This window comes from Cobetia sp. 1AS1 (assembly GCF_029846435.1).
GTDB classification, from domain to species: domain Bacteria; phylum Pseudomonadota; class Gammaproteobacteria; order Pseudomonadales; family Halomonadaceae; genus Cobetia; species Cobetia amphilecti.
Window position 1 is genome coordinate 1 of record NZ_JARWKU010000010.1, and the last position, 57,671, is coordinate 57,671.

Consider the following 57,671-nt stretch of genomic DNA (forward strand, 5'->3'; position numbering starts at 1 on the left):
GGTGCCCGCCGTAGATGGCTTCGAAGCTTTCCGGATTGGTATCCAGCGTGGCATTGACCAGGGTTTCCCAGGCGCGCTCATCGCACTGGCCGTGGCGGGCCAGCTCATCGACCAGCGCGGCTGCCTGGAAGACGCCCGCCAGCGACAGTGCCTGGCGGGTAGTGTTATCAGTGACGGGACGGATCGGCACGCTGGTCATTGCGCGGCGGACTCCTCGGGGCCAGAGAGCGGGGCGGTGGAAGCGCTGGCGTCCGCCGCCGGAAGTTTCCAGGCGGCATCGATCACGCCGCCGCCCAGACAGATGTCGCCGAGATAGAAGACGGCGGACTGGCCGGGCGTGACGGCGCGTTGCGGTTCATCGAAACGCACCTCGACACGCTGGCCGTCATTGACGATCAAGGTCGCGGCCTGGTCTTCCTGGCGATAGCGGTTCTTGCAGCGAATGCGCAGCTCGCCATTGGCGTCGGTCTGCGGCGGCTCGCCGGCGACCCAGTCGACGGATTCGGTGCTCAACGCCTGAGTGTAGAGCAGGTCGTGGTGCTTGCCCTGCACGGCGATCAGCACGTTGCGCTCCAGGTCCTTGGCACACACGAACCAGGGCGCGTCCGGATAGCGCTTGAGGCCACCGATTCCCAGCCCCTGGCGCTGGCCGAGGGTGTAGTACATCAGGCCCATGTGCTCGCCGATGACATCGCCATCGGGGGTCTCGATCTTACCGGGCTGAGCAGGCAGGTACTGCTTGAGGAAGTCGGCGAAACGCCGCTCGCCGATGAAGCAGATGCCGGTGGAATCCTTCTTGCGCGCGGTGATCAGCTCATGCTTCTCGGCGATGGCGCGCACTTCGTGCTTCTCGAGCTCGCCGACCGGGAACAGGGTGCGTGCGATGGCCGCCTGCGGCACGGCATGCAGGAAGTAGCTCTGGTCCTTGTTGGTGTCCAGGCCCTTGAGCAGGCGCGGAAGACCATCACGCACGCCGCCACGCACGTAGTGACCGGTGGCGATCAGCTCGGCGCCCAGCATCTCGGCATACTCGAGGAAGACCTTGAACTTGATCTCGCGGTTGCACAGGATGTCGGGGTTCGGCGTGCGACCGGCCTTGTACTCGGCCAGGAAGTGCTCGAAGACGTTGTCCCAGTACTCCGCGGCGAAGTTGGCGGTGTGCAGCTTGATGCCGAGCTTGTCGCACACGGCCTGGGCATCGGCCAGGTCTTCGAGGGCGGTGCAGTATTCGCTACCGTCGTCTTCGTCCCAGTTCTTCATGAACAGGCCTTCGACGTGGTAGCCCTGCTCCATCAACAGCAGGGCAGAGACGGAGGAGTCGACACCGCCGGACATGCCGACGATGACCTTGGTTCCGGTACCGGTTTCAGCGGTCATCAGTTCTCTCGTCACCCGCATGGCCGCGGGTTGTCACAAACAGGGGAGGCGGCAGCCCCGTCATTCTGGCGCCGCTTGAATGGGCGGGATTATACCTGAATGCGGGGGTGGGATTCACCCCGCCTGCGCCGTCTGCCGCACTGGGCCAGATGCGCCGCTCGACAGCACGCCCGGCGGCGGACTTCCGGCGCGGGCAATCGCTCAATCGTGCAGCACATCCAGCGGGAAACGCTTGCCACGTTGGCTGTCGCGGATGCGACGGGTCACCAGCGGGCTGCGCAGGCGGCCCATGTCCTCGAGCTGCTCGATCTCCTCAAGCGACAGCCAGTGCGTTCTGACGATGTCAGGGTCCAGCGGCGTGCACAGGTGCTCAAGGGCGGCGGCCTCGAAACTGTGGGAGTGGAAGTGGGTGCCGTCCTCGGCCACGTGCACATAGAGGCCGAGATAGCCGGTCAGCAGGATGCGCCAGGCGGTTTCCTCGCGGACTTCGCGTTGCACGCCGTCGATGATGCGCTCATGGGGTTCGAGATGGCCGGCCGGCTGGTTGAACACCGTGCAGGGCCCGCCCTTGTCTTCCTCGACGATCAGGTAGCGCCCGGCACGTTCGACGACACAGGCGACGGTGACATTCGGGGTCCAGCGAGCAGCCATCAGGATTTCCTTCCTTTCTTGGGGGATGAGGGACGACGGGAGGGGGCGCGGGCGCCGGGGGTCTTGCCTGAACCCTTGCCTTCAGTCTGGACAGAACTCCGACTGGAACCCCGACCTGAGCCCTTGCCGCTCTTGCCCGCGCTGTTGCCTCTATCGCCACTGCCCCGGGGGCCAGCGTTGCCAGTGCGGCGTTCGCCCGGCTTGCCAGTCGCGCCCTTGTGGCGTGGCGAGCGGGACTCGCGGCGAGGTGCTGCTGGCATCTCGACTTCCTCGCTGCGCCATTCACCGGGGGCAAGGCCATCGAGCTTCCACGGGCCGATGGCCGCGCGAATCAAGCGCAGGGTGGGCAGGCCGACGTGGGCGGTCATGCGGCGCACCTGACGATTGCGACCTTCGCTGATGATGATCTCCAGCCAGTGGGTCGGAATGCTCGCACGGAAGCGCACAGGGGGTTGCCTGTCTGGCAACGTGGGCGGCTCAATCTGCCTGACCCTGGCCGGTCGGGTCATGCCATCCTTGAGTTCGACACCGGCACGCAGCGCGGCGATGGCCTGCTCGTCAGGGGCACCTTCCACCTGCACCCAGTAGGTCTTGGGCTGCTTCTTCTTCGGGTGCGCGATCTGGTGGGAGAGCGCGCCATCACTGGTGAGCAGCAGCAGTCCCTCGGAGTCATAGTCGAGGCGCCCGGCGGCATAGACATCCGGCACGTCGATGAAGTCAGCGAGTGTCTGGCGGCCCTGATCGCGGTCAGTGAACTGGGTCAGGACGCGGTAAGGCTTGTGAAGCAGATATATGAGAGACATGGTTTAGACTTTTGTCGCGGCTGCCGTATAAGCCTACTGTGAGAAGCGGCACGGGTGCTATACTCGCGCCTCCACTGAATCCATGACAGGGGAGTTATCAATGGGGTTCCAGAAGATTGTCGTCCCGGAAGGCGGTGCCAAGATCACCGCAAATTCCGACAATACCCTCAACGTTCCGAATAATCCGATCATCCCGTTCATCGAAGGCGATGGTATCGGTGTGGACGTGACTCCGGCCATGAAGATTGCCATCGACGCTGCTGTCGACAAGGCCTATGGCGGCGAGCGCAAGATTCACTGGATGGAAGTCTACGCCGGTGAAAAAGCCACTCACGTTTATGATGCTGACACCTGGCTGCCGGAAGAGACTCTCGAGGCTGTCAAGGATTACATCGTTTCCATCAAGGGTCCGCTGACCACTCCGGTGGGCGGTGGTATTCGCTCCCTGAACGTCGCTCTGCGTCAGAAGCTGGATCTGTACACCTGCCTGCGCCCGGTGCGCTGGTTCACTGGTGTGCCGAGCCCGGTCAAGAAGCCGGCTGACGTCGACATGGTCATTTTCCGCGAAAACTCCGAAGACATCTACGCCGGTGTCGAATGGAAAGCGGGAACGCCGGAAGCCGACAAGGTCATCAAGTTCCTGCGTGAAGAGATGGGTGTCACCAACATCCGCTTCCCGGAGAACTGCGGTATCGGCGTCAAGCCGGTCTCCGAAGAAGGTACCAAGCGTCTGGTCCGTCAGGCTGTCCAGTACACCATCGACAACGACCGTGAGTCGCTGACCCTGGTGCACAAGGGCAACATCATGAAGTTCACCGAAGGTGCCTTCAAGGACTGGGGCTACGAAATCGTCAAGGACGAGTTCGGCGGCGAGCTGCTGGATGGCGGCCCGTGGATGACCTTCAAGAACCCGAACAACGGCAAGGACATCGTGGTCAAGGACGTCATCGCTGACGCCATGCTCCAGCAGATCCTGCTGCGTCCGGCGGAATATGACGTCATCGCCACCCTGAACCTGAACGGTGACTACCTGTCCGACGCTCTGGCGGCGGAAGTGGGTGGTATCGGTATCGCGCCGGGTGCCAACCTGTCCGACACCGTCGCCATGTTCGAAGCGACTCACGGTACTGCACCGAAGTACGCTGGCCAGGACAAGGTCAACCCGGGCTCCGTCATCCTCTCTGCCGAGATGATGCTGCGTCACATGGGTTGGGTCGAAGCGGCTGATCTCGTGCTGAAAGGCGTCGAGAAGGCCATCGCCAAGGGCGAAGTCACCTATGACTTCCATCGCCTGATGGACGATGCCAAGCTGCTGAAGTGCTCCGAGTTCGGTCAGGCTGTTGCTGACAACATGGATGCCTGAGACCCTGCGCTGATCTGATGCCCAGGCATCAGGTTGCGTGACAGGTTTCAGCAGAAGGCCCCCGGACATGTCCGGGGGCCTTCTTGCGTTTGAGATGGAGAGCTCCTCGGTTACGCGCCCAGACGGCTGCCAACGATTGCCACTCCTGTGCGTTCTGCCTGGAGCGTTCTGCGCGGGGGGGGGCTGTGCGGTAGCATTCCGGGTTTCATCGAGCGGCGAGACGCTTGAATGGGTCGCAAACTGGCGACGCCTGTCGAGAGGTGTCTGTCGCGTATGTGAGCGAAAATGCATGCAAATGTCCGCATTCATGTCAGAGCGTCGCGATGCAGGCATGAACGTGTACGCTCAGACGTTCGCGACTAAAGCTTGCAACCAGATCGACAAGCCCCCATCTTTTCCCTATCACACCCACATTGAGACGACGTGGCAGCGCTTGACCTTCTCCGCGGCGCGTTGAGGCAATCTGCTTCGTCACGGCTTGTGTTCACCGGATCAGCCCCTTATGTTCAAGACAGAGACATCGCGCGGCAGTCCTCCCTTTCTGGAGACACTGTCGATCAGCAATCAGGCCCCGTCGGCTCAGGAACCCGGATACCAGGAAGACCACGAAGGTGATCTGGCATTCGAGACCGCTGAGCCTGAACTGGCTCCACCGCCCATGTACAAGGTCGTTCTGCACAATGATGACTTCACGCCGATGGACTTCGTCGTGGAGGTGCTGACCACCTTTTTCAACAAGGATCAGGAGCAGGCAGTACAGATCATGCTCGCTGTCCATCATCAGGGAAAAGGAACCTGTGGCATCTTCAGTCGCGACATCGCGGAAACGAAATGCCACCAAGTCAATCAATATGCTCGAGAGTGCCAGCATCCGCTGCTGTGCGACATCGACCGGGCGGAGTGATCCGTCCAAGACGCGGCCTAGAGGGGACTTGCCATGTTGAGCAAAGAACTTGAACTGACCCTGAACACGGCCTTCACCGTGGCACGTTCCAAACGCCACGAATTCATGACCGTGGAACACCTCCTGCTGGCACTGCTGGACAATGCCTCCGCTGCCGATGTCCTGCGCGCCTGTGGTGCCAATCTGGACAAGCTGCGAGTCGACCTTCAGGACTTCATCAATTCCACCACCCCGCTGATTCCGGAAGAGCAGGAAGACCGCGAGACGCAGCCGACGCTGGGCTTCCAGCGCGTCCTGCAGCGTGCCGTCTTCCACGTGCAATCCTCCGGCAAGAGTGAAGTGACCGGCGCCAATGTGCTGGTGGCCATCTTCTCCGAGCAGGAAAGTCAGGCCGTCTACTTCCTCAAGCAGCAGAATGTCGCGCGTGTGGATGCGGTCAATTACATCGCGCATGGCATCTCCAAGGTCGCGGGTCACACCCAGACGCCCCAGGCGTCGGTCGAGAATGAAGAGAGCGAAGAGGCGAGCAGCGAGGGCGGCAACAACCCGCTGACCAACTACGCCACCAACCTCAACGAGCAGGCGCGTCTGGGCAAGATCGACCCGCTGATCGGCCGCGATGGCGAGCTCGAGCGTGTGGTGCAGATTCTGGTGCGTCGCCGCAAGAACAACCCGCTGCTGGTCGGTGAGGCCGGCGTCGGCAAGACTGCCATCGCGGAAGGTCTCGCCAAGCGCATCGTCGAGGAGGACGTGCCGGACGTCATCAAGGAAGCCGTGGTCTACTCGCTGGATCTCGGTGCGCTGCTGGCCGGCACCAAGTACCGCGGTGACTTCGAGAAGCGTCTCAAGTCGCTGCTGGCGGAGCTGCGCAAGGAACCGAACTCGATTCTGTTCATCGACGAGATCCATACCGTCATCGGTGCGGGTGCCGCGTCCGGTGGCGTGATGGATGCCTCCAACCTGCTCAAGCCGCTGCTGTCTTCCGGCGAGCTGCGTTGCATCGGTTCCACCACCTTCCAGGAATTCCGTGGCATCTTCGAGAAGGACCGCGCCCTGGCGCGTCGTTTCCAGAAGGTCGATGTCATGGAGCCGTCGGTGGATGACACCATCCGCATCCTCAAGGGGCTGCGTGGTCGCTTCGAGGAGCACCATGCCATCAAGTACACCGATGCCTCGCTGGAAACGGCAGTGCGTCTGGCCGACCGCTACATCAACGACCGTCAGCTGCCAGACAAGGCCATCGACGTGATCGACGAGGCCGGTGCCCACCAGCGCCTGCTGCCGGAGAGCATCCGCGTCGACACCATCGATACCGAGCAGGTCGAGGCGATCGTCGCCTCCATCGCCCGCATTCCGCCGAAGACGGTCTCCAGTTCCGACAAGAAGCTGCTGTCCAACCTCGAGCGCGATCTCAAGATGCTGGTGTTCGGGCAGGACGACGCCATCACCGGGCTGTCCGCGGCGATCAAGCTGTCGCGTGCTGGCCTCAAGGCGCCGGACAAGCCGGTGGGCAGCTTCCTGTTCGCTGGCCCGACAGGCGTCGGCAAGACCGAGGTCGCCCGTCAGCTGGCGGCGCTGATGGGCATCGAGCTGGTGCGCTTCGACATGTCCGAGTACATGGAGCGTCACACCGTCTCGCGCCTCATCGGGGCACCGCCGGGCTACGTCGGTTATGACCAGGGTGGTCTGTTGACCGAAGCCATCACCAAGCAGCCGCACTGCGTGCTGTTGCTGGATGAGATCGAGAAGGCACACCCGGAAGTCTTCAACCTGCTGCTGCAGGTGATGGACCACGGCCGCCTGACCGACAACAACGGTCGCGAAGCGGACTTCCGCAACGTCATTCTGGTGATGACCTCCAATGCGGGTGCCGAGCAGGTGGCGCGTCGCTCCATCGGCTTCAAGCACCAGGATCACTCCACCGACGCCATGGAAGTCATCCGCAAGACGTTCTCGCCGGAATTCCGCAACCGTCTGGATGGCATCATCCAGTTCGGTGCGCTGGATCTCGCCGTGGTGCGCAATGTGGTCGACAAGTTCCTGGTCGAACTGCAGGCGCAGCTGGATGAGAAGCGTGTGCAGCTGGATGTCGCTGATGAGGCGCGCGACTTGCTGGCGACTCTCGGGTATGACCCGGCAATGGGTGCTCGCCCGATGGCACGCGTGATTCAGGAGAAGCTCAAGAAGCCGCTGGCAGAGATGATCCTGTTCGGCGACCTGTCCGAGTCGGGCGGCATCGTGCATGTCACGGTCGACAACGGCGAGCTGCACCTGGAAACGGAAGCGGAACTGGCGTGATCTGACGCTCAGCTTGCTGCCCTGAAGGGGCGATATGAACGGTCAGTGCTCAAGCACTGGCCGTTTTTTTATGCCCATCAGTCAGCAAACTGTCCGCACGTAGCGAGCATGACGTCGATTGCTCAAGCTGGACACGCGCGCACGCCAAGGGGCTCGCCATCCTCGAGGGAAGGGCGGGGGAGTTGGATGAGTACTGGAGGAGGCGAATGCTATCGGGGGAAGCGAATGCGTACTGGGGGAGAAGATGCCCAGCGGGGATGAGCCGCCTGTCATCATTGAATGGGAGCGAAGACCAGATTGGCGTTCGGGCTCAAGACGCATTCATGGGACAAGGCGGCATCATCGGAATACTCAGGCATACGCCATCGAGGTGGCGGGTGTCTCGCCGCGAAGGGCAAGTCTTGCAACCTCGATGCGTTCCGGGTCCGGGCGGAGGGTTCAGGCGGAGGTGACGCTGGTGCCTGAGGTGCCGGGAACGACCGGTTCAGCCAGCCGGTGTCATGATGATCGCGTGCAGGTCCAGGACGTGCAGAGTGATCGATGGCATGGCAACCGGCAGGGCAGTCTGACCGTGCTTAGCGCGAACGGTAGACGATACGGCCCTTGGACAGGTCGTACGGAGTCAGCTCAACCTTGACCTTGTCGCCAGTCAGGATGCGGATGTAGTTCTTGCGCATCTTGCCGGAGATGTGAGCGGTCACGATGTGGCCGTTTTCCAGTTCAACACGGAAAGTGGTGTTCGGAAGGGTGTCGACGATGACGCCTTCCATTTCAATATGATCTTCACGCGCCATATAGGCTGATCCTCACTTATTACAGGGAATACTGCTGGTAGTTCCGAGCCGCCTCAGCACAAAAAGTGCCCGATTCGGGACTTCGATACGCGATATTGTGCCGTAAGGGCGGCGGCAAGGCAAAGTCGAAGCGCGATTGTACGCTCCTTGAGCGCCTGTGGGCAGCTCAGGAGGAAGATAAAAATCGGCATCTTGCGCCGGGACAACTCCCGGCAGGCGGTTGGCCGGCACTCGGCGCTGTCTGATGAGCCCAGCCAGCTGAGCGTTGCGTCACCTTAGCGTTGTCGGAGCGCTTGCGTCGAGAGGACGCCCGCGGAGCGCGTCACTCGCCGGATGTCACTGACGCGCCTTGCTTGACCAGGCTCAGTGGCAGATGGCTGTCGGTCTGGTTGGCCGGTATGCGTCGCCGCCAGTGGCTGCCATCCAGATACTCGAGCGGCTGGAAATGCTGCTTGTAGTTCATCTTGCGGCAATCGCGGATCCAGTAGCCCAGATAGAGGTGGGTCAGGCCTTCGCGGCGTGCCTGCTCAATCTGCCACAGCACCGCGTAGGTCCCCAGCGAGCGCTGATTCAGTGACTCATCCGGATCGTAGAAGGTATAGATGGCGGAAAGGCCATGACTCATGCGGTCCATGGCGGCGACGGCCACCAGACGGCCATCGAGGCGAAAGCTCACCAGGCGGGCATAGTCATCGCGGGAGGTGAGGAAGGTGCGATACTGCTCATGACTGGGCGGGAACATGTCGCCATCCGCATGACGGCTGCGGATGTAGTGGGCGTACAGGCGATAATGCTCGGGGTCGAAGAGTGCCGGCCCCTCTTCGATGGCCAGGTCGGCATTGCGCCGCACCAGACGCTTCTGGGTGCGGTTGGGCGTGAAGTCGGCGATCGGCACGCGTACGGAAATGCAGGCACGGCAATCACCGCAATGCGGACGATAGAGATGAGAGCCGCTGCGGCGAAAGCCGAGCAGGGCAAGGGCGTCATAGACACCGGAATTGGGCGCTTCCTGCGGATCGAGAAACAGCGTGGTCGCCTGGCGGCCTTCCAGATAGCTGCAGGCGTGCGGTACCGTCAGAAAGAAGCGCAGATCGCGTTGCGGTTGCTTGGGGGTATTGCTGCTCACCGTTGCATCATCTCCCTCTTGGAATTGCCGTGGCCATCATTCCCGGGCGTGCTGCGTGGGCCAGGATGTCAGTGACCACTTGCCCTCATGCCCTTGGCCAGTGGCATACTGGTCAAGATAGCTGATGAAATCGCTGCGGGCGATGCTGCGGGCGCCAAGACTTGCCAGGTGCGGAGTATGCATCTGACAGTCGATCAACGGAAAATCCCGTGCCTTCAATTCCTGGCACAGGATCACCAGCGCCAGTTTCGAGGCATCGGGCACGCGCGAGAACATCGACTCGCCGAAGAAGATGCGTCCACAGGCGACGCCATACAGGCCGCCCACCAGAGAATCGCCCTGCCAGACTTCAACGCTGTGGGCATGTCCCATGGCATGCAGGGCGATGTAGGCCTGCTGCATTTCTGGCAATATCCACGTGCCTGCCTGGCCATCGCGAGGAATGCTGGCACAGGCATTGATCACACCGGTAAAGTCGCGGTCGATACTGTAGCTCAGGCCTGCATTGCGCAGGCGCTTGGCCAGACTGCGGCGTACACGGACTTCCTCTGGCTTGAGCACCATGCGTGGGTCCGGTGACCACCACAGGATGGGGTCGCCCGGACTGAACCAGGGAAATATGCCGCGGGGGTAGGCCGCCAGCAGCCACTCGGGACTGAGTTCGCCCCCTGCACACAGCAGGCCGTCGGGCTCGCTCAGGGCGGTGGAAGCATGCGGAAAGCGGACAGGGGCAGGGGGAAGCCAGGGAAGCATGGGCAGCCTCTTGTCGGTTCGGGAACATGCACGGAGCAATGGGCTCCTGGCGCCTTGGCGTCATGAGCAGACGTGAATCGGCAATTATGACGTCACTGCCATCGAATGGTTATGATAACCGGCTGAAGGTACATGGAAAATCGCCCACAAGGTGCAAGGGGGATGGCGACTTGACTGCCAAGAGTGCCAGAAAGACAAGTCGGGAACAGGCCAAGCCTGAAACCCGTAGCCGCCGTGCGGCAGCAACACCCAGGAAGCGTGCCCGTCAGAAAGCGGACTCGCCGGGCTTCTTCGCGCGTCTGCGCGGTGCTTCGGCCACTGAGTCCAGCCCGGCACGCAAGACGCCGCGCGTCTCGGGCAAGCCCGCGAGGAAGGACGCCAGCGGCCAGCCTGCTGCCAAGGCCAGAAACAAGCCGCGCGTGCAGGAAGAGAGCCCAGCAGCCCAGCGCCGCGCCGAGCGTCAGGCCGAACGCGCCGAACGCCAGGCCATCCGCGCCGAGCAGCGTGCGGAGAAGGCAGCGCGACCACCGTCACGCCTGACCACCACCCTGCAGGGCGTCAGCCGTGAAGGCGTGGTCATTCTCATGCTCAGCCTATGCGTCTTCATGCTGCTGGCGCTGTTCAGCTATGCGCCGACGGACCCCGGCTGGTCCTACAGCGGCCCTGAGCTGACGCCCAGCAACTGGATGGGCAGCATCGGCGCCTGGCTGTCAGACGTGCTGTATTCGCTGTTCGGCGGCAGTGCCCTGTGGTGGCCGGCGATGCTGGGCTTCGGTGCCTGGCGTCTGATGCGTCAGCCCAGCACTGAGCTGGTGTGGGACCCGACGACCATCGCGGTGCGCGCTGGCGGCCTGTTCCTGCTGATCATGGCGACCTGCGTCATCGGTGATATCCAGTTCTACAGCCCCGACAGCCAGCTGACCAACGGCGCAGGCGGCATCCTCGGCAAGGGCATCGCCGGGGCACTGACGCCATTGATCGGCATGGGCGGCACGGTACTGGTCGCGATGGCCAGCTTCCTGTGCGGCTTCACGTTGTTTACCGGCATGTCGTGGCTGACGGTCATGGATGAGCTGGGCAATGGCTGCATGCGGGTGTCCGGCTGGTTCGCCGAGCGCTTCAACAGCCGCCGCGACGACCAGGACGCATACGATGACGAGGCAGCCTACGCCGAAGAGTCGCTGACGCACGAGGACGGTGAAGAGGATGACTCTGATCGCGACCCGGCCCCCAGACTGAGCTGGTGGCAGCGCCTGCTGCCGGGCCGCCGTGCCCGAGAGGAGGAGTGGGACGAGGACAGCGACGAGATTCTGCTTGGTCGCCGTCAGGAGGCAGAAGGCATCGCCGCCGAGCCGCGCGGCCAGCGCCGTGTCGAGCCGTCTCTGGATGGCGGCACCGACGAGGCCATCAGCGCTCGCGATGACTTCGCGGATGACCGCAGCACCGATATCCCGTGGCAGACCGCTGAAACCACGCCTTCCGCCAAGGTGCCGGGCGCTGCCTACACCGAGCGCATGACGGTGCAGAGCGCCAATGTCAGCATCGAAGGGGTTGATCTAGCTGCGGCCCTGAAGACCGCCGTGGCGGCAGAGGCCGCCTCCGCGCCGCGTGTCGCGCATGCCGATGTCACGCGCTCCCGTCTGCCGCAAGCCGCTGCCATTGAGGCCGAGCGCCAGCGTCATGCTGACGCCTCAGCCACGACACAGGCTCCCAAGGCGGCGACGCCAGGCCCTGGCGTCGAAGACACGGCACCAGTCTTCGACAGCACGGCTGCGCCTGCTGCCTGGGACGCCGCCTCTGCCTTTGCGCCGACCGCTCGTCACGACACGGCTCGTCATGAGACGGCGCAAGACGCTCAGGCGCAGAGCGAGGCCGAAGCTCACAAGGCTCCGTCTCAGGCACAAGCTCAGGGTCAAGAGCTGGCTCGCGAGCAGGAAGCGCAGCGCTTGGCTGATCAGGAAGCGCAACGTCTGGCAGAGCAGGAGGTGCAGCGCGAAGCTGAACAGAAAGCGCAGCGTGCAGCCGAGCAGCAAGCGGCAGAGCGACAAGCGCAGCTCGAGAAAGAGGCACAGCGTGAGCGCGACGCGCAACTTGCGCGCGAGCGCAGCGATGCCGCGCCGGATAGCCGCAATCAGCCGCCGGAGCCCAGGGACGACGATGATGCGCCCCTGCCCGGCAATGGTGGTCAATTCGCCACGGCCGCAGGGCTGGCTGCCGGTGCGGGTGTGATGGCGGCCGGTGTTGCGGCGGCCTCTTCCGAGACTCCCGCTCGCAAGGCGGTCGTCTCCTGGGATGATGCCTTCGAGCAGCCGGCGGGCAACGCGCCGACACAGGCAGACGCGCCTGCGGCGCCGAGCAGCCCGTCTGCCACGCCGCAGCAGCATGCCCCTGAGGCGCGTCAGCCTGCAGCGCCTCATCAACCGGCCGAGCCGGTCGCACCAGCGGAGCCCGATTCCGTGGCGCCTCAGGCCGAGCATGTGCCGCCTTTCGAGGCGCCGACAGCCACGCCGGAAGCGACACCCACACCGGCCGAGCGTCCTTCCTGGGCCTATGACGGCGATGAGTCCGGCATGGTGCCGGGCGGTGGTCGTCTGGCGACGGCGGAGGATGCACAGGCGGCTGCCAGTGATCCCTCCGGCCCGACCCTGTGGACCGTGGAGCACATGCAGAGTCAGCGCCATGACGGCGCCGATCACGAGGACGAGCCGGAAGGGGACCTGCCGCAGCTGAGCCTGCTGACGCCGCCGGACGCCCAGAAGCCCAACTACAGCGAAGAAGAGCTCGACCAGATGGCCGAGCTGCTGGTGGTGCGTCTGCGCGAGTATGGCGTCAAGGCCGAGGTGGCGGATGTCTGGCCGGGGCCGGTCATCACGCGCTTCGAGATTCAGCCGGCGCCGGGCGTCAAGGCGTCCAAGATCTCCAACCTGTCGACGGACCTGGCGCGTTCACTGCTGGTCAAGAGCGTACGTGTGGTCGAGGTGATTCCGGGCCGTCCGACGGTCGGCATCGAGATCCCCAACCCCAACCGCGCCATGATTCGCCTGCGTGAAGTGTTCGATTCCGATGCCTATCAGCTGGCGGAATCTCCGGTCACGCTGGCGCTGGGGCAGGACATCGGTGGCGCGCCTGTCGTGGCCAACCTCGGCAAGATGCCACACCTGCTGGTCGCCGGTACCACCGGTTCGGGCAAGTCAGTCGGCATCAACTCGATGCTGATCTCGATGCTGCTCAAGGCCACGCCGGACGAAGTGCGCATGATCATGGTCGACCCCAAGATGCTGGAGCTGTCGGTCTATGACGGCATTCCGCACCTGCTGGCGCCGGTGGTGACCGACATGAAGGAGGCCGCCAACGCCCTGCGCTGGTGTGTCGCCGAGATGGAGCGTCGCTACAAGCTGATGGCCGCCATGGGCGTGCGCAACCTGGCCGGCTTCAATGCCAAGATCGATGAAGCCGAGGCACATGGTGCCCAGATCGCCGACCCGCTGTGGGAGCCGCAGCCCTGGGAGATGCACCAGCATCCGCCGGTGCTCGCCAAGCTGCCCTACATCGTGGTGGTGATCGACGAGTTTGCCGACATGTTCATGATCGTCGGCAAGAAGGTCGAGGAGCTGATCGCACGTCTGGCCCAGAAGGCGCGCGCCGCGGGGATTCACCTGATTCTGGCCACCCAGCGTCCGTCGGTGGACGTGGTGACCGGCCTGATCAAGGCCAATATCCCGACGCGCATGGCCTTCCAGGTCTCCTCCAAGATCGACTCGCGCACCATCCTCGATCAGGGCGGCGCCGAGGACCTGCTGGGTCACGGTGACATGCTCTACCTGCCGGCCGGTGCCGGCATGCCGACGCGCGTTCACGGTGCCTTCGTCGATGATGACGAGGTTCACCGTGTGGTCGATGACTGGAAGCGTCGCGGCTCGCCGGAGTACATCGAGGAAATCCTCACCGGTGGCGTGCAGGCGGATGCGTTGGCCGGCCTCGAAGCTGAAGGCGAAGACAGCGATGCCGAGCAGGATGCGCTCTACGATGAGGCCGTGGCCTATGTGGTCGAGTCGCGTCGTGCTTCCATCTCTGCCGTGCAGCGTCGCTTCAAGATCGGGTACAACCGCGCCGCGCGTCTGGTCGAGGCGATGGAGATGGCGGGTGTCGTCTCCGCGATGGGCACCAATGGCTCGCGGGAAGTGATCGCGCCCAACCACAGCGGCTAGCCGCCGCAGGTCTGGTCGCTGAAACACACGAAGGGGAGCTTTTTGCTCCCCTTCGTGTCAAAGACCTCAGATAACAGATCACTGCCAGCAGGATGTTGGCAGTGATCATCCCGAATCGCTGAAATGATGATGGTCAGCGGCAGGGCATCGGTGCCCTTTGCCGAGGTTTGCCGCTGGTCTTCCTCATCGCAAGGAGTTTCATGAAGACATTGTCTCGTTCTTTCGCTTCTTCGTTGACCGCTCGTCTGGCCAAGGGGCTGGGCGCCGCGCTGATGCTGGGCATGGCCGCTCTGCCAGCGCACGCCGAGGAATCGGCTGGCGATCGTCTGGCGCGCCTGCTGGAGCCGCTCAAGACCTATGCTGCCGACTTCGATCAGCAGATCCTCGATGCTTCCGGTCAGCGTCTGCAGGAAGCCAAGGGCAAGATGTGGCTGTCGCGCCCGGGCAAGTTCCGCTGGAGCGTCGATGCGCCGTACCGTCAGGAAGTGGTGTCAGACGGCAAGGAAGTCTATCTGCATGACCCGGACCTCGAGCAGGTCACCGTGCAGCCGCTGGATGAGCGTGTCACCCACACGCCGGCGCTGTTGCTGTCCGGTCGTGCCAGTGAGTTGACCGCCAACTATGCGGTCAAGCGTCAGCAGCAGGGCGCGCGTGAGACCTTCACGCTGACGCCCAAACAGGCCGATACGCTGTTTGAAAGCCTCAAGCTGACCTTCGACAGCGAGCAGCTCGACATGCTGCAGATGGCGGATTCCACCGGCCAGCGCACGGCGATCGACTTCAGCAACGTGCAGTACAACCCGTCGCTGCAGGATAGCCGTTTCGTGTTCCAGATCCCGCAAGGCGCCGACGTCATTCGCGAGCAGTGATCACGCCCAAGGTGCAGCGCAAATCCTGAATACGCTTGAATAAACAGGAACGCCCGGACCAGATGGTCCGGGCGTTCCTGTTTGTGCCAGTTGCGACATGGCAGTCATGTGCGCGCAGGATTCGCCGCTGATCAGCTCTGTCCGGGCGTCTCACCACGGTCTGCGGCGGCGTCCTGCTCGCGGCGCCAGCGCTCAATCTCGGCGAAGCGCTTCTCGCCACCATGCTGGGTCGGGCGGTAGAACTGCTGGGTCGGCAGCTCTTCTGGCCAGGCATCGTGGGAGCTGCCGGCCGGATAGCCATTGGGCTCGTTGTGGGCATAGCGATAGCCTTCGCCCATGCCCAGCTCCTTCATCAGCGTGGTCGGGGCATTGCGCAGGTAGACCGGCACCCCGAAGTGGGGCTGCTGGCGCACGAAGGCCTTGGCTTCCTTCCAGGCCACCTCGATGGCATTGCTCTTGGGCGCGATGGCCAGGTGGATCGCCGCATGGGCGATGGCGCGCTGGCCCTCGTAGTCACCGAGGCGCAGATAGGCGTCCCAGGCGGCGATGGTCAGCGGCAGGGCGCGCGGGTCGGCGTTGCCGACATCCTCGGAGGCAATCGCCGTCAGACGCCGCACGACATCCAGCGGGTCGCCGCCGCCATCCATGAAGCGCGCCATGTACAACAGCGCCGCGTCGGGCCGCGAGGAGCGTATCGACTTGTGGATCGCCGACAGCAGGTCGTAATAGTCATCGCCCTGCTTGTCGAAGCTGGAGGCCTGATGGCCCAGCACGGCCTCCAGCGAGCTGTCCTCGAGTATCTCGCGCGTTCCCCCCTGGGCGTCGGGCTCACGACGCACGAAGTCGCAGGCGGTCTCCAGCAAGCCCAGGGCGCGGCGTGCATCGCCGGAGGCCGAGCGCGCGATGCGGGTCAGCGTCTCGCGGCTGGCTTCGATGTGACGCTCGCCGAGGCCGTTGACCTCATCCTGCAGGGCGCGCGTCAGTACCTCGATCAGGTCTTCGGTTTCCAGGGCCTTGAGCACATAGACCCGCGCCCGTGACAGCAAGGCCGAGTTGACCTCGAAGGACGGGTTCTCGGTGGTCGCGCCGATCAGCGTCAGCAGGCCGGATTCCACATGCGGCAACAGGGCATCCTGCTGGCTCTTGTTGAGGCGGTGGATCTCATCGAGAAACATCACCGTCTGGCGATCGCTGGCCTGGAAGTGTCTGGCGCGCTCCACCACCTCGCGGATGTCCTTGACGCCGGCCATCACCGCCGAGAGCTGCTCCAGATGGGCATCACAGCCCTTGGCGAGAATCTCGGCCAGCGTCGTCTTGCCGACCCCCGGCGGCCCCCACAGGATCATCGAGCGCACCACGCCGGAGGCCACCATCTGGCGCAGCGGCATGTCAGGCCCGACCAACGCTGTCTGTCCGATGTAGTCATCCAGGGTGCGGGGACGCATGCGGAAGGCCAGTGGCGCATGGGAATTCGAGGCGGTATCGGCAAAAAGATCCATCGGCGAGTCTGGCTCCGGCAGGCGTGGGGCAGTATTGCGCTCATCATGGCCGATCCTGCAGGCCTGTACAAATCAGCAGGGGCGACGCGGTCCTTCAGCGGCCTCAGGCCGCGCGTGGCATTGCACCAGACTGTCATGTTTTCCTGACAGCATGACACGCTCATTTAGGCAATCCCACCCAACGTCTAACTGGCGCTCGGGGGATGTGTCCTACACTTCTAGGTGACGACATTGCTACATTCGGTAGCAATGCCCGAGGCGGCAGCGCTGTCTGCCAGCATCGGCCACCTGTTCCGTAAGGAGGAGGAAGTCATGCCCAATGTGACTCAGCTGCGCCAGGACCACGCCAACATGGCCCGTCTGCTGCACGTGCTTTCGCACCGCCACAAGACGCTCGTCAGTGGTGAGCGTCCCGACTTTCGCATGATGCGTGAGGTGGTGGATTACATTCTCGATTACATGCAGGGCTTCATCATTCCGCTGGAGCGTCAATGCACCCAGATGCTGTGCGAACGCTCCGAAGACGCCGCGCCACTCTGTCAGCGCCTCATCCAGCAATATCGCACCCTGCACGAGCGTCTGGACAAGCTGTCCGACAATCTCGACAGCATCCTGATGGACCAGATCATCCCGATGGACCAGTTCAATGCCGACCTGCGCGAGTATGTAGAGGCACACCGTGACTATCTACGTGCCGAGCGCCAGGAGCTGTTCCCGCTGATGCGCGACAACCTCAGTGATGAGGAATGGCAGCAGCTGACCGATGCCATCCCGCATGCGCGCACCGAGCTTGAGCGCCTTCAGGAAGCCTACCCGGAACTCTACGCCGAGCTGACCGAGAGTGATGTCGTGACCGCCTGAGCCATGTCGGTCCGATCAGTGACGCTCTGATCCATAACGGTCTAGTCAGGAACTCGCCACACAGAAAGAATCCGCACTTTGCCCGCCACAACAGAAAGAATGCCAAGTCGTTGGCGGGTATTCCGAAAGTCTCCACGTCTCATCTCCCCCACACTGAGGTCATCACATGACGCCCGCCGCGTTTCGGTGGGCGTTGTCTTTGGCGGTGTTCCGCCTTCTCAGATGACGGCCGTGCGGCCCGGGAGACAAGCGATGAGTGCTCAATCTCTTGCACGACAGTGGGCAACTTCCCAGGACGGAGCGACGTCCGAGCCCACCCAGTTCGCCAGCCAAGGCATTGCCCTGGAAGACCCGCGCCTGTTTCGCCAGCTCGCCTACGTGAATGGCTGCTGGGTGCATGGTGAAGGCGGGCGTGAGGAGGCGGTCTTCGACCCCGCCACCGGCGAGCGTCTCGGTCAGGTGCCGTGGCTCGAGGAGGCGCAGATCGACGCCGCCATCGCCACTGCCGATGCGGCCCAGCGTGAATGGCGCAAGCTGCGCGTCGACCAGCGCGGCGAGCTGCTGGATGCCTGGTACGACCTCATCCGCGCCCACAAGGAAGACCTGGCCATGCTGATGACGCGTGAGCAGGGCAAGTCGCTGGACGATGGGCGTGGCGAGGTGGAATACGGCGCCAGCTTCGTTCACTGGTTCGCCGAGGAGGGCAATCGTGCCTTCGGCGAGACCATTCCCAGCCATATCCCGAATGCCGCGCTGGGCACCGTGCGTGAGCCTATCGGTGTCGCGGCGCTGATCACGCCGTGGAACTTCCCGCTGGCGATGATCACCCGCAAGGCCGCGGCCGCGCTGGCGGCGGGCTGCACGGTGCTGGTCAAGCCGGCCGGCGAGACGCCGTTCTCGGCGCTGGCGCTGGCGGAGCTGGCCGAGCGCGCCGGCATTCCCGCCGGTGTCTTCAGCGTCATCACCGGTGAGGCCTCCGAGGTCTCCAGGCAGCTGTGTGACGATCCGCGCGTCGCCGGGCTGTCATTCACCGGCTCCACCCGGGTCGGGCGTCTGCTGCTGAAACAGTGCGCCGACAGCGTCAAGCGCGTCTCGCTTGAACTGGGCGGCAATGCGCCCTTCATCGTCGGACCGGACATGGACCCCGAGGAGGCTGCGCGCGCCGCCGTCGATGCCAAGTTCCAGACCTCCGGTCAGGACTGCCTCGCGGCCGACCGTATCCTGGTCCACGACAGCCTCTACGAGGACTTCCTGAGCCACTTCGCACGCATCATGAAGCAGCTCAAGGTCGGCAATGGCCAGGTGAAGGGGATCGACCTTGGCCCGCTGATCCACCGCGACGCCGTCGCCAAGGCGCAGACCATCGTCGATGACGCCGTCGAGCGCGGCGCACGACTGATCCACGGCGACCAGAGCATGGCACCGGGCCCCAACTTCTTCATGCCGGTGCTGCTGGCCGACATCACGCCGGACATGCGCGTCTGGCGCGAGGAAACCTTCTCGCCGGTGGCCGGCATCACCGCCTGGCACGACGAGGAAGAGGTGATCGCGATGGCCAACGACACCGAATACGGCCTCGCCGCCTACGTCTATACCCACGATGTGCGCCGCATCTGGCAACTGATGCGTGGCCTGCGCTTCGGCATGGTCTCGGTCAATTCCGTCAAGATGACCGGCGCGCCGATTCCCTTCGGCGGCGTCAAGCAATCTGGCCTGGGTCGCGAAGGTGGCCGTCAGGGGCTCGAGGAATATCTTGATATCAAGTACTACTGTCTGGGTGGACTGGAAAGCGCCTCCGGAAGTTGAGACGGACATCCTTCACTGTCACATGTCGATCATGGCGACCGGTGGCCATTGAGCACCGCCGGTCGATCGCCCCTAGTTGAGCATTCGGAGAGTCACATGAGCACCGATAACACCCTGAGCCAGGCCGCCAGCTTCGACGACGCGACCTCGACCGATGAGCTGATTCGCCGTGATCGCAAGGTCACCTTCCATGCCTCGACCCACCTGCGCGATTACGCCCAGGGCGATGCACCGGGCCGCGTGATCACCGGTGGCGAAGGCATCCGCATCCGCGAGCGTGACGGGCGTGAGCTGATCGACGGCTTCGCCGGCCTCTACTGCGTCAATATCGGTTACGGACGCACGGAAGTCGCCGATGCCATCCACGAGCAGGCCCTCAAGCTCAGCTACTACCACACCTATGTAGGCCACTCGAACGAGCCGCAGATCGCTCTGTCCGAGAAGATTCTCGAACTGGCCGGCCCCGACATGTCCAGGGTCTATTACGGCATGTCCGGCAGTGATGCCAACGAGACCCAGCTCAAGCTGGTGCGCTATTACCACAACGTGATCGGCAAGCCGGAGAAGAAGAAGGTCATCTCGCGCTGGCGCGGCTATCACGGCTCCGGCATCGCCTCAGGCTCACTGACCGGGCTGGCGGCCTTCCATGATCACTTCGATCTGCCGATTCCGGGCATCCTGCACACCGAGGCGCCGGATTATTACCGCCGTCCCGCCGAGTGCGCCGAGATGAGCGAGCGTGAATTCTCCACCTGGTGCGCCGAGAAGCTCGAAGCGATGATCCAGGCCGAAGGGCCGGAGACCGTCGGCGCCTTCATCGGCGAGCCGGTGCTGGGCACCGGTGGCATCGTGCCGCCGCCGGAGGGCTACTGGGAGGCCATCCAGGCCGTGCTCAAGCGCCACGACATCCTGTTGATCTGCGATGAGGTGGTGTGTGGCTTCGGGCGCATCGGCAGCCAGTTCGGCTACCAGCACTTCGGCATCAAGCCGGACCTGGTCACCATCGCCAAGGGCCTGACCAGCGCCTATCAGCCGCTGTCCGGGGTCATCGTCGGCGACCGCGTGTGGAAGGTGCTGGAGCAGGGCACCGGCGAATTCGGCCCCATCGGCCACGGTTGGACCTACTCCGGCCATGCGCTGGGCGCCGCCGCCGGTGTCGCCAACCTGGAGATCATCCGTCGCGAGGGCCTGGTCGACAACGCCCGCGATACCGGCGCCTATCTGCAGAACGCCATGCAGGCAGCCTTCGCCGATCACCCCATCGTCGGCAATGTGCGGGGCATCGGCCTGCTGGCGGCGCTGGAGTTCTCGCCGCAGCCGTCACAGCGCAAGGCGTTCGACTCAGCGCTCAAGGTCGGCCCGCGCATCTCCGCGGCAGCCCTCGAGGAAGGCCTGGTCGCTCGCGCCATGCCGCAGGGCGACATCCTCGGCTTCGCGCCGCCGCTGGTGGTCACGCCTGAGGAAATCGATGACATCGTTGCCCGCGCGCGTCGCGCCGTGGACAAGGTGTATCAGGAGCTTGTCGACAATGGCGATCTCACGTCTGGTGATCAGTAAGCCATGGCATTGACCTTACCCCCGCTCAAGAGCACACGGGAAACGCCGCTGGCGCTGGCCGATATCTATGCCGCGCGCCAGCGGCTGTTTCATTCATCGATGGCCACGGGTGTCGAACGCACGGCGCTGGTGCCTTCACCGGCGCTGTCGCGACGCTTCGATGCCGAGATTCTGCTCAAGCTGGAGACCCGCCAGCCCACCGGCGCCTTCAAGCTGCGCGGGGCCAGCAATCTGCTGGCTGCCGTGGCGGAGCAGGCCGCCGGGGAGGCCTACGAGCGCCTCCAGCGCGGCGTGACCACCGCCTCCACCGGCAATCATGGTCGCGCGCTGGCCTACGCCGCGATGCGCCGTGGCCTCAGGGCGGTCATCTGTCTCTCCGAGCAGGTGCCCGCCAACAAGGTGCGTGCCATCGAGGCGCTGGGTGAGCTGGGCGGTGCCACTGGCGGCAGTGTCGAGGTGCGCCGGGTCGGCCGCAGCCAGGACGAGGCCTTCCACGAGGTCAATCGGCTGGTCGAGGAGGAGGGCATGCTGGCGGTGCCGCCCTTCGATGACCCGCTGATCGCGGCCGGTCAGGGCACCATCGGGCTTGAGTTGATGGAGGATTGCCCGCAGCTCGATCAGGTACTGATCGGACTGTCCGGCGGCGGCCTGCTCGGCGGTATCGGGGCGGCGCTCAAGGCGATTCGCCCCGAGACCCGCGTGCATGGCATCAGCCTCACCGAAGGCGCGGCCATGTGGCACAGCCTGCAGGCGGGCACACCGGTGGAGGTGGAAGAGGTCGCCAGTCTCGCCGATTCGCTGGGCGGCGGCATCGGGCTTGGCAATCACACCACGCTGCCGTTGGTGCGCCGCGTGATGGATGAACACCATCAGGCCAGCGAGCGCGCCATCGCCCGCGCCATGCTGATGCTGCTGGAAGAGGAGAAGCTGCTGGTCGAGGGTGCCGCCGTGGTCGGGCTTGCCGCACTCGAGGCCTCGCGACTGGGCGAGACCGACCCGGCGCTGGCCGAGTCGATCCGCGGCCAGCGTGTCGCGCTGATCATCAGCGGCAATGGGGTCAGTCTGGAGACCTTCGATCAGGCTCGAGCACTGCTGGCGGACGCTCAGCAGTGATTTATTCGCCCATGGCTCACAGCGTGAGACAGATGATGGCACACCAGGAGGAGGGCGCATGACGGAACCGACTCAAGAAAGCATGCAGACGTATTCCCGTGGACAGATCGAGCAGGTCGTGGGGCTGGACGCCACGGCGCTTGGCACCATTCGCGATGCCTTCATCGCGCTGGGCCAAGGCAAGGTGGTGCAGCCGCCGATCCTGTCGATGGCCATCGAGGAGGCCAACGGCGAGGTGGACGTCAAGACCGCCCACATCCAGGGGCTCAAGCACTTCGCGATCAAGATCAGCCCCGGCTTCTTCAACAATCCCGCCCGCGGCCTGCCAAGCCTCAATGGCCTGATGGTGGTGTTCTCCGCCGAGACGGGACTGGCCAAGGCCCTGCTGGATGACGGCGGCTATCTCACCGCCATTCGCACCGCACTGGCCGGTGCCGTGGCGGCAGAGGCCCTGTCGCGCCCCGACAGCAAGCGTGTCGCGCTGATCGGCGCCGGTGAGCAGGCGAGCCTGCAGCTGGAGGCGCTGCGGCTGGTGCGCGATATCGAGAGTGTCGATGTCTGGGCGCGTGACAAGGAGCGCGGCGAGCGCTTCGCACGCGACACCGAGCAGCGTCTGGGCCTCACCGTGCGCAGCCATGACAGCCTGCATGCGGTGTGTCAGAACGCCGATATCATCATCACTGCCACGCCGTCTCACACGCCGCTGCTGGAATACTCGATGCTGCCGGAAGGCGTGCATGTCACCGCGATGGGCTCCGACAGCCCCGAGAAGCGCGAGCTGGAAGCCGACGTGCTGACCGATTGCGACTACTTCGTGTGTGACAGCCGCGCCCAGTCGGAAATCAATGGCGAGCTGAAGGGGCTGGATGAAGACCAGGCCAAGGCATGCGAGGTCTACGAGCTGGGCAATCTGCTGGCCGATGGGCGTCGTCTGCGTGAGGGTGAAAAGAACAGGGGTGAACAGACCGAAACCGCCACTGATACCCGCATCACGGTGGCAGACCTTACCGGTACCGGGGTGCAGGACACCGCGATTGCCAGTCTGGCACTCGCTCGACTCGCCCAGCGCTAGCGCCGCACGCAGCGACAGCGAGTCATGAAGGCGCGACGGACTTGCCCAGCGCGGCGCCGCATGCGAGGGTCACGCAGTAACGGCAGGAAGCCGTTGACTCCCTCGTCCACTCGGAGCCTGTCGTGACTCGAACCATGCCCTCACCCTCTGCTGCGCCGCGCGCCCTCAATGCTGCCCCCGGGGTAGAGGTCCGCCGCTCGCCACTGGCGGATCTCTGTGCCGACTGCGATGCCGTGACGCTGCTGCCACCGTTATCCCCGCCGGGTGAGGGGTATCTGCGCCATTTCTGCCAGCTGGATTCCCCGCTGGCGGTGTTCGATCTCGACGATACCCTGCTCGATGGCGACTGCACCGGCATGTGGATGCGCTGGATGGCCGCCTGTGGCTGGATCGAGGATGTCGAGGCCTTCATGGCCATCGGCGAGCGCCACCAGAGCGAGTATCACGCCGGCACCCTGGATATCCACGAGCACACGGGGCATCTGCTCAGCCCGCTCATCGGGCGGCATCGCGATGAGGTGCGTCGCGAAGTCGATGATTTCGTGGAAGAAATGGTGATGCCGCGTCTGCTGGAAGGCGGTATCGCGCGGCTGGCCGAACACGGCGAGGCGGGCCATCGCACCCTGATCATCTCCGCCTCCATGCATCATCTGGTCGGCCCCATCGCCAGTCGCCTGACCGCCGATGGCGCGCTGGCCACCCATCCTGCCTTCGATGATCAGGGCCGCTTCACCGGCGAGACCACCGGCATCGTCACCTTCCGCGAAGGCAAGCTGGCGGCGCTGGATGCCTGGCTGGAAGACGCAAGCCAGCTCAAGCGTGCGCCGCAGGCACTGTGGGGCTACTCCGATTCCCACAACGACCTGCCGCTGCTCGAGCGGGTTGATCATCCCCACGCCACCCAGCCGGATGCGCCGCTGCGCCAGTTCGCCGAAGCGCGTGGCTGGCCGGTGGTCGACTGGCGTCAGTCGCACCTGTCCATCGAATCGGACTGAGCGTGCATGAAGCCGTCGACTGACTCCCACCTCGCCCGCGATCACAGTCCGGATGCCAGAGCCCTGCAGGCGCGCGGCGTCGCGCTGACGGCGCTGGGCGTATTGCTGATCTCGCCAGATGCGCTGTTGCTGCGTCTCGCCGATGTCGCCGATGGTCCGCTGGTGTTCTGGCGCGGCCTGCTGACGGCCATCGGCTTCGCGTTGATTCTGCTGCTCACCCAGCGCGGAGGGCCTGCCCAGCGCTTCGCCAGTGCGCTGGCGCGCATGCGTGGCTGCGGGCGCACGGGGCTGTGGGTCGCGCTGCTGTTCACCGGCTCCACGCTGGGCTTCGTGCTCGCCAATCAATACACCCGCGCCGGCAATGTGTTGATCATCCTCGCCGCCAGTCCGCTGTTCGCGGCGCTGATGTCGCGGCTATGGCTGGGCGAGCGCCAGCCGCGCCATGTATGGGGCGCGATTCTGGTCTCGCTGGCGGGCATCACGCTGCTGGTGATGGACGAGGCGGGCAGCGGCTCGCTGACCGGCAACCTGCTCGCGCTGGGCTGCAGCCTGTCACTGGCGGGCAACTTCACGCTGTGCCGCACGCGCCCGGGCCTCGACATGAGTCCGATGCTGACACTGTCGGGACTGCTGACCGCGCTGTGCGGCCTGCTGGCCTGCATATGGTTGGCGGTCTCTGGTGTAGGGGAGGGTGCAGCAGAGGGCCTCGAGAGCGTGCTCACCCAGTTATGGCCCTCGCACAGCGTTGATTTCGCCCAGCGCGCCGGCTGGCTGGTGCTGCTGTGTCTGGTGCTCTCGCCGCTGGGCTTCACGCTGATCCAGCGTGGCCCGCTGTATCTGCCGTCCGCCGAGGTGGCACTGCTGATGCTGCTGGAAAGCGTGTTCGGCATCCTGTGGGTGTGGTGGGTGCTGGACGAGTCGCTGACCCTGCGCGGCTGGGTGGGCGGCGCCATGGTGCTGGGCGCGATGCTGATCAAGAGTCTGATCGACCGCCGCCTGCGTCACCTGCAGGCCACGCGTACGCCTTCTGCGGATGCGTCTGCGGGCGGCAACTGATACAATCCTGCCCATCCCCGAGTTTATTCACTGTCAAATGACAGCCCTCTGGACGCCTCACGGCGACCGGAGCGAATAGCTCATGGCGCGAAGAAAGCCACAGGGCGACCGGAAACGACGGCGACTTCACGACGCGAGCCAGGCGCGAGCGGCACTGCCCCTGACGGCAGTGATGAAGATTGCAACAACCGGACGCCAGACTGACTCGACAGCGCCAGGATTCAGCACGCACACCACCTTCCCCAACCTGTTGCGGACGACTCGATGACAAGCAGCCTCAAACAGCAGTGGCTCTCCAACCTCCGGCCCGACATCCTGTCCGGCCTGGTGGTGGCGTTGGCCCTGATCCCCGAAGCCATCGCCTTTTCCATCATTGCCGGTGTCGACCCCAAGGTCGGCCTGTATGCCTCCTTCTCCATCGCCGTGGTGACCGCCATCGCCGGTGGCCGTCCGGGCATGATCTCCGCTGCCACCGGTGCCATGGCACTGCTGATGGTCGACCTGGTCAAGGACCACGGCCTGGAATACCTGCTGGCCGCCACCGTGCTGACCGGCGTGATCCAGATCATCTTCGGCTACTTCAAGCTCGGCTCGCTGATGCGCTTCGTGTCGCGCTCGGTGGTCACCGGCTTCGTGAATGCGCTGGCGATCCTGATCTTCATGGCCCAGCTGCCGGAGCTGACCAACGTCACCTGGCACGTCTACGCCATGACGGCGGCCGGCCTCGGCATCATCTACCTGCTGCCGCTGGTGCCGAAGGTCGGCAAGCTGCTGCCGTCGCCGCTGGTCTGCATCATCGTGCTGACCATCTTCGCGATGGTCGTCGGTCTGGATATCCGTACCGTCGGCGACATGGGCGAGCTGCCGGACAGTCTGCCGGTGTTCCTGATTCCGGACATTCCCTTCAATCTGGAAACCCTGTGGATCATCCTGCCGTACTCGCTGCCGCTGGCAGTCGTGGGCCTGCTGGAATCCCTGATGACGGCCACCCTGGTCGATGATCTGACCGATACGCCGTCCGACAAGAACCGTGAGTGCAAGGGCCAGGGCGCGGCCAACGTCGTCACCGGCTTCCTCGGCGGCATGGCGGGTTGCGCGATGATCGGCCAGACGATGATCAACGTGAAGTCCGGCGGTCGTACGCGTCTCTCCACCATGGTGGCGGGTGTCGTGCTGCTGATTCTGGTCGTGTTCCTCGGCCCGTGGGTTTCGCAGATTCCGATGGCCGCACTGGTCGCGGTGATGATCATGGTCTCCATCGGCACCTTCTCCTGGCAGTCGATCCGTGACCTCAAGACCCACCCGATGTCCACCAACATCGTCATGCTGGGCACCGTGGCCGTCGTGGTCGCGACCCACAACCTGGCGATCGGCGTGCTGGTCGGCGTGCTGCTCTCGGCGCTGTTCTTCGCCAACAAGATCGGTCAGGTGCTGCATATCGGCAGCGACATGAATGCCGATGGCCGTACCCGCGAATACCGCGTGGTCGGTCAGGTGTTCTTCGCCTCCAGCGAGCAGTTCCAGGCCGGTTTTGACCTCAAGGAGACCGTCGAGCGTGTCGTCATCGACGTCAGCCGTGCACACTTCTGGGACATCACCGCCATCGGCGCGCTGGACACCGTGGTGGTCAAGTTCCGCCGCGAGGGTACTGAGGTCGAGATGCGTGGCCTCAATGAAGCCAGCGCCACGCTGGTGGATCGCTTCGCGGTGCATGACAAGCCTGATGCGGTCGAGAAGCTGATGGGTCACTGATCCTGTTGGCGCCACCTGCCTGATCGAGGGCGGTGGCACCAGCAGCGTGATTGATGCGTAAAGACGGCGGGCAGTCCTTCACGGGCTGCCCGCCGTTTGCGTTGGTGGGGTCGGAAAGTGGTAATCTCGAAACAGGCGCCTGAAGCGCCACCTTGATCGTCAGCATAAGGAAGCACGCCATGAGCCAATCCTCTGCCAGTGCCCTGACAGGCCATGACAAGGTCACCGCCTGCATTGACGGCTCCGCCTTTGCCGTCTCCGTGTGTGATGCCGCCGTATGGGCAAGCCAACGTCTCTCGGCGCCGCTGAGCTTCCTGCATGTGATCGACCGCCAGGAAGGGGCGGGCGAGACCAGCAGTGATCTCTCCGGCAGCATCGGGCTCGGCGCGCGGGAGCACCTGCTGGAAGAGCTCGCCACCCTGGATGAGCAGCGCGGGCGCATCGCCCAGGAGCAGGGCCGGCTGATGCTGGAGGCCGCCTACGAGCGCGCCGTGCAGGCGGGTATTGCGGAGCCGCGCCCACGCCAGCGCAATGGTGAGCTGGTCGAGACCCTCGCGGAGCTGGAAGACGAGATTCGCCTGCTGGTGATCGGCAAGCGCGGTGAAGGGGCGGAGCAGGCCAGCGAGCACCTGGGCAGCAATCTGGAGCGCGTGATTCGCAGCCTACATCGTCCGGTACTGGTGGTGCCGGGCGAGTTCAATCAGCCGACGCGGGTGCTGATCGCCTTCGATTGCAGCACCACCATCAAGCGCGCCGTCGAGGTATTGGCGGCAAGCCCGCTGTTGCAAGGCGCTGAGCTGCATCTGGTGATGGTCGGCGCGGAGTCGGTGGAGCATCAGGCCCCGCTGGACGCCGCGCGCGACACCCTCACCGCGGCAGGTTTCAGCGTGCAGGCCAGCTTCAGAGCAGGGGAGGTGGAAGCCTGTCTGCGCGAATATGCCAAGGAGCACGCCATCGACATGCTGGTGATGGGTGCCTACGGCCACTCGCGCATCCGTCAGCTGCTGGTCGGCAGCACCACCACCGAGATGATTCGCAACGCCACGGTGCCGCTGCTGATCCTGCGCTGAGCCGTGTCTGAGTCGTTCAGGCGGCTCTCCGAGCATTGGCTGATGAGCGAGCCGTTCCATCATTGCCGTGACGCCGCGCTTCCGTAATCTCTCGGGCGCGGCGTCTTGCTGTCTGGCGGGTGTCTTCGTATACCGGCAGTCTTGAGTTCACGCACGTTTTCCTGCATCACCGGCAGCACGCGTGAAACAACAGGTGTCACCACAAGAGCCACTACAAGAGCCCCCATAACTGAAACCACAGGTTCCCATGATGCAGGGTAATATCCCCCGCAGGTCGCGTTGCGCCGCTCGCGCGAATCTGGAACGCTGAAGGACTGATCTCACCCTGCTTCGCCAGCGGTCTTTTCTGTATCAGCACCGCTGGGGGCATTTTTCCACTACCCAAGAAGAACAGCACAAGGACACTCTCGATGAACATCCAACGCCATGACACCAAGCCGCGCATGAGCCGCGCCGTGATCCACAACAACACCATCTACCTGTGTGGCCAGGTCGCCGGTCCGGACCATCGCTTCGGGAATATCACGGACCAGGCCAACAGCATGCTCGCGCGTGTCGATGCGCTGCTGGAAGAAGTCGGCACCGACCGCGAGCACCTGCTCTCCGCCACCGTCTATCTCAAGACAATGGACGACTTCAAGACCTTCAACGACATCTGGGACACCTGGGTACCACAAGGCCACGCCCCCGCCCGCGCCTGCGTACAAGCCGCCATGGCCAGCCCGGAACTGCTGTGTGAAATTACCGTGGTCGCCGCCGTTAAGTAACTCGCAGTATGGTTTTCCTAACCCCGGCAGAGATTTCTCTGGCGGGGTTTTTTATTATTAGTCGTTTAGGGTATAAGTGTTAAGAAATGTTTTCTTTGCATGATGGGCTTATAGGTGGTTTTGGATGAATAGTGGCGATAACCCAGGTTGGAAGCAGCACTACCCAACGTTTAAGTTTGATAATAATGAAATGATTCTTGAAGAGTATAGGTCGGCGTCAAAAACGTTAGAAACGGAAGAGAAGGTCTTCTTGAGCGCGGCTAATATCGCGATTGTAATAGGTGCAGCATTCGGTTCACTGACTTTAGGTAAATTGGAAAGCATTACAGGTAATAAAGATTTTTTGATGCCAGTTGAGTCTATGCTTTTTGCTATTCTCATTATCACTATTCTATTTACAGTTCTATTTTTGTTTCATTTTGCTGCAAGACAAAAATCAATAGTATATGCGGCTAGAAAAGTAGTTGTTTTGAGAACTGTGCTCGGTGTTAAATATGGTGAGTTTCAGCTCGTTCTTCCTAATTGGCGAATTGAAGGAGCTAATGAACCATTTGCCATACGTATGTTTCCAGGCTGGAAAACTTACGTAGCATATCCATGCTATGCCATATCAGGAATCTCGGCTTTTGTAATATACTTTATTTTGACTATTTTATTAGATGTAGGCGGGTTGTCAATAGCTTCTACTTTGAATGCTGATCTGGTTGTCTCTGTTCCAGCATCATTCCTTGCTTTTGTTGCCTTTTGTTTCCTATATAGGCACGCTTTGCTAGATAAGCACGAGAGTATGCTTCTTGTTTTTACTCAGTATGTGTCTAAGCTACTCTCGTTAAAAGTCGAGGAGCGAATAGAGCATATTGTTTATCATGCAAAATTATCTGTATACGAAGCTCAGAGATTAAATATTGACCTAAAGGCCCTCAAGCAAATTGCAGTGCGAATAGAGGATAAAGAGTTTTACCGTCACAGCGGTGTGAGTTGGAAGGGGCTTGCAAGAGTTATATTGTCCTCGTTGAAATTGCACCCAAGGTCAGGTGGCTCGACTATTACACAGCAGTTAGTTCGTACATTGTTTATAAAAGATTTTAGTAAAACAAAAAGAAGAAAGATTGTAGAGATACTTTTAGCCAAGTGGTTTACTAAAGTTATAGATAAAGACGAGCAGCTAGATATGTACTTATCTTCCGTAAGGTATGAATTCAGGGTTATGGGGGTAATTCAAGCATCTAAATATTTCTTTGGGGGTATCGAGCGTAGCTTCTCTATTGCGCAGTCATTCTTCTTGATAGAGCGTTTATCAAATGTCAGGTCAAAAATATATGGCAAGAGGATTAGACAGATATTACAAGCTTTACTCGATGATGATAAAATTTCCATGGATGATGTCGTGAAAATTGTTGAAATATATGATGAAATGGTTGCAAAGGGACTGGTTGAAAATAATACTACTGAAGGTGTTGAGTACTTAAGAAATAATTTTTGTAACCACTAAAACTTCTAACAAGGGAATGAGCTGATGGCTGGAGAGCAACGGATTGCGCTTTTGATAGATTGTGACAATGTTAGTCATAATTCAATTGAAGGGGTTCTAGAAGAGCTTGCAAAATATGGTGTAGTTAATGTCAGACATGCCCATGGTGATTGGAACAGCCCTTTGCTATCAGGATGGATTGAAAAGCTTCATCCAAATGCTATAAGGCCTATGCAGCAGTTTGCCTTTACGAAAGGTAAAAATGCTACTGACTCTGCAATGATTATAGATGCTATGGATCTCCTCTATAGTGGTAATATTGATCTTTTTGCGCTCATGACTAGTGATAGCGATTTTACACCATTAGTCTTGAGGCTGCTTGAAGGAGGATTCCCTGTCTATGGTTTTGGAGAGCAAAAGACTCCGAGACCTTTTGTAGATGCTTGTTCGACATTTATATATACTGAAAAATTGTATTATGAAGAGCCAGTTACGGATATACCAGATGATAGTAGCCAAGTTCCAAGATGTAGGAATGAGCTTAGAAGTGATACAGCATTAGTCAATTTGCTAAGAAACGCTGCAGAGCAATCTTCAGAAGACGATGGGTGGTCTTTATTAGGCCGAGTGGGACATTATATGTCTAATAAAAGTTCTTTTTCATCTATTAATTATGGGTATAAAAAGCTTGGGGATTTAGTTAGAGCATCAGAACTGTTTTCCATAGAAATGCGTGGCAATGGAACTGCCATGTATATCAGAGATGCTAGGAAATCCTGAGCTTAAGACGCATTATCTTATTAACTTGAACGCCGCCTCATACCTCACCCATTCTCGATAAAACCCGTCAAGTCGTTCTGTCTCGTTGAGGTGTGATACCTCGGCGAGGCGTTCGCGTGCGTCTGCAGGCAGCATGGCGATGCGGGCGTCGAGGTAGTGGGCGTGGCGGGGGTTGTGGTATTCGAGGTCCAGCCCGAGCGGGAGGGTGGCGAGGCCGACGAGTACATGGCCGTGGCGGTGGGCGATGGAGACGTAGAAGCCTGCCGGTAGCGCAGGGTGGTGGGGCGCCTGGCCACGGGGCGACCAGTCGGTCAGTGGCAGCACAATGCCTTGGGCAGCGGCGAGTTCGCCGAGCAGGAGGCGGGCGAGGAGCGATTCGGCGTCACGTTGCTGGCGACGGCGGGCCTTGGCAGATGACGCAGGTGTGTCCGCGTTATCCACATCTGGCTGGCGAGCGCGCAGCGAGCGACGGCGTGAAGCATCCGTCGAGGAGTTGATAGAGGGAGCAGCCGAATCAGCACAGGATGCTGGCAGCACACAGGCCTCGGCCAGCCACAGGCGGGCTGGCCGAGGGGAGGATTCAGAGCAGTGATTCGGCAAGACGCGGGCAGCGCCGCCAGTCGCAGATGCCAGGGAAGCGGCGAGGGCGTGGGGATCATGCGAGATCAGCGGCTCGGTGCTTGGCGGCTCGTTGTTAAGCAAGCCAGTGCTAAGTGAACCAGCGCTCAGCGAAGCGGAGCCATCCGCTGCATCATGCCCCAGCACCACGCAGCGGTAGGCGGGGTGATCGGTCGGGCGCGTCGCAGGCTCGATTGCCGAGTTATCCTCAACCGGCTCGCCTGTCCCGCTCACATCCTTGCCTTGCCTGGCCGTCATGATGGCGAATCAGTTCTTCGGATGCAGGATCACCAGATCCCCACGCAAAGCGACGCCCGCGACGATATTGCCCGCATGGCACTCGTACTTCTCGCTGCTGGAGTAGGGCACCTTGTCATAGTCGCTGCGAATGTTGATGACCGCATTGGCCCCGTATTCGCGCGCCTTTTCCTGCAGCTCACGCAGCGCCGACAGGAACACCCAGCGACAGGCTTCCGCATCGCTCTTGTTGGTCGCGTTGGTCTTCGGGTTCACCCGCGCCCAGCCGCGCTTCTCGATCCGCTCGTAGGGCTGCTTGTCACCGAAGAAGAAGGCCACGTCCTTGCCCAGTCGCTGACTGGCCGCGGTGCTGGCCATCACCGGCATGATCGGCAGGAAGTGCTGCGTGTCCCGCGCCACCGCCGGAGCGGAGGCCACAAGCCCCGCAGAGCCAAGCAGCAGTGCAGACACCAGTGTCAGCACACGCGAGGCGCGACCCGAGCGGGCGCGCGTGGCAGGTGCCGCGGAACGTTTCGAGGATGCGAGCGACTGAGCAGAACGTGACGCCATCTGAGACCTCTCCTAACAGGGTGATTGACTGGCGCGACGCCAGTGAATATCGCCGTCAGCCAGCCAGGGGCGTGAGCCAATCACACCATAGACCATGCAGCGGGCGCGTATCTTGCTCCAGATCCGACCCGCTGCAAAGTCGTACGTTGGCGACACCCTGCAAAGGCGTCAGCGCGAAGCGTGATGACTGGCGCCAGATCAGATTGCCAATGACTCACTCGCCCTGCCAGCGACGCAGAATCAGCGAGGTATTGATGCCACCGAAGGCGAAGTTGTTGCTCATCACGGTGTCCGTCTCGATCTCGCGGCCTGCGCCGGTGAGATAGTCGAGCTGCGCACATCGCGGGTCGAGACTGGTGAGATTGGCGGTGCCGTGGAACCAGCCATCGCGCATCATCTCGATGGCGATCCAGGCCTCCAGCGCGCCACAGGCGCCCAGGGTATGGCCGGTGTAACTCTTGAAGGCGCTGATCGGCGTGGAATCGCCAAACACGGCATGGGTGGCATGGCTCTCGGCGATATCGCCGCGCTCGGTGGCGGTGCCATGGGCGCTGACATAGCCGATCTCTGAGGCCTCGACACCGGCATCCTCCAGCGCCATGCGCATCGCGGCTTCCATCATGTTGGCGTCCGGCTGAGTGACGTGACGGCCATCGGAGTTGGTGCCGAAGCCGAGAATCTCGGCGTGGATGGTCGCACCGCGCGCCAGAGCGTGCTCCAGCTCTTCCAGAATCAGCGTGCCGGCGCCTTCACCGATCACCAGGCCATCACGTTCGGCATCGAAGGGCCGCGGTGACAGGTCCGGGCGCTCATTGCAGGTGCTGGTGGCGAACAGGGTATCGAACACGGCGGCGTCGGCGGCGGACAGCTCCTCGCAGCCACCGGCGACCATCGCGGTCTGGCGGCCGAAGCGGATCGCCTCATAGGCGTAACCGATGCCCTGACTGCCGGAGGTGCAGGCGCTGGAGGTGGTGTGGATCCGCCCCTTGATGCCGAGAAACACGCCGATATTGACCGGCGCGGTATGCGCCATCATGCGGATATAGGAATTGGCGCTGAGCCCGTCGGTGGAGTGGTTGATCAGCATGTTGCCGAAGTCGGCCACCGCATCCGGCTCACCGGCCGAGGCACCGTAGGCGATGCCCATCTGGCCGCTCTCCTTGAGCGGGCTGTCACTCAGGCCAGCCGCTTCCAGCGCCAGTTCGCTGGAGCGGGTCGCCAGCTGCGCCACACGCCCCATGCTGCGCAGCGCGCGGCGGTTGTAGTGCTTGGGCAGTTCGAAATCGTTGACCGGTGCGCCGAGGCGGGTGTTGAGGCCGTCGTACTTGTCCCAGTCCTCGATATAGCGGATACCGGTGCGCCCGGCGGCCAGGTTGGCGCGCAGGGTCGGCCAGTCATTGCCGATGGGCGAGAAGCCATGCATGCCGGTGACCACGACACGTCTGCCGCGCAGTGCGTGAGAGGAAGTCGTCATCAGAACATCCCCCCGTTCACCGCGATGGTCTGGCGGGTGATGTAGCCGGCGTCCTTCGAGCACAGGAAGGCCACGGTGGCGGCGACTTCCTCGGCTTCCCCCGCGCGACGCATGGGAATCATCTTCAGCGCCTCTTCCATCTCGACGCCTTCGGTCATCTCGGTGGCGATGACGCCCGGTGCGACGGCATTGACGGTGATGCGGCGCTTGGCCAGCTCCACCGCCAGCGCCTTGACCGCGCCGATCAGCCCGGCCTTGGCGGCGGAATAGTTGACCTGACCCCGATTGCCCATCATGCCCGACACCGAGGACATCACGATGATGCGTCCCGGCTTGCGGCGGCGTACCAGCGGCATGGAAAGCGGCTTGATGACGTTGTAGAAGCCATCGAGGTTGGTGCGGATCACGCTGTCCCAGTCTTCATCGGTGAGCGCCGGGAAGGCGTTGTCGGCATGGATACCGGCATTGCAGACCACCCCGTAGTAGCAGCCGTGGGCCTCGATGTCGGCTTCCAGCGCGCTGCGCGCGGCCTCACGGTCGGCGACATCGAAGCTCAGGATGCGCGATTCACCGCCCAGGGCGCTGATCTCACGCGCGACTTCCTCGGCGGCGTCACGGCGCGAGCGACAATGCAGCACCAGATTGTAGCCTTCGCGGGCCAGACGCAGCGCGATGGCGCGGCCGATGCCACGGCTGGAGCCGGTGACCAGAATCCACTCGCGTGCTTCAGGGGCGGCGGTGGCAGTTTCAGTAGCGGGGGATGTGACAGACATCAGACATTACCTTGCGATGAGGCACCGGCAGCATCCTGCTGTCCGGGTGAGGATTCTTGTGCGGTGTCTTGCGTAGACGCCGCGGAGGGCAGCGCCTCGGGCGCGGGCTCGAAGACATTGACGCCGGCACGGGCGACAGTGGCGCCGTGTTCGTCGCTGATGGTGGCCTCGAAGGCGCCCAGACCGTTGTCGGCACGATAGTCGAGCTGAACATGAATCTGCCAGCGACAGTCGCAGGAAAAGGCGGTGACTTCGCTCTCATAGCGGCGACTCCCGAGCAGAAAGCCGACCCGTGGCGGCTGGCCACTACGCGCGGCCTGCAGGCCCGACCAGGCGGCGATGGCCTGCGCCATCCACTCAAGCCCGACCCAGGCGGGAATCACGGCCTGGCCGTCGGCGTCCGGCTCGGCGAACAGGTTGTCTGGCGTCGGGGTGATATCGGCGCTCAGCGAATGCTCGTCACAGCGCAGCACGCTATCCAGCAGACACATGCCGGCGTCATGGGGCACATAGGGGCCGATGGCGCAGGGCATGGCGGGATAGCGCGCCTCACGGGGCTGCACATCGGCGCCAGCAAGGGAAACTGAGTCGGTGCTCGGGGTCAGCATGCAGAGGACTCCGGGTCGGTGGTGTGGCGCTCCAGCACCAGCGAGATATTGTTGCCGCCGAAGGCGAAGGCATTGCTCATCACCCGCAGCGGCGGGGTCTCGGGGCGGTCACGATAGACGATATTGAGCGCAGGCAGTGTCGGGTCCAGCGCCTCACGCGGCGTGGCATGCGGCGGCAGGCGGCCATGTTCCAGCGCCAGCCAGCAGAAGGCAGCTTCCAGTGCCCCGCAGGCGCCCAGCGTATGGCCGGTGAGGGCCTTGGTCGAGCTGACGGCGGGCAGACGGGCGTGATCGATATCAGAACCGGCATCAGAACCGCTGTCAGAGTCGGCGTCCGTACCGAACAGGCGGCTGATGGCGAGGCTTTCCATCGCGTCATTCAGCGGCGTGGCGGTGCCGTGCAGGTTGATGTAGTCGATCTCGCCGGGGGCGCGGCCGGCACTGGCGAGCGCGCCGCGCATGGCGGCCTCGGCGCCGCTGCCATCGGGGCAGGGCGCGGAAATATGGTGGGCATCGCTGGATTCGCCGACGCCGGTCAGCTGTACGCCACCGCGCTCCGGCGTGACCACGAACAGCACCGCGGCCTCGCCCAGATTGATGCCATCGCGCTCGGCCCCCAGCGGCTGGCTCTCCTTGCGGCTGACGGCCTCCAGGCTCATGAAGCCTTTCACCGTCATGTGGCACAGGCTGTCGGCGCCACCGGCGATCACCGCATCGCACTGGCCGGAGGCCAGCAGACGTCGCGCACTGGCCAGCGCCTTGGCGCTGGAGGTGCAGGCGGTGGAGAGGGTGTAGATCGGCCCACGCGCGCCGCTCAGCCAGGCAACACACTCGGCGGGTGCGCCCAGTTCCTGACGACGATATTCAAAGCTTTGCGGCCAGCTGTCGGCGCTCGGCGTGCCCTGGGCGACGGCGGCGCGCTGGGCGTTCATCGCGGCTTCCGTCTCACCGATGCCGGAGGTGCTGGTGCCGAGCACCACGCCGATGCGCTCCGGCGCGATGCCCTGGCGCTTGAGGGCTTCAAGCTCCGGTGCCAGCTGCTCCAGCGCGGTGGCCAGCAGGCGGTTGTTGCGTGAGCGCAGCGGGGCCGGCCAGTCGCTGTCATCCACCAGCCGCGCGGTGACGCGCCCCAGTGACAGCAGCGTGCCGGGGCTGAAGTCATCACTGACGCGCAGGCCACGGCTGGCGCTGAACAGCGCACTGCTGATCAGGCCGTGGTCTGCGCCCAGCGGACAGACGATGCCGGGGCGAGACAGGCGGCAGGCGTTGCCAGTGTCGCGGCCCTTGGGGGTAGCGGTGGCCACGGTTGCAACAGATTCAGTCATGCGCGGGAGCTTCCGGTGAGTCGTCAAGGGCGTTCTGTGTGCTGGGCGCTGCCAGCGGTTCCAGCGTCAGCTGCATGTCGGCCGCCGGGTCGCGCAGGGTCACGCGGCCACTGGCATCGCGGGTCAGTTCGGCGATGGTCACACCATCTTGCGTGATGATGCGCTGCGCGGGCTGGCGACCTTGTTGCCAGTCGCCGCGTTGTACCAGCTGCCAGCCTGTGTTCGCAAAGGCGTCATCGATCGCGGCCTGCGGCCAGTGTACCCAGGCGATACGCCGCGCCAGCCAGTCGGCGCTGAAGGGCAGCTTCTCGAGCACCTCGGGGCGCGCCTTCTCGAAACGACTGCCATCGGCGTCGTGCACCAGCGTCAGCAGGCGTTGGCCCTGCACGCTGAGCATGACCAGCCGCATGGCCTCGGGCGATTGACGCAGTACGCCGATGAGAGGCGGCAGGTTGTGCTCCTGCGCACTCTCGTCAGCCTCGGCATCGACTGCACGCTGTGCGTTGTCATCACTCTCTATACGCGCCACACGCAGAATCAGACGTTGGGTACTGGTCTGCTCGAGACTCGCCAGCGCCGGCATCGGGCTGACAGCCTCCAGCGGCTGCGGGGCGAGCAGGCTGCAGCCGCTCAACAGCAGCGTGGCGGCCACGGTAAGGCTGGCCAGCCCGAGGCGGTTGCGCAGCCCAGTAGAGCGCAGCCCTGCTGAACGCAGCCCGACTGTGTGCAGCCCAGTAGAAACAACGTGAGAGGCGAAAGACATGTTTTTCATGACGCTACTTTACCTGTTCTCGCCGACGCTTGCTGCGCGGCCGAAGGCGCTGAGGTCAGCCACCGGGTCGCTCTCCTGCACCGCGTCTGGCGCGAGTGTCTGTTCGGGCACGGTCAGTCTGGCAAGGGCCGTCAGGCGGCGGCGACTGGCGCTGACGAAGGGGTTGGCCGTGTCCCAGGCGTAACCGGCGAGCACCGCGCTGATCATCTGGCGAATCCGCGCATGCGGCTCGGGATGATAGATGATGTCGGTCAGGCGGCTGTCGTACCAGGCGGTGACGAATTCGCGGAAGACCTCGATGCCACGCCGTAGCGGCTGCTCGTATTCGCTGGCCCAGTCGGGGCGCTGCTCATCGCGGGTCGCGGTAAGCTCACGCGCGACCAGCGGCGCGGCACGCAGCGCCGATTCCAGGGCGATGGTCACGCCGGAGGAGAACACCGGGTCCAGAAACTCGCCGGCATTGCCGAGCAGCGCATAGCCCGGGCCATGCAGGCGACTGACATCGGCGCTGTAACCGCCCAGCGACTGCACGGCGTTGGCCGGTCGAGCATCACGCAGCAGCTCCGCCAGGCGCGGTTCTTCCATCACCCACTGCCACAGGCGTGTCTGCGCATCGTCCTCGGCGGCAGGCTCGATCAGCTCGCGCGGGCCGACCACGCCCAGCGAGGCGCGGCCATTGGCGAAGGGAATCAGCCAGTACCAGACATCGGGATGCGTCGGATGCGAGGCGATCAGGATATTGTCGCGGCGATAGCCCTCGGCGGGCGGCGCGAGGTCGGCGATGCCATCGTGGACATGGCCGAACAGCGCCATGCGCGGCTCCAGACGCGGGTCGCGCTCAAGCGATTCGAGCCGCGCCAGCACGCGGCCATAGCCGCTGGCATCCAGCACGAAGGCGGCCTCAAGCTCGCGGCCATCTTCCAGCGTCAGGCGCGGCCCCTGCGCATGGCCGGTGGCGTCGCTCTGCGCGGGGCGGGCGGGAGTGAAGCCCGTGACCGTGACACCGAATTCGACCTCGGCGCCCGCCGCCCGCGCGCCCTCGATCAAGCGCTGATCAAAGTCGGCGCGCTCCACCTGCCAGGTAGTGCCGGGGCCGTCGCTGAACTTGTCGCGGAAGTCGATCACGCGATGCTCGCCGCGGCGGGTGAAGGCCGCACCGGTCTTGCGCTGATAGCCACCGGCGGCGGCAGCCTCCATCAAGCCGCAGGCCTCCAGATGCTGCATGCAACGTGGCAGCAGGCTCTCGCCGATGGAGAAGCGCGGGAAGTGGCTGCGCTCCAGTACGCGCACCGCATGGCCCGCGCGTGCCAGCCACGCCGCCGCCGCCGCGCCGGCGGGTCCGGCGCCGATGATGATGACTTCCTTGCGTGGTGGGTTGTTGCTGCGATCTGCCGATTCCATGGCATCGTCCCCTGTCATTGTCGATATCGTTATCGTTATGTGTTCATGCTGCGCTGCGTTCCCTGCGGCTTGCTTGTCTTTCGCTTCAGACCCGCCTCAACTGCGCGCGAAGGGCACCAGGCACCAGGTGGCGCTCAGCCCCAGCAGGCAGGCCAGCCCCAGTGCCGCCAGTGCCGGTGTCTGACTGAAGCTCAACAACCCAAAGGCTAGCAGGCTGGAGGCGCACGACAGTGAAATCGCCAGCAGGCTGGCCTGCGATGCACGGCTGGCGCTGGTCTGTGCTTTGCCTTGTTCGGCTTTTTCATTCGCGCTGCGCGTGGGATTACTTTTCTCTGCGCTGCGCGCGGGATGCTCGGCACAGAAGATGCCCGCACTGCTTTTTTCTGCGCTGCGCGCAGGATGCTCGGCACAGAAGATGCCGGCATCCAGGCCAATCCCGAGGACCAGCAACAGGCCCAGCAGGTGGAAGAGGTTGAGGCCGACGCCTGCCAGCGTCAGGGCCGACAGCGTCAGTACCAGTCCGCCCAGTGGCGGCAGCAGGGCTCGCCAGGTGTTACGGCGATAGCGCAGCGCCAGCAGCAGGCTGATCAAGACCACCGCGCCGCCGACCAGCCAGGCCATCTCGCTGCGAATCCTGCCCAGCGTCGTCGAGAGCCTGGCGACCTGATCGACGTACTCGAGGCTGTCGTCATCCGCGGCGAGGCGCGCAAGCGCTGCGCTGCCCTCAGCCGTGACATCGCCGAAGCGCACGATGCCGATGGCGGCGCTGCGCGAATCGAGCCACAGTCGCTGGCCCATCTCACCGGCGGGCAGCGCGACCCAATCGGCCGGGCGCAGCGGGTGGGCGTCTGCGATGGCCTGCTCGGCACGTGTGACCAGCTCGGGCGGCAGGCCTGCGGTGCTCAGCACCTGGGGCAGCAGGGTGCGGGTGCGCTCACGCATGGCGCCGAGGTTGGCCTGCTGCTGTTCAAGTGTCGGCAGTTGCTGAGCGAGGCTCGCCCAGTGACCCAGCTGCTGGCGTGCATTCAGCTGCTGGAAGGTGCCTTCCAGCGCATGCAGGCGCGTGAGCAGAGCGGCGTCAGTCTCGGCCTGCACGATCAGGTAGCGCAGGCCGTCCGGTTCGGCGAGCAGGCGCTGGACCTCGCGTTGCTCATTGATCAGAGACGCAGGCGAGGGGTTGAGCTGCGTGAGGCGGTCATCGCTGCGCAGTCCGTAGAGGCTGGCCAGCGCGGCCAGCAGCAGCAGGCCCAGTGCCTGCCAGCAGCGCTTGCCGGGAATGGCGCGCGCCAGCCAGCCTGCGGCGCGGGCGGCGGGGGAGTCCACGCGGGTGGCCTGCGCCGGCAGTGACAGTTGTGGCAGCCACAGGCGCACGCTCAGCCAGGCACCGATCAAGCCGAGCGCCGCGAACATGCCCATCTGGCGCAGACCGGGCATCGGCGTCAGGGTGATGGCCAGATAGGCAGCGAGGCTGGAGCACAGCCCCAGCGTCAGGCCTGGCCACAGCGCGGCGAGCCCGCCACGGCCATTCGTCGTCGCCAGGCGGCGCATGCACTCCAGATGCAGCACGTAATCGATGGAGATGCCGATCAGGCTGGCGCCGAAGGCCAGCGTCAGCACATGCAGGCTGCCGAAGGCCCACCAGGTCAGCGGCAGCGCGAACAGCACGCCCGTGGCCACCGGCACCAGCAGCAATGGCAGCCGCCGTGGGGTGCGGAACACCGCCCACAGCAACAGCAGCACGCCGATCAGCGAGCCGAGCCCGATGGTCGACATCTCCTGCTTGGCCTGCTGCGCGCCGTTGCTGGCATGGAAGACCAGTCCGGAGCGCAGCAGCCGGATGTCGGGATAGTCGGCCGTCACGCCATTCACGGCCTGCTCCAGCTCCTGCTGGTCACTCATCGCATAGGCGCTGCCCGTCAGGGTGGCGCTGATCAGGCGATAGCCGTTGCCGGGCTGGTCGCTGCCCTTTCCGTCGCTGTCCTGTTCGTCACGGTCTGAGCCAGCGGAAGCCGGCGCGTGCAGCAACAGCTGGCCGCCGGACAGCGACAGGTTGGCGGGCGTCAGCCAGCTCTGCCAGGCGCCTGCGAGACCGAATGGGTCGCGGATCAGGTCGCGCTGGCCGCCGGGCTGGAACAGCTGCCTGAGGGCGCGCGCCTGCCAGTCATCGTCACTCAGGCCTGCAAGCGACGGGGCGATCAGCGCCGGCTGGACCTCTGCCGGCAGGCGCAGGCTTTCGAGACTCTTGCCGTCATCCAGCCTCGCGATGGGCGCGAGCGCCTGACGCAGCGCCTGGGCGGCAGCGTCACGCTGCTTGCGTGCGGCGGCGCTGGCATCGCGACTGCCGACCAGAATCACCAGCCGGTTGGCGGTGTCATCCAGCGATTCGGCGCGCGCCGCCAACGGGCTGCGTTCCTGCTGTGGCAGCATGGCGGTGATGCGGGTGTCGATCGCCCCGCGCCAGGGGCTCTGCGGGACGATCTTCGCGGCCAGCAGCAGGGCGCACAGCAGCAGGGCGGCGGCCCACAGCCAGCGCCAGATGGCGCGATCCAGGCCCTTGCGCGGCTCATGGCTGGGTGACGTCATCGCTCGCAGTGACCGCCGGCGGTGAGCGCCAGCTCAAGGCGGTCACCGTCGCCGCTGTCGAGGTTCACGTGTTCCAGCCAGCTGCCACCGTCGATCTCGAGACGCTCGATGGCCTCGGCCAGACGGGCATCGTTGGGCGTCAGGCTGGCCTGCCAATCATCCGGCGTACCCGTCAACGTGAGGGAGAAGTGCTCCTCGAGCGCCTGCCAGTCGCCGTGGAAGAAGCTGATCAGCAGTTCCGCCATCGCCTGCTGGTCGGCCGGCAGCGGTTCTCCATTCGGGCCTTCGCTGGCATCGGGGCGCATCTCGAGACGGTCTTCAATCGGCGAAGTGGTTTCCCACACCAGGCCTTCGGGAGCGTTCGGGTCACCGATCAGACGGAAATGACCCCGGCTCTCGAGCTCTGCGCCGACATCCTCGAGCCAGCGTGTCTGCTGGAAGCCACCGCAGACAGGGGCGGTGCGCGCCAGCTGTTGCGTCAGGGCACGAGCGTCGAATTTGGCGGCGCTGGTCTTGGGAGCACTGGTCTCTGAGGCACTGGTCTCGGATGCGCTGGCCCAGGGGGCACCGGCAGTCAGCAGCAGGGCAGTGGCGGCAATGGCAAGGCGTGACGTCATCACGGCGTTCCTTGTGTCGGGTTCGAGGTGGCAGGCGCATCTTCGTCGCTGGAGCGTGACTGACTGACTTGCGACTGATTGTCCTGCCAGGCGGCCAGCCGCTCGCTGAGCGCGGCGGGCGAGGCCAGCAGCATCTCGCCATCCTCCAACCCGACCGCGACCTGCACGCTGTAGCCGCGGGTCAGGCGCTTGCCGCTCTCGACATCGCGGATCACGTAGTCGAGCTTGAGGCGATTCTCCCACTCGCGCAGCCGTGCGGTGACGGCGATACGCTGGCCGAAGCGCGCCGGGCCGGCATAGCGCAGGCGCAGGTCGATCACCGGCCAGGCGTAGCCGGAATCGCGCATCTGCGGGTAGTTGTAATCGAGCATGTCGAGCAGCTTGCAGCGGGCGATCTCGAGATAGCGCACGTAATGGCCGTGCCAGGCGACTTCCATCATGTCGACGTCGTGGAAGGGCACTTCCATCTCTACCGTGGCGGTCGGCATCGGGGTGTCGGCTGGCTGATTCATGGCTTGTTTCTCGCTCAAGGCTTTTTCCTCGCTCAAGGCTGCCCCGCTCATAGCTTCTTTCTTGCTCAAGGCTTCTTTCTCGTTCATGCGTGGGCCTCGCCGGCACTCAGGGTCCAATGGCGCTCACGGATGCGCGCGCACAGCAGGCGCAGGTCGGCTTCCAGGCCACGATCTTCCTCGAGGGGCGCGATGTCTTCACGCAGCTCACGGGTGAAGGCGGCCAGCCTGGGCGGCGTGGCGGCTTGGCCCGTGATGTCGGCGCGCTGCTCGCTGCCCTGCACGGCGGCGTGCAGGGTGGCGGCGGCGACCTGTTCCACCAGTGTCAGCACGCGCAGCGCATCACGCGCGGCGATGGTGCCCATGCTGACCTTGTCCTGATTGTGGCACTCGGTGGAACGCGAGAAGACGCTGGCGGGCATGGTCAGCTTGAGGGCTTCCGCCGTCCAGGCCGAGGCGCCGATCTGCACCGCCTTGTAGCCATGATTGAGCGGCGCGCGCTCGAGCGTGGCACCGCTGAGGTTGCTGGGCAGGCCACGGTTGTAGCGGCTGTCGACCAGCAGTGCCAGCTGGCGGTCGAGCAGGTCGGCCAGGTTGGCGACCGCCGTCTTGAGGCTGTCCATCACCATCGCCACATGGCCGCCGTAGAAGTGGCCGCCGTGGAGAATCTTGCCGGCCTCGACATCGATCAGCGGGTTGTCGTTGGCGCTGTTGAGCTCGGTCTCGAGAAAACTGCGCCACCAGCTGAGGCTGTCCTCGACCACGCCGATGACGTGGGGCGCGCAGCGCGTCGAGTAGCGGTCCTGCAGGCGCGGCGAGTTGATCGGTGTGGCGTCGACTTCCGGCGCCGCCGGGTGGGCGAGATCATCGCGCAGCCACCGGGCCACGCGGGCCTGACCGGGATGCGGCTTGGCAGCGAACAGGTCAGCATCGAAGTGGTAGGGGTTGCCTTCCAGTGCCTGCACGCTGAGCGCGGTGATGCGCGCGCTCAGGCGGCTGAGGTAGGTGGTGCGGCCGTAGGCCAGCGCGGCGAGGGCCGTCATCACGGCGGTGCCGTTCATCAGTGCCAGCCCTTCCTTGGGGCGCAGCACATAGGGTGTCAGGCCGTGTGCCGCGAAGACCTCCGCCGTCGGGCGCAACGCGTGGGGCTGGCCTGCGCCGGGACGCACCCAGACCTCACGCTCGCCACACAGCACGGCGGCCACATAGGACAGCGGGGTGAGATCGCCGCTGGCGCCCACCGAGCCTTCCTCGGGAATGCGCGGCAGGATGTCGTGATTGAGCAGCCACACGAGGCGCTCCAGCAGCGCCATGCTGACCCCGGAGACACCCCGGCACAGCGAGACGAGGCGCACCATCACCACCGCGCGACTGCTGACCACATCCAGGTCCGCGCCCATGCCACAGCCGTGGAAGGTGTAGAGGTGGCGCGGCAGGGCTTCGAGGTCCTTTGCCCCCTGCACGGCACGCGTCACGGAATCTCCGTAACCGGTGGTGACGCCGTAGACCACGCCTTCTTCTTCCAGCAGGCGTTCCAGCAGGGCCGGGCCGGCCTCGATACGGGCGCGGAAGGCGGCATCCGGGGTCAGGCGCACGTCGCGGCGGCCTTCGGCGACATCGATCAACTGCTCGAGGGTGATATCACTGCCGTCGAGAATCAGGGCGGAGGAAGAGGTGGCGGGCTGTGACATGACGAGGTACCTGGCGAAGAGAGAAGCGTGAAAATGCGCTGAACGTGAAGACCGAACAAGGTGAAGGCTGCAGAGCCGGGCGCGATGCGTCGTTGTCGCAGGCCCGGCGCGGATCAGGCGTCCTGTTTCGGAGCCGACGTGCTGTCTGGATTCGACGTGCTGTCAGGCGCCTGATGCCAGAAATCGAAGAAGTTGAACCACTGCAGCGGATGGCGCTTCACGCGCGCTTCCAGATGACGGGCGTGGCGCTGCATGGCCTGCTGGATCCACGCCTCGCGACCGCTGCGCTTGACGGCGCGGCTGTCATCGAAGGGTGCGAAGTCGACCCGGAAACGCGGATGGGCGCCGCCCTGTTCGCGAATGCAGCTCAGGGTATAGACGTGACAGCGCAGCAGCGCGGCCAGCATGAAGGGCCCCTGCGGGAAGGGCGCGGGCTGATCGATGAAGTCACAGTGCAGCACGCGTGGTGATGCAGCGGCACTGGCCGGCGACGCGGGCCTGCTGCCTTCTGCCGGAGGGGTGTCGGCCTTGGCATCTGCCTTGCCATCGTCGGCGGTGGGCGGAATCGGCACGCGGTCGGCGGCGATGACCACGAAGCCGCCGCGATTGACGCGATCACCCAGCGCCATGGCGGTGGCAGGCGTGATCTCGCTGACCTCGATCATCTGCGGCGGCTTGCGCCCGGTGGCCTGCTCCAGCAGCTGATTGAACTTCTCGGCGTGGCGCGTGTGCACCAGCGCACACAGGTCGATGTCGTGGCGCTCGCCGATGGCATTGATCACATCCAGATTGCCGTGGTGGGCGACGAGGATGATGCCGCCCTCGCCACGCAGCGCGGCGTCACGCAGGTCTTCCGGGCCGGTGCCGGTCAGCGAGGACAGCGGAATCTCGCCGCTCCAGGCCGAGACCTTGTCCATGATCGCCTCACCGAACTGCATGAAGTGGGTGAAGCTTTTCGCCCACAGGCGCACGCCGCCAAGCTCTGGCTCAAGGCGCTTGAGGAAGTCGAAGGAGGCACGCCGCGCCACCCCGCGCAGCAGGAAGTACCACACCAGCACCGGAAAAAGCGAGATGCGAAACGGCCAGGCACCGAGGCGACGACGAATCGTCACCATCAGGCGCATGCCGCTCAACGAGCCGGTCTCGGACAGACGGGCCCAGTGATTGGGTGCAGAACTTTCATCGGCTTGCGGCTTTGATTCTGACGGCGACATGGTGTGAGTGCTGGGAGACTGTGCCTTGCCGCCCAGCCCCTTCAGCGTGCGCCAGGCCAGTTTTGGTGAGCGCAGCAGCATGCCGAGGAACAGCCGCGTGTGCATGGCGCTGATCAACAGGTTGTCGTGACCGGGGCGGAAGTGGCTGACGCCTCCGGTGGGATAGCTGACATGCACCGGCAGGTTGGCGACCTCGCCATCGGCCCAGTACCAGCGCACCAGCACCTCGGTGTCGAAGGACATGCGATCGCCACAGTCATGACGCGCCAGCAGCCGGTTGGTGGCGGCCAGCGGGTAGAGGCGCACGCCGCACATGGTGTCGCGGATGGCCAGCGACAGGGTGTTGATCCACACCCAGATGTGCGAGGCGTAGCGGCCATAGAAGCGGATGCGCGGCACGCTGGCGTCGTATTCGGGGTAGCCGATCTGCAGGCAGTCGGGATTTTCCTGCATGCCGTTGAGGAAGGCGGGCAGATCACTGACGTCGTGTTGTCCATCGGCATCCACCTGCAGGGCATGGGTGAAGCCGAGCTGCTCGGCAGCCTGCAGCCCACTGCGCACGGCAGCACCCTTGCCACCATTCTGCTCACGGCGCACCAGGTGATGACCCTCGGCCGCCAGCTGATCCAGCACCTCGGCGCAGGGCGCGCTGCAGCCATCATCCACCAGCACGATGGGCAGCCCGAGCGGTGCCAGACCCGCGCACACGCCGGCGATGGTGGCGGGGTGGTCGTAGACCGGAATCACCACGCAGGCGCGCAGTGACGACTCGCGGCTGGGGGGAGAGGATGTGTGGCCGGTCATCGGCGCCTGGGGCTGGCTCATGACGCCTCCGGTGTGGGTGTCGTCTGGGGTGAACTAAGTGGCGAACTAAGTGGCGAACTAAGTGGCGAACTGAGAGGTGCGCTATCGGTATCAGCACCGTAGCGCAAGCGGCCGCTGGCATGCAGGCCTGCGCGGGATTCCAGGCGGAAGTCGACGCGCAGGCCGTGGCTGTCGGCGACCAGTGTCGCGGCCAGCGAGAAGCGCATGCCCGGCAGCAACAGGTTGGAGAACTTGATGCGCTCCAGACGCTGAAAACGGCTTTCCTGCACGCCGACGCCCGCCAGGCGCAGGCGGCGACCGAGATCGCGAGCCCACTTGAGCATCACCACGCCGGGCACCAGTGGCTGGGCGGCGAAATGACCCTCGAGGTAGCACAGGCTGTCGGGCACCTCGGCTTCCAGCGTCAGCTGCTGCGGACCGCTGGAGGTTTCGCCCAGCCAGCGTGGCAGACGATGATCGTCGAGATCGGCAAACAGTCGCGCGACGGAGTCCGCCGTGAACTTGCCCTGGGCATTCAGCGGCAGGCGCGTGACGAAGCGCCAGTAGCGCGGCAGGGCGATGCGCTCGAAGCCCGGCATCAGCGCACGCCGCAGACGCGCGATCAGATCACGGCGGCTGGCGTGGTCCTGCGGTAGCGTGCTCTCTTCCATCACCACCACTGCGCCCAGGCGATGATCGCGTGTGGGCATCGGCAGGCAACGTACTTCCAGCACCTCCGCTTGCGCGCTGAGGCAGCGCTCCACCGCGCTCAACGAGACCCGCTTGCCGGCCAGCTTGACCAGGCGATCACTGCGCCCCAGCAGCTGAAAGCGTGGCGCATTATTCTGCTCGCCTTGCGACGGCGGCTCAGGCGTCAGTGGCGCGGCGTTGTCGGCCTGCTGCCACCACTGGTCGGGCTGTTCCAGAAACGGCGAGCGCACCGCGAAGTCGGGCGAGAAGCGGAGCTCGACCTCCGGCAGCGGTGTCCAGTGGGGCGTCTCGTGCTGGCGGCGATGCGCGATGCCACCCGTCTCGGTGCTGCCGTAGATCTCGATCACCGGCGCCTGCAGGCAGTTCTCGGCGTGGCGGGCGGCCTCGGCCGGCAGCGGGGCACCTGAAGAGAAGACCCGCAACAGCTGAGCCTGTTCCTGATCCTGAGCCTGGCCCGCCACGCGGCTCTCGTCACTGGTCTGGGGCAGGCGCGCCAGCTGGGCCGGCGAGCTGACCAGCTGGCAGCGATGCCCGAGGCCGGACAGCTGCGCGATGGCGGCGGCCAGCTGCTCCGGGTAATGACAGGCTTCGCTGAGAAACGGCACCCCTTCGCTGAGCGGGCGCAGCAGCGACACCAGCAGACCGTAGATGTGCTGGTGACTGACCTGGCTGAGGCTGACGGTGCCTGGCTCAGACGCTGAGTCAGTGCCTGAAGCGTCCGTCGCCAGCGGCCACAGCGTGCGATGCACGGCCAGTTCGGCCTCGAGCTGATCGAAGCGCTTGGCGATGCGCAGCGGCTCGCCGGTGGAGCCGGAGGTGCAGAGCTCCAGCGCGAGACGCGCGCCGTCGGGTGTGATCTCGAACGGTGTATTCGGTGCGGCAACAGAGCTGGCAGCGCCGGATTGCTCCGGCGGCCAGCCAGCGGCGCTGGTCTCGGGCAGCTTGCCATCACAGCTCTCGGCCAGGCGGGCCAGGGTTTCCGGGCGGTCATCGCCGGGCAGCACGGCGAGCATGCCGCGCTCCCACAGCGCCAGCAGCTGCACGCAGGCGCCAAGCGCCGTGGGCTGGAACAGCACCCAGCGTGCACCGGGCCGGCGGCCAGCATGCGCTGCGGGCAGGTTGTCCAGCCACTGATGCCAGGCATCGACGCGTGCCATCATCTCGGCACGACTCAGCGGGCGCAGCGGCTGACCGGGACTGGCCAGCCAGCAGGCCGGCGCCGCGGGCGCGAGTCGGGCGAGCTGGCGCCAGCCCTGATGGATGAGGGAGGTGGCGCGCAGGGCGGCGTCTTGCTCAGTGGAGCGTGCGGTGGCGAGGCTGGTAGGCTGGCGGGCATCAGACATGTGAGGCAGGCAACTCTTCAGAAAGTCGAATTCATCTGGGGACGTATCCACGCCGGGCGAATCCACGCCGGGCAAATCCACGCCGGGCAAATCCACGCGGGGCGAATCAATGCATGGACTCAGCTATCGATAGCCGAGCTCATCGATAGCCAAGCTCATCGATAACCAAGCTCATCGATAACCAAGCTCATCGATAACCAGGCTCAGCCATCGGCGCGGCGCAGGCGACGGCGTACCAGCCATTCGCCGCAGAACAGCAGCCCCATCAGCACGTAGCTCACCAGGCCGTTGTAGAGCGTCCAGGTCGCGAGGTCGGCATACAGCGCCGTGGCCGCGGCGACACTGGCATTGAAGACGAAGAAGCCGCACCACACTCGGGTGACCTTGCGGGTATAACGCACGCCGGCGGCGGGCAGATCAGGCTCCTGCAGACGCGCCAGACGCTCGATGACCGGCATGCCGCGCCACAGACTGGTGGCGAACACGCTGAGCATGGCCAGATTGACCAGCACCGGATAGGCGCGCAGCCCCAGTTCCGCCTCGCTGAGCAGGCTGATGGCGATCAGCAGCGCGGCCAGCGTCAGGCGCAGGATCAACGGCAGGGGCAGACGCTGGATCAGCAAGGCCCCCAGCGCGATCAGTGCCCACACCCAGGGCGAGACATGTCCGCTGGTCGCGTCGCCCGCCGGGTCTGCCGTCAGCCGCGAGAGCAGGGCATAGACCAGCAGCGGCCAGCACACGGCGGCCACCACGCCCAGCCCGCCGAGCAGCAGGCTCGTCAGTGACGGGCGCCGCCCTCGACCAGAGGACAATGACGTCATGCCTGGCGCTGCATCAGCTGCTCGACGGCAGTCACGACATCATCGAGGCTGCGTACGCTCTTGAAGTCATTGGCTTCGATGCGACGGCCGGTGAACTTCTTGAGTTCGACCACCAGGTCCACCGCATCGATGCTGTCGATGTCGAGGTCTTCATAGAGCAGCGCCTCGGGGTGGATGTCAGCGGCATCGATCTCGAACAGCTCGATCAGGGTGCTGCGCACATGGGCATAGATCTCTTCGCGGGACGCGGTCTGTTGCTCAGCGCTCACGACGGGCCTCCACGAGTTCACGCAGGGCATTGAGGCTGGCGAAATGCGCGCGAGTGTCCTCGGCTTCGGCGTCCAGCGTGATGCCGTACTGCTTCTGCAGCGCGAGACCGAGCTCCAGGGCGTCAATCGAATCCAGACCCAGGCCGTCCACGAACAGCGGCTCATCGGCGACGATGTCGTCCGGCGTGATGTCCTCAAGCTCCAGGGTGTCGATGATCAGTTGCTTGAGTTCCAGTTCCAGCTTGGCGCTATCGCTCATGAGTATTCCTCGTGTCGGCGTACCGATAATGGCCGGTATGAATGGCAGCAGGCTTTATTAACGGCGGGAAGGCCGAATATCTTAATCCGTTTTTCTCGCTATCTGACCAGCATCAAGCTCAGGGGCAGTGCGGCGCAGCGCGTTGTCATGACTCGCGAATCCGTTGCTGGAAGGCGGCCAGCTCAGCGGCAAAATCGCTGGCCAGGCGGCGCGTCAACTGGCGGGCATCGCGTGACAGCGGCACCTCATCCTCTGCTGCCGGTGGCGGTGCGACATGCGCCGTCATGTCCGGCAGCACCTTGATATTGAGCATCACCCGCTGGGCCGGGATGTGATACCAGGGCTCGCCCTTGGTCAGGGTGCTGGGCTGGCAGTCGATCAGCACGGGGGTGATCTCGCTTGGCGTGCGCAGCGCGATGTTGGCGGCGCCGCGGCGGAATTTCAGCGCCCGCCCGGGCACGCTGCGCGTGCCTTCCGGAAACAGGATCAAGGCATTGCCGCGCGCCAGGCTCGCGCCGGCGGCCTCGAGCACGCCCTGCGGCTCTTCATTGGTGATGTAGCCCGCGGCGCGGATGGGGCCACGGGTGAAGGGGTTGCGTGCCAGCCGCCCCTTGACCACGCAGTCGGCGTGGGGAATCAGCGCGAGCAGGAAGACCACGTCGATCAACGTCGGGTGATTGGCCAGCACCAGCAGGCCCGGGCGTTGCAGGCGCTCGCAGTCGTGCAAGCGATAGTCGAGCACGCCCAGGCCGCGCATCAGACCCACGAAGCCGCGCATGCAGTGATGGATGATGCTGCGTGCGAGCTTCTGTCGCTTGTCGGGGCGGCGTACCACCAGTGTCAGCAGGGGCCACATCCCCCCCACCAGCAAGCCGCCCAGCCCGAAGGTCAGGAAGCTGATGGCCGTGGCGATGCCACGCCACAGGCGCCCGAGGGGTGACGACAGCATGCGCGGCATCAGTCTGCTTGCGGCGTCGGTGAGGCGGCGTGAGCGCGGCTCAGCTGCCAGTGATGGCGACGACAGGCGAGCGTCTCAGCCCCGGCCTGCTCGAGCCAGGCGATGACCTCAAGCGGCGTCGGGGCGCTGTCCGTCAACGACTCGTCAGGCGTGGCGCTCAGTGTCCATGCGCTGTCATCGTCACTGCTGCGGCTCAGGCGCAGGGCGACGGCGCTGGCGCAGGCCGGGTAGTCACCGTGGTGCAGGAAGGCCTCCGGCGCGGCGATGTCGGAAAACAGCACGATGACGTCCTCGCGCTCGCTCAGATAGCCGAGCGCCTCGCTCATCAGCGCCTCGAATTCGTTGCCGCAGGCGGCGAGGGCTTCCAGCGGCTGATGGGACTTGCCGGTGATCGAGTACATGCCCAGCACGGCGTTGTGCACCGAGAGCGAGAAGCGTGCCGGTGACAGGGCTTCGTCGGACTGGGTGGCGGCATCCAGCAGGGCGAGAATCTTGCCGGTATCGCCATGGCGCGAGGCATGGATGATGGGCAGGTCGGCGTCAGGGTCGAGCGCGAACAGCAGCTTGCAGCAGGCCTGGCCGACCGGGCTGAGTCGGCGACGCTGCATGGCCGGGACTTGCTCGGCACGCGGGGAGGGGGTGATATCTACGCGGCTGTCGTGGGCGGTGCGGGTCGCACTCGCCTGCCAGGCTCGCCAATCAGTCAGACGCATGAGGTTCTTGTCCGTGAACGCATCGTTGCCATATTGGGGTCTCAGTGTACCGCACAGGGGTTGGGCAGCCCAACCGGACTCAGGCGTGTTGGCACTGAGCAGGCGGCGTGGCTACGCGTGTCGTTGGCAGGATAGCAGCTTGCAGGGCGGTACAAGGCGCCTGACGTGAGGTGTTGGGGCGTGATGTCCTGCGGCGGGTCACCGCTGTGGCGGCGCTGGACAGCGGCGGAAGAGGGTGTAAGGTATCGCCGCACTGAGACTGGCGCCCGGGGCGTCATGGGGTAAAACGCTGAGGACGCACAATGATGACTGTCATCAACAGGTCGGTGGCATGAAGGGTGGCTCGCGGGACCTGCTGCGTAGACGGGCTCACGCAGGGCAGGCGACCCGAGCGCACTCGCAGGCGCTGGTTCGCCTTCTTTCGCTCTCGGAATGGTTGCCGGTCATCCGGGTACTCGGCCTGCTGCTGTGCGTGGTGGCCTTGATGATGCTGGCGCCCTTGCTGGTGTTGCTCGGCGAAGCGGATGCGGATGCCAGCGCCTTCCTGATCTCGCTGGGCATCACGCTCGGCTCGGCGGCCATCATGCTGACGGTATCGCGCAAGGTGGAGCTGCAGCTCAAGCCGCGTGCGATGTTCGTGCTGACGACGCTGAGCTGGGTGCTGGTGTCGGCCTACTCGAGCCTGCCGTTGATCTTCGGTGCCACCCACCTGGGCGTGACCGATGCCGTGTTCGAATCGGTGTCGGCGATCACCACCACCGGCTCGACCGTGCTGTCTGACATCGAAGGGCTCTCGGATGGCCTCAAGCTGTGGCGCGGCCTGATGCAGTGGGTCGGCGGCATCGGCATCATCGTGATGGCGATCGCGATCCTGCCGTTTCTGAAGGTCGGCGGCATGCGCCTGTTCCAGACCGAATCCTCGGACTGGTCCGACAAGGTGCTGCCGCGTGCCGGTGGCGTGGCCAAGGCCATCGGGCTGGTCTATGTCGGGCTGACCTTGCTGGCCATCGTCTGTTACTGGCTCGGTGGCATGCACTGGCTGGATGCGCTGGTGCATGGCATGACGTCGCTGGCCACCGGCGGCTTCTCCAATTACGACAGCTCGATGGGCGTCTATTCTGACCGGCCCCATCTGCTGTGGATGGCGTCGGCTTTCATGTTGCTGGGGGCGCTGCCCTTCGTGCTGTTCATCCGCGCCTGGCAGGACCAGGCCGGCGTCTTGTGGCGTGATGCCCAGGTACGCGGCTTCCTGCGGCTGCTGGGGTGGGTGATCGCCTTGCTGACGCTGTATCGCGTCGTCAATGGCGAGGCCATCTTCACGGCGCTGACCCAGGTGACCTTCAATGTCATCTCGGTGGTGACCACCACCGGCTACGCCAGCGATGACTACAGTGCCTGGGGGCCCTTTGCGGTGGTGGCCTTCTTCTATCTGACCTTCGTCGGCGGCTGCAGCGGCTCGACCAGCGGCGGCATGAAGATCTTCCGCCTGCAGATCGGCCTGATCATGCTCGGCAACCATCTGCGCTCGCTGATCCATGCCAATGGCGTCTTCTCGCAGCGCTACAACGGCCGCGCGCTGCCCGATGAGGTGGTGCGCGCCGTGATCGCCTTCTCGTTCTTCTTCTTCATCACCATCGGTGGCCTGGCGCTGGCGCTGTCGTTCATCGGGCTGGACCTGATCACCGCGGTGACCGGCGCCGCCACGGCCGTCACCAACGTCGGCCCGGGACTTGGCGAGATCATCGGCCCGGCGGGCAACTTCTCGAGCCTGCCGGACAGTGCCAAGTGGTTGCTGTGCATCGGCATGCTGATGGGGCGTCTCGAGATATTGACCGTGCTGGTGCTGTTCTCGCCCAGCTTCTGGCGCAAGTAGTGGCCCACGAAAAAGCCACCGTCGATTGACGGTGGCTTTTTCGTGGCTTTGGTTGTGCCAAGCGCGGGGGCGATGTGTCTTGCGCCGTCTTACTGCGCGACCTTCTCGCCGTCCGTCGCCTCGGCGGCATCGAGCTTCTCATCGAGGTCGATGGAGAGCCCTTCGCGGTTGAGAATCGGGTTGGCGTATTGCACCAGCCACCAGTCCTTGAGCTCTGCGGGCACCTCTGCGAGGCGGTTCTCGAAGGTGGCGCGCTCGGCACCGCTGATGGCCGAGACATCCAGCGCCGAGGCCAGGCGCGGCTCCTCACGCAGCTGCGGGCGGCTGGCGGCCAGCTTCTCGAGTGCCAGCTGATGGCTCGGATAGAGGGTGTAGTAGGCCAGCACCTGGCGGTCGACTTCCTTCACCACGTCTTCCGGGGTCTCGAAGTCGCCCTTGAGCGGCTTGCCGAACACCAGCTTGACGCGCCCCTTGTGGCCGCTGATGCCCGCCGCAATGGACTTGATGTCCTCGTACTGCACCTTCTCGTAACGGCCTTCATTGGCGACGGCCGCCAGCTCACGCGCCTTCTGCAGGTCACAGGGGTCGAACTCGTAGCTGATCGACACCGGCACGATGTTGAGCTCGCTGACCGCCTCGCTGAACGGACGCGTCTTGTCGGCGGTGCGCGCCGCCATGGTCAGCATCTTGATGATGGCGCTCTCGGTGCCATCACGGCCATCCTTGGCGCGCCCTTCACGCTGGGCCAGCCAGATGGAGTGCTGGTCGTGGGTCAGCGAGTGGCGGATATAGCCCGACAGCGACTGGTAGGCGGCCAGCATCGCGCGCTTGCCCTTGGCGGAGCGCGGCACGATGAAGCTCTTGTTGAGGCGCATCAGGTCGGTGACGAAGGGTTTCTGCAGCAGGTTGTCACCGATGGCGATGCGCACCGTGTCACGCCCGTGACGATAGAGGGCGTAGTTGACGAAGGCCGGGTCCAGCGAGATGTCGCGATGGTTGGACAGGAACAGATATGGCGTGTCCGGGGACAGACGCTCCAGTCCCACCGTCTCGAAGCTGGTGGTGGTGGTGTGGATCATGCGCGCCATGTAGACGGCGATGCGGCTCTGGAAACTGGCAACGTCCTTGACGCCAATCATCTCGCGCTTGATGGCCAGGCGCGCGATCTGGCGTGCCAGCCACGGGAAGCGCTGGGTCAGGCCCGGCAGGCGGAAGCGAGTCAGGGTGTCGAGCAGCTCGCGGTCCTGCTCCAGGCGTACCAGCACCTCCGCTACCTCGTCGTCGTGGTAGGGGCGAATATCGGCGAACGGGTCCTGTTCGCTGGTCGTGGCAGGCTTGGGTGTTGCAGTGTCAGTCATCGACGCACGTCATCCGGGTTTGTCATTCTGAAAAAAGAGAAGGTCGGCAGCGGGCCGAAGGCTCAGCTGGCGGGCTGGGCTTCACCACCCAGCCAGGCGGTCATCTGCTCGATCACGCCGGACAGCACCTGGGCCATCAGCGCGAAGTCGGTCTCCAGACGCAGGATGGGATCTTCGCCGTCATCCTGGGCGTTGGCTTCATCGACCACGGCATCGGCGAACTTGAGGCTCTTGAGCGCCATGTCCTCACCGAGCACCAGCGCGACGCGGCCATCGACTTCCAGCGCCAGCTTGCTGACCACACGGCCCAGATTCAGCGCCGTCTGGATTTCCTCGCCGTCGAGATCGAACTGGCGCGCACGCAGCACGCCATCTTCGCCGCCCGGCGCCTTGAGTTCGACCTGGTCACCGACGATCAGGTCTTCCGGACGTGAGTTGACATCCTTCAGCCAGGTGGTCATCACCTGGGAAGGCGGTTGCGCAACGGCCAGCGGCGTGACCTTGAGCGTACCCAGTGTCTGGCGTAGCAGGTCCAGCACTTCCTCGGCGCGCTTGGCATTCGAGGCGTTGACGGCGATCAGGCCGCGCCGGCTGTCCCACCACAGGTCGGTGCGCGAGGAGCGCGTGAAGGCGCGCGGCAGCAGCTCCTCGTAGATCTGCTCCTTGAGGGTCAGCTTCTCGCGGCGACGCAGCGGACGGCCTTCGGCCGTCTCGCGCTCGGCCACGCGCTCCTCGAGTTCTTCCTTGACCACGGCGGAGGGCAGTACGCGCTCCTGGCGCAGGGCGCTGATCAGGAAATGGCCCTGAATCTCGTGTACCAGCAGGTCGCTGTTGCGACCGCCCGGTGCCACCCAGCCGATACGCTTGGCTTCGACGCCGGTGACCGGGCGGAAGACATGCTCCGGCAGGGCGTCGGCGAGACGACCCTCTTCCAGCGGTGCGCTATCGTGCAGGCGATACAGTTGCAGGTTCTTGAACCACATGCGACCAGTCCTTGAGTCCGGTGAACGGGGGCTGCCCGTCTGAATGGCGCATATTATGGCGAAACTCATGCGGCGGGTCATCCGCCGTGGACGTGACCCTGCGTCACACTGCGGTTGCCGACCATCTCGCGTGAGCGCAAAGACATACTGTATGCACGCTGTGGCGCTAGTCTTGAGTCGAACTGGCGGTGCGCGGTCTGGCGGTTTGCGGTATCGGCCGACAGAAATCGACCAGCAGGCATCGACCAGCAGGGGTCGACCTGTAGGCATAGACCATCAGACTTGAGACGCGGAGGGCGGCAGAGTGATCGACGACGTTGTTGTAGAGACTGCTGTGGGGACTGCTGAGGAGATGGTTGTGGAGGCTTTTGTGAAGAGCAGAGCTTCGGGCGTGAGCGCGCTGAAACGGACACGACCACTGACGCTGACGGCGCTGTCCCTGCTGCTGTTCGGCTGCAATGGGGAGCATGACGCCCACGACAAGACGGCCAGCGCGGCCGAGACCAGTGCAACGGTCACGAAAGAGGCAGCCGCTGACGGCGAATCTGCCCCGGCGGCGGTCGGGCTGGAGCCTAGGATGTTTGCCGAGGGCGCGATCGTCGGTGAGGTCGAGACCGTCGACTGCACCCTGAGCGGCGGCACGCAGACGGCCTGCTATCAGTTCCGTGTGGCCGGTGCGCCCGCGGACCCGCAAACCTCGCCGGAGGGGCCTTTCTGCCCGCCCAATATCCACTCCGGTGAGGAGGAAGGCGGCACCTGGATGGATGGCGAGGGCACTCTCTATCAGGTGGACGGTGAGTTCATCAAGAATCTGGCCACTCTCTACAAGGACAAGGAGTGGCAGATGTACGACGTCAACACGGGCGAGATCACCGTGATCGACGGCGCACGTGGTTGCGAGGTGGCGGGGAACCCGAACCCCATCGAAGGTTTCGACAACTTCTGTCTCGAGTGTCCGCTGGATGAGCTGGGCGGTGGCATCGAGAAGACTGTCGTGATTCCCAAGGTGCCGGTGCCGGCCGCCGAGCCGACCTCGCTTGCCGGCCGCTCCAACACCGGCGTGGCGCTCAATGGCGTGCTGTTCGGCCCGCCGGCGCCGCTGGAGCTGATCCTGAGCTCTCACACCCTGGGGGTGCTCGATGATTGTGGCGCGCATGCCAATCCACATGAGGGCTATCACTATCACACCGCCACTGGCTGCTCCGAGATCGGCATTCAGGAAGATGGCCATTCGCCGATGATCGGCTATGCGCTGGATGGCTATGCCATCTATGCCAGAGAGGACAAGGACGGCAACATCCCCGCTGACCTGGATGAGTGTGGCGGCGAGACGGACCCGGTGCGTGGCTATCACTATCACGCCTCCGCGCCGGGGGTTAACCAGATCTTCGGCTGCTTCATGGGCGAGAAGGGGCACTTCCTCGACGATGAGGGCGGCGAGAGGCCGCCGCAGGGTCCGCCCGGCGAGTAGCCGCCTTGCCGGGATGGCGAGCAGGGCAGGCGTCATCATTCAGCCAAGCGTTTGTTTTTCTGTCCGTCACCGGCATAAGATCAGCTGACGATGGCCACGCGGCGCGATCGTTTCACGGACGGGAGGCAGGGATGCAACACGACAGCAATCCACCGCAGGCAGCGGACGGCACTTACACAGATGTCGGCACTCGCACAGACGTCGGCACTCGCACAGACGTCGGCACTCACACAGACGCCGGCAATCACGCAGGCCTCGTCAGTCGCACGACCCTGACGGTGCGTGGCTACCATCTGGATGGCTATGGGCACGTCAACAATGCCCGCTATCTGGAGTTCTATGAGGAGGGGCGCTGGGAGTTCATGCTCGCGCATCTCGATCTGGCCGCACTCAAGCGCGAAGGCATCGCGATGGTAGCGGTCAACCTCAACCTGGATTGGCACTATCCCGCCACCGTGCATGATGAGCTGGTCATCACCACGCGGCTGTCAGAGCTCGGGCGCCGCAAGATGATCATGCGCCAGGAGATCCACCTGGGTGAGCGGCGCATGGGTGAGGTGCATCCGCGTTCCGGGGCGCTGGTCTCCAGGGCGGATTTCACCTTCGTGCTGATGAATACCGACACCGGTCGCGCCATGCCGCTGGACGGCGAGATCGGCGCGCTGCTGGGCGCGTTGGTCAGTGAGGAAACGGCCTGATCGCCGTCAGCGGCGAGGCATGAGCCAGCAAGCCGCGCACATTGACGGCCGTACTACCGTACTGAGGTGTCCT

Annotated in this window: 48 protein-coding genes and 1 pseudogene; 20 read left to right on the plus strand and 29 right to left on the minus strand. The window is 64.2% G+C overall.

Going from position 1 to position 57,671, the window contains the following annotated elements; genetic code table 11:
- The 4 genes and pseudogenes from QD280_RS14530 to QD280_RS14545 form a co-directional block, all read right to left on the minus strand.
- Nucleotides 1-199: DUF489 family protein (locus QD280_RS14530; protein WP_279839820.1), on the minus strand; the 199-nt coding region annotated here is incomplete at its 3' end.
- On the minus strand, nt 196-1,377 hold the full coding sequence (gene mnmA, locus QD280_RS14535; RefSeq protein ID WP_054555617.1) for a tRNA 2-thiouridine(34) synthase MnmA: 1,182 nt from the start codon (nt 1,375-1,377) through the stop codon (nt 196-198). The genes mnmA and QD280_RS14530, both read right to left, overlap by 4 nt.
- A gap of 201 nt (nt 1,378-1,578) precedes the next feature.
- Nucleotides 1,579-2,028 carry an NUDIX hydrolase gene (locus QD280_RS14540; protein ID WP_043333853.1) on the minus strand — a complete coding sequence of 150 codons (450 nt, stop codon included), beginning with the start codon at nt 2,026-2,028 and terminating at the stop codon, nt 1,579-1,581.
- Nucleotides 2,029-2,297: 269 nt separating this feature from the next.
- Nucleotides 2,298-2,831 (minus strand): annotated as a pseudogene (locus QD280_RS14545) (pseudouridine synthase); the annotation flags it as partial.
- A gap of 100 nt (nt 2,832-2,931) precedes the next feature.
- On the opposite strand from QD280_RS14545, the gene icd reads away from it, so the two are divergent.
- The 3 genes from icd to clpA all read left to right on the plus strand — a co-directional run bounded on the left by icd (nt 2,932) and on the right by clpA (nt 7,396).
- Nucleotides 2,932-4,194 (plus strand): NADP-dependent isocitrate dehydrogenase, encoded by a 1,263-nt coding sequence (icd, locus tag QD280_RS14550; protein ID WP_043333852.1) that lies wholly within the window; start codon nt 2,932-2,934, stop codon nt 4,192-4,194.
- A gap of 502 nt (nt 4,195-4,696) precedes the next feature.
- A complete protein-coding gene (clpS, locus tag QD280_RS14555; protein WP_082388342.1) occupies nt 4,697-5,098 on the plus strand; it encodes an ATP-dependent Clp protease adapter ClpS in 402 nt (133 codons plus the stop codon).
- Between the two features lie 33 nt (nt 5,099-5,131).
- Nucleotides 5,132-7,396, plus strand: coding sequence for an ATP-dependent Clp protease ATP-binding subunit ClpA (gene clpA, locus QD280_RS14560; RefSeq protein ID WP_279839821.1), 2,265 nt, complete (start codon nt 5,132-5,134; stop codon nt 7,394-7,396).
- A gap of 575 nt (nt 7,397-7,971) precedes the next feature.
- Here the strand turns inward: clpA and infA are convergent.
- From infA to aat, 3 genes are all read right to left on the minus strand, one after another.
- The gene (infA, locus tag QD280_RS14565; protein ID WP_024953359.1) at nt 7,972-8,190 is read right to left on the minus strand and encodes a translation initiation factor IF-1; all 219 of its coding nucleotides are present in this window, start codon (nt 8,188-8,190) and stop codon (nt 7,972-7,974) included.
- Between the two features lie 322 nt (nt 8,191-8,512).
- Nucleotides 8,513-9,316: an arginyltransferase gene (locus QD280_RS14570; protein WP_279832166.1), complete on the minus strand. Its 804-nt coding sequence runs from the start codon at nt 9,314-9,316 to the stop codon at nt 8,513-8,515.
- A 36-nt stretch (nt 9,317-9,352) separates the two neighbouring features.
- Nucleotides 9,353-10,069: a leucyl/phenylalanyl-tRNA--protein transferase gene (gene aat / locus QD280_RS14575; RefSeq protein ID WP_043333849.1), complete on the minus strand. Its 717-nt coding sequence runs from the start codon at nt 10,067-10,069 to the stop codon at nt 9,353-9,355.
- Nucleotides 10,070-10,239: 170 nt separating this feature from the next.
- On the opposite strand from aat, the gene QD280_RS14580 reads away from it, so the two are divergent.
- Nucleotides 10,240-14,277 carry a DNA translocase FtsK 4TM domain-containing protein gene (locus tag QD280_RS14580; protein ID WP_279839822.1) on the plus strand — a complete coding sequence of 1,346 codons (4,038 nt, stop codon included), beginning with the start codon at nt 10,240-10,242 and terminating at the stop codon, nt 14,275-14,277.
- Between the two features lie 200 nt (nt 14,278-14,477).
- On the plus strand, nt 14,478-15,146 hold the full coding sequence (gene lolA, locus QD280_RS14585; RefSeq protein ID WP_279839823.1) for an outer membrane lipoprotein chaperone LolA: 669 nt from the start codon (nt 14,478-14,480) through the stop codon (nt 15,144-15,146).
- 131 nt (nt 15,147-15,277) lie between these two features.
- On the opposite strand, the gene QD280_RS14590 is transcribed toward lolA, so the two are convergent.
- Nucleotides 15,278-16,645 carry a replication-associated recombination protein A gene (locus tag QD280_RS14590; RefSeq protein ID WP_279839824.1) on the minus strand — a complete coding sequence of 456 codons (1,368 nt, stop codon included), beginning with the start codon at nt 16,643-16,645 and terminating at the stop codon, nt 15,278-15,280.
- A gap of 312 nt (nt 16,646-16,957) precedes the next feature.
- Between QD280_RS14590 and QD280_RS14595 the strand changes: the two genes are divergently transcribed.
- From QD280_RS14595 to QD280_RS14650, 12 genes are all read left to right on the plus strand, one after another.
- Complete coding sequence (locus QD280_RS14595) at nt 16,958-17,506, plus strand: hemerythrin domain-containing protein (RefSeq protein WP_043331576.1); 549 nt, start codon at nt 16,958-16,960, stop codon at nt 17,504-17,506.
- 252 nt (nt 17,507-17,758) lie between these two features.
- Complete coding sequence (locus tag QD280_RS14600) at nt 17,759-19,312, plus strand: NAD-dependent succinate-semialdehyde dehydrogenase (RefSeq protein WP_084589215.1); 1,554 nt, start codon at nt 17,759-17,761, stop codon at nt 19,310-19,312.
- Nucleotides 19,313-19,408: 96 nt separating this feature from the next.
- Nucleotides 19,409-20,869, plus strand: coding sequence for an aminotransferase (locus QD280_RS14605; protein WP_279839825.1), 1,461 nt, complete (start codon nt 19,409-19,411; stop codon nt 20,867-20,869).
- 3 nt (nt 20,870-20,872) lie between these two features.
- Complete coding sequence (locus QD280_RS14610; protein WP_279839826.1) at nt 20,873-21,982, plus strand: pyridoxal-phosphate dependent enzyme; 1,110 nt, start codon at nt 20,873-20,875, stop codon at nt 21,980-21,982.
- A gap of 58 nt (nt 21,983-22,040) precedes the next feature.
- Complete coding sequence (locus QD280_RS14615) at nt 22,041-23,054, plus strand: cyclodeaminase (RefSeq protein WP_279839827.1); 1,014 nt, start codon at nt 22,041-22,043, stop codon at nt 23,052-23,054.
- A 134-nt stretch (nt 23,055-23,188) separates the two neighbouring features.
- Entirely contained in the window at nt 23,189-24,049 is an 861-nt protein-coding gene (locus QD280_RS14620; RefSeq protein WP_054555611.1) for an HAD-IB family hydrolase, read from the plus strand.
- A 6-nt stretch (nt 24,050-24,055) separates the two neighbouring features.
- Nucleotides 24,056-25,105, plus strand: coding sequence for a DMT family transporter (locus QD280_RS14625; RefSeq protein ID WP_279839828.1), 1,050 nt, complete (start codon nt 24,056-24,058; stop codon nt 25,103-25,105).
- Nucleotides 25,106-25,369: 264 nt separating this feature from the next.
- Nucleotides 25,370-26,857, plus strand: a complete 1,488-nt coding sequence (locus QD280_RS14630) for a SulP family inorganic anion transporter (protein ID WP_279839829.1) — start codon at nt 25,370-25,372, stop codon at nt 26,855-26,857.
- Between the two features lie 179 nt (nt 26,858-27,036).
- On the plus strand, nt 27,037-27,927 hold the full coding sequence (locus QD280_RS14635; RefSeq protein WP_279832187.1) for a universal stress protein: 891 nt from the start codon (nt 27,037-27,039) through the stop codon (nt 27,925-27,927).
- Nucleotides 27,928-28,337: 410 nt separating this feature from the next.
- A complete protein-coding gene (locus tag QD280_RS14640; protein ID WP_043331456.1) occupies nt 28,338-28,694 on the plus strand; it encodes a RidA family protein in 357 nt (118 codons plus the stop codon).
- A 124-nt stretch (nt 28,695-28,818) separates the two neighbouring features.
- On the plus strand, nt 28,819-30,186 hold the full coding sequence (locus QD280_RS14645) for a biosynthetic peptidoglycan transglycosylase (protein WP_131432608.1): 1,368 nt from the start codon (nt 28,819-28,821) through the stop codon (nt 30,184-30,186).
- Nucleotides 30,187-30,210: 24 nt separating this feature from the next.
- Nucleotides 30,211-30,945 (plus strand): NYN domain-containing protein, encoded by a 735-nt coding sequence (locus QD280_RS14650; RefSeq protein WP_131432607.1) that lies wholly within the window; start codon nt 30,211-30,213, stop codon nt 30,943-30,945.
- Nucleotides 30,946-30,957: 12 nt separating this feature from the next.
- Here the strand turns inward: QD280_RS14650 and QD280_RS14655 are convergent, their stop codons facing one another.
- The 19 genes from QD280_RS14655 to QD280_RS14745 all read right to left on the minus strand — a co-directional run bounded on the left by QD280_RS14655 (nt 30,958) and on the right by QD280_RS14745 (nt 51,215).
- Entirely contained in the window at nt 30,958-31,821 is an 864-nt protein-coding gene (locus QD280_RS14655) for a hypothetical protein (protein ID WP_279839830.1), read from the minus strand.
- Between the two features lie 9 nt (nt 31,822-31,830).
- On the minus strand, nt 31,831-32,370 hold the full coding sequence (locus QD280_RS14660) for a heavy metal-binding domain-containing protein (RefSeq protein WP_213114480.1): 540 nt from the start codon (nt 32,368-32,370) through the stop codon (nt 31,831-31,833).
- Nucleotides 32,371-32,584: 214 nt separating this feature from the next.
- The gene (locus QD280_RS14665; protein ID WP_279839831.1) at nt 32,585-33,844 is read right to left on the minus strand and encodes a beta-ketoacyl-ACP synthase; all 1,260 of its coding nucleotides are present in this window, start codon (nt 33,842-33,844) and stop codon (nt 32,585-32,587) included.
- Complete coding sequence (fabG, locus tag QD280_RS14670; protein WP_213114482.1) at nt 33,844-34,617, minus strand: 3-oxoacyl-ACP reductase FabG; 774 nt, start codon at nt 34,615-34,617, stop codon at nt 33,844-33,846. Before fabG ends, QD280_RS14665 begins: the two co-directional genes overlap by 1 nt.
- Nucleotides 34,617-35,225 carry a hotdog family protein gene (locus QD280_RS14675; protein ID WP_279839832.1) on the minus strand — a complete coding sequence of 203 codons (609 nt, stop codon included), beginning with the start codon at nt 35,223-35,225 and terminating at the stop codon, nt 34,617-34,619. The genes fabG and QD280_RS14675 overlap by 1 nt, the downstream gene beginning before the upstream one ends.
- Complete coding sequence (locus QD280_RS14680) at nt 35,219-36,550, minus strand: beta-ketoacyl-ACP synthase (protein WP_279839833.1); 1,332 nt, start codon at nt 36,548-36,550, stop codon at nt 35,219-35,221. Before QD280_RS14680 ends, QD280_RS14675 begins: the two co-directional genes overlap by 7 nt.
- Nucleotides 36,543-37,322 carry a DUF3261 domain-containing protein gene (locus QD280_RS14685; protein WP_279839834.1) on the minus strand — a complete coding sequence of 260 codons (780 nt, stop codon included), beginning with the start codon at nt 37,320-37,322 and terminating at the stop codon, nt 36,543-36,545. Before QD280_RS14685 ends, QD280_RS14680 begins: the two co-directional genes overlap by 8 nt.
- A gap of 9 nt (nt 37,323-37,331) precedes the next feature.
- Nucleotides 37,332-38,723: a tryptophan 7-halogenase gene (locus QD280_RS14690; RefSeq protein WP_279839835.1), complete on the minus strand. Its 1,392-nt coding sequence runs from the start codon at nt 38,721-38,723 to the stop codon at nt 37,332-37,334.
- A 96-nt stretch (nt 38,724-38,819) separates the two neighbouring features.
- Nucleotides 38,820-41,306, minus strand: a complete 2,487-nt coding sequence (locus QD280_RS14695) for a hypothetical protein (protein WP_279839836.1) — start codon at nt 41,304-41,306, stop codon at nt 38,820-38,822.
- Complete coding sequence (locus QD280_RS14700) at nt 41,303-41,923, minus strand: LolA-related protein (protein ID WP_279839837.1); 621 nt, start codon at nt 41,921-41,923, stop codon at nt 41,303-41,305. The genes QD280_RS14695 and QD280_RS14700 overlap by 4 nt, the downstream gene beginning before the upstream one ends.
- Complete coding sequence (locus tag QD280_RS14705) at nt 41,923-42,453, minus strand: acyl-CoA thioesterase (RefSeq protein ID WP_279832205.1); 531 nt, start codon at nt 42,451-42,453, stop codon at nt 41,923-41,925. Before QD280_RS14705 ends, QD280_RS14700 begins: the two co-directional genes overlap by 1 nt.
- A 65-nt stretch (nt 42,454-42,518) precedes the next feature.
- Nucleotides 42,519-44,123 (minus strand): aromatic amino acid ammonia-lyase, encoded by a 1,605-nt coding sequence (locus QD280_RS14710; protein WP_279839838.1) that lies wholly within the window; start codon nt 44,121-44,123, stop codon nt 42,519-42,521.
- A gap of 113 nt (nt 44,124-44,236) precedes the next feature.
- The gene (locus tag QD280_RS14715) at nt 44,237-46,162 is read right to left on the minus strand and encodes a glycosyltransferase family 2 protein (RefSeq protein WP_279839839.1); all 1,926 of its coding nucleotides are present in this window, start codon (nt 46,160-46,162) and stop codon (nt 44,237-44,239) included.
- Nucleotides 46,159-48,195 (minus strand): AMP-binding protein, encoded by a 2,037-nt coding sequence (locus QD280_RS14720; protein ID WP_279839840.1) that lies wholly within the window; start codon nt 48,193-48,195, stop codon nt 46,159-46,161. Before QD280_RS14720 ends, QD280_RS14715 begins: the two co-directional genes overlap by 4 nt.
- Nucleotides 48,196-48,398: 203 nt before the next feature.
- On the minus strand, nt 48,399-49,016 hold the full coding sequence (locus QD280_RS14725) for a hypothetical protein (protein WP_279839841.1): 618 nt from the start codon (nt 49,014-49,016) through the stop codon (nt 48,399-48,401).
- Nucleotides 49,013-49,285 (minus strand): acyl carrier protein, encoded by a 273-nt coding sequence (locus QD280_RS14730; RefSeq protein ID WP_043331449.1) that lies wholly within the window; start codon nt 49,283-49,285, stop codon nt 49,013-49,015. Before QD280_RS14730 ends, QD280_RS14725 begins: the two co-directional genes overlap by 4 nt.
- Nucleotides 49,275-49,544 carry a phosphopantetheine-binding protein gene (locus QD280_RS14735; RefSeq protein WP_043331448.1) on the minus strand — a complete coding sequence of 90 codons (270 nt, stop codon included), beginning with the start codon at nt 49,542-49,544 and terminating at the stop codon, nt 49,275-49,277. Before QD280_RS14735 ends, QD280_RS14730 begins: the two co-directional genes overlap by 11 nt.
- Before the next feature lie 145 nt (nt 49,545-49,689).
- The gene (locus QD280_RS14740; RefSeq protein WP_279839842.1) at nt 49,690-50,493 is read right to left on the minus strand and encodes a lysophospholipid acyltransferase family protein; all 804 of its coding nucleotides are present in this window, start codon (nt 50,491-50,493) and stop codon (nt 49,690-49,692) included.
- A gap of 8 nt (nt 50,494-50,501) precedes the next feature.
- Nucleotides 50,502-51,215: a beta-ketoacyl synthase chain length factor gene (locus QD280_RS14745; RefSeq protein ID WP_279839843.1), complete on the minus strand. Its 714-nt coding sequence runs from the start codon at nt 51,213-51,215 to the stop codon at nt 50,502-50,504.
- Between the two features lie 331 nt (nt 51,216-51,546).
- Here QD280_RS14745 and QD280_RS14750 point away from each other — a divergent pair, with 331 nt between their 5' ends.
- Nucleotides 51,547-53,088, plus strand: a complete 1,542-nt coding sequence (locus tag QD280_RS14750) for a TrkH family potassium uptake protein (protein WP_279839844.1) — start codon at nt 51,547-51,549, stop codon at nt 53,086-53,088.
- Between the two features lie 89 nt (nt 53,089-53,177).
- Here the strand turns inward: QD280_RS14750 and QD280_RS14755 are convergent, their stop codons facing one another.
- Nucleotides 53,178-54,446, minus strand: coding sequence for a 1-acyl-sn-glycerol-3-phosphate acyltransferase (locus tag QD280_RS14755; protein ID WP_279839845.1), 1,269 nt, complete (start codon nt 54,444-54,446; stop codon nt 53,178-53,180).
- Between the two features lie 62 nt (nt 54,447-54,508).
- The gene (locus tag QD280_RS14760) at nt 54,509-55,429 is read right to left on the minus strand and encodes a recombination-associated protein RdgC (RefSeq protein WP_279839846.1); all 921 of its coding nucleotides are present in this window, start codon (nt 55,427-55,429) and stop codon (nt 54,509-54,511) included.
- A 391-nt stretch (nt 55,430-55,820) separates the two neighbouring features.
- Here QD280_RS14760 and QD280_RS14765 point away from each other — a divergent pair, with 391 nt between their 5' ends.
- Both QD280_RS14765 and QD280_RS14770 read left to right on the plus strand, forming a co-directional pair.
- Nucleotides 55,821-56,900, plus strand: coding sequence for a YHYH protein (locus QD280_RS14765; RefSeq protein ID WP_279839847.1), 1,080 nt, complete (start codon nt 55,821-55,823; stop codon nt 56,898-56,900).
- Nucleotides 56,901-57,031: 131 nt separating this feature from the next.
- Nucleotides 57,032-57,598, plus strand: a complete 567-nt coding sequence (locus QD280_RS14770) for a thioesterase family protein (RefSeq protein WP_279839848.1) — start codon at nt 57,032-57,034, stop codon at nt 57,596-57,598.
- Nucleotides 57,599-57,671 lie beyond the last annotated feature (73 nt).

Excerpts from the sequence above, each read along its gene's own strand:
- mnmA (WP_054555617.1), bottom strand. The coding sequence starts at position 1,377 with ATGACCGCTGAAACCGGTACCGGAACCAAGGTCATCGTCGGCATGTCC.
- QD280_RS14540 (WP_043333853.1), bottom strand. The coding sequence starts at position 2,028 with ATGGCTGCTCGCTGGACCCCGAATGTCACCGTCGCCTGTGTCGTCGAA.
- icd (WP_043333852.1), top strand. The coding sequence starts at position 2,932 with ATGGGGTTCCAGAAGATTGTCGTCCCGGAAGGCGGTGCCAAGATCACC.
- clpS (WP_082388342.1), top strand. The coding sequence starts at position 4,697 with ATGTTCAAGACAGAGACATCGCGCGGCAGTCCTCCCTTTCTGGAGACA.
- clpA (WP_279839821.1), top strand. The coding sequence starts at position 5,132 with ATGTTGAGCAAAGAACTTGAACTGACCCTGAACACGGCCTTCACCGTG.
- infA (WP_024953359.1), bottom strand. The coding sequence starts at position 8,190 with ATGGCGCGTGAAGATCATATTGAAATGGAAGGCGTCATCGTCGACACC.
- aat (WP_043333849.1), bottom strand. The coding sequence starts at position 10,069 with ATGCTTCCCTGGCTTCCCCCTGCCCCTGTCCGCTTTCCGCATGCTTCC.
- lolA (WP_279839823.1), top strand. The coding sequence starts at position 14,478 with ATGAAGACATTGTCTCGTTCTTTCGCTTCTTCGTTGACCGCTCGTCTG.
- QD280_RS14590 (WP_279839824.1), bottom strand. The coding sequence starts at position 16,645 with ATGGATCTTTTTGCCGATACCGCCTCGAATTCCCATGCGCCACTGGCC.
- QD280_RS14595 (WP_043331576.1), top strand. The coding sequence starts at position 16,958 with ATGCCCAATGTGACTCAGCTGCGCCAGGACCACGCCAACATGGCCCGT.
- QD280_RS14600 (WP_084589215.1), top strand. The coding sequence starts at position 17,759 with ATGAGTGCTCAATCTCTTGCACGACAGTGGGCAACTTCCCAGGACGGA.
- QD280_RS14605 (WP_279839825.1), top strand. The coding sequence starts at position 19,409 with ATGAGCACCGATAACACCCTGAGCCAGGCCGCCAGCTTCGACGACGCG.
- QD280_RS14610 (WP_279839826.1), top strand. The coding sequence starts at position 20,873 with ATGGCATTGACCTTACCCCCGCTCAAGAGCACACGGGAAACGCCGCTG.
- QD280_RS14615 (WP_279839827.1), top strand. The coding sequence starts at position 22,041 with ATGACGGAACCGACTCAAGAAAGCATGCAGACGTATTCCCGTGGACAG.
- QD280_RS14620 (WP_054555611.1), top strand. The coding sequence starts at position 23,189 with ATGCCCTCACCCTCTGCTGCGCCGCGCGCCCTCAATGCTGCCCCCGGG.
- QD280_RS14625 (WP_279839828.1), top strand. The coding sequence starts at position 24,056 with ATGAAGCCGTCGACTGACTCCCACCTCGCCCGCGATCACAGTCCGGAT.
- QD280_RS14630 (WP_279839829.1), top strand. The coding sequence starts at position 25,370 with ATGACAAGCAGCCTCAAACAGCAGTGGCTCTCCAACCTCCGGCCCGAC.
- QD280_RS14635 (WP_279832187.1), top strand. The coding sequence starts at position 27,037 with ATGAGCCAATCCTCTGCCAGTGCCCTGACAGGCCATGACAAGGTCACC.
- QD280_RS14640 (WP_043331456.1), top strand. The coding sequence starts at position 28,338 with ATGAACATCCAACGCCATGACACCAAGCCGCGCATGAGCCGCGCCGTG.
- QD280_RS14645 (WP_131432608.1), top strand. The coding sequence starts at position 28,819 with ATGAATAGTGGCGATAACCCAGGTTGGAAGCAGCACTACCCAACGTTT.
- QD280_RS14650 (WP_131432607.1), top strand. The coding sequence starts at position 30,211 with ATGGCTGGAGAGCAACGGATTGCGCTTTTGATAGATTGTGACAATGTT.
- QD280_RS14655 (WP_279839830.1), bottom strand. The coding sequence starts at position 31,821 with ATGACGGCCAGGCAAGGCAAGGATGTGAGCGGGACAGGCGAGCCGGTT.
- QD280_RS14660 (WP_213114480.1), bottom strand. The coding sequence starts at position 32,370 with ATGGCGTCACGTTCTGCTCAGTCGCTCGCATCCTCGAAACGTTCCGCG.
- QD280_RS14665 (WP_279839831.1), bottom strand. The coding sequence starts at position 33,844 with ATGACGACTTCCTCTCACGCACTGCGCGGCAGACGTGTCGTGGTCACC.
- fabG (WP_213114482.1), bottom strand. The coding sequence starts at position 34,617 with ATGTCTGTCACATCCCCCGCTACTGAAACTGCCACCGCCGCCCCTGAA.
- QD280_RS14675 (WP_279839832.1), bottom strand. The coding sequence starts at position 35,225 with ATGCTGACCCCGAGCACCGACTCAGTTTCCCTTGCTGGCGCCGATGTG.
- QD280_RS14680 (WP_279839833.1), bottom strand. The coding sequence starts at position 36,550 with ATGACTGAATCTGTTGCAACCGTGGCCACCGCTACCCCCAAGGGCCGC.
- QD280_RS14685 (WP_279839834.1), bottom strand. The coding sequence starts at position 37,322 with ATGAAAAACATGTCTTTCGCCTCTCACGTTGTTTCTACTGGGCTGCAC.
- QD280_RS14690 (WP_279839835.1), bottom strand. The coding sequence starts at position 38,723 with ATGGAATCGGCAGATCGCAGCAACAACCCACCACGCAAGGAAGTCATC.
- QD280_RS14695 (WP_279839836.1), bottom strand. The coding sequence starts at position 41,306 with ATGACGTCACCCAGCCATGAGCCGCGCAAGGGCCTGGATCGCGCCATC.
- QD280_RS14700 (WP_279839837.1), bottom strand. The coding sequence starts at position 41,923 with ATGACGTCACGCCTTGCCATTGCCGCCACTGCCCTGCTGCTGACTGCC.
- QD280_RS14710 (WP_279839838.1), bottom strand. The coding sequence starts at position 44,123 with ATGTCACAGCCCGCCACCTCTTCCTCCGCCCTGATTCTCGACGGCAGT.
- QD280_RS14715 (WP_279839839.1), bottom strand. The coding sequence starts at position 46,162 with ATGAGCCAGCCCCAGGCGCCGATGACCGGCCACACATCCTCTCCCCCC.
- QD280_RS14720 (WP_279839840.1), bottom strand. The coding sequence starts at position 48,195 with ATGTCTGATGCCCGCCAGCCTACCAGCCTCGCCACCGCACGCTCCACT.
- QD280_RS14725 (WP_279839841.1), bottom strand. The coding sequence starts at position 49,016 with ATGACGTCATTGTCCTCTGGTCGAGGGCGGCGCCCGTCACTGACGAGC.
- QD280_RS14735 (WP_043331448.1), bottom strand. The coding sequence starts at position 49,544 with ATGAGCGATAGCGCCAAGCTGGAACTGGAACTCAAGCAACTGATCATC.
- QD280_RS14740 (WP_279839842.1), bottom strand. The coding sequence starts at position 50,493 with ATGCTGTCGTCACCCCTCGGGCGCCTGTGGCGTGGCATCGCCACGGCC.
- QD280_RS14745 (WP_279839843.1), bottom strand. The coding sequence starts at position 51,215 with ATGCGTCTGACTGATTGGCGAGCCTGGCAGGCGAGTGCGACCCGCACC.
- QD280_RS14750 (WP_279839844.1), top strand. The coding sequence starts at position 51,547 with ATGAAGGGTGGCTCGCGGGACCTGCTGCGTAGACGGGCTCACGCAGGG.
- QD280_RS14755 (WP_279839845.1), bottom strand. The coding sequence starts at position 54,446 with ATGACTGACACTGCAACACCCAAGCCTGCCACGACCAGCGAACAGGAC.
- QD280_RS14760 (WP_279839846.1), bottom strand. The coding sequence starts at position 55,429 with ATGTGGTTCAAGAACCTGCAACTGTATCGCCTGCACGATAGCGCACCG.
- QD280_RS14770 (WP_279839848.1), top strand. The coding sequence starts at position 57,032 with ATGCAACACGACAGCAATCCACCGCAGGCAGCGGACGGCACTTACACA.